This window comes from Oscillospiraceae bacterium, assembly GCA_035380125.1.
Lineage (GTDB): Bacteria > Bacillota > Clostridia > Oscillospirales > JAKOTC01 > DAOPZJ01.
The window spans coordinates 1-57,671 of the sequence record DAOSWV010000001.1; the positions used below are offsets into that span (position 1 = coordinate 1).

Genomic DNA, 57,671 nt, shown 5'->3' on the forward strand with positions numbered 1-57,671 from the left:
AGGGCTTTGCCCGTCTATGAAAAACCCCCGGTTTTACCGGGGGATATTTATTTTTATCTGAGAATGGGGGTTGGGCATACCGACCTTGTAGACGCATACAACGCAGGTTTGAACGGTGAGGACATTTCGAGGACTACCAGAGAAAACGCTGCTGCGGGAAACTACTCGGAATCGGTCGAGGCCATGTATAATGCGGGACAAGCTGACGCGAAAACGGGGTCGGTGGACACCGGTGTGTCGGATTTGGGGTCTGCTTCTGCGGAAAGTTTGCAGGGGATTAATCCGGCTGCTGAGATGGGCAACACAAACATATCTGAAACTGAAACCAGTAAAAATTTCGAACTAGCGAGTACTGTAAAAACAGAGCAATCGGGAACAACGACAACCGAAAAATCTGGCAGTGAAGTGAACACAGAGCTTGAACAAAAACTGGCATCGTTCGGATTTACAAATGAACAGCGAGCGGTCGCTGATAAGGTAGCAAAGACTGGGGATTTAAATCAGATTCCGGGCAACTTTGATAAGGCGACAGTTCAAAAGATTCTGCAAGGCGCTGAGGTTATTAAGGAGTTCAAGAGTAAAAATGGCGTTGACATCCGGAAAAGCGAGGGATATAATAATAGTCAAGATTCTTCAGGCAGTAATCCTATTTATAATGCAAATGGTGATCCCAATATAAGAGCCACAAGAAGATTTGCTTTTGATAAGATACGTAATGAAGGAATAGATGTTGATGGGGTGAAATTTAAACTTAATGAACATGCTTATAATAGTATGTTTAAATCTGGCAGAAAAGATATAATGCCTGCTGATATAATTGATGCATTAAAAACCGAACCAATTCCCGGAACGCCTGGTAGTATTCAATATATCAATCCCAAAACAGGTACAACAGTTTTCGTAAATCCATTGACTAATGAAATTGTAGGCATATGGCCTGCTGGTTTTAATAAATAAGGAGAGAAAAACATGATTAAAGTGATTGGATATTCAACCGATGAAGTGGATCTTTCAACAACATATGATCAATCTGCAAGGGTTCTTAATATTGAATCTAGTTCTATGAATGATGACTGCATTCCTTTTAGAGAATCAACGGGTTGTATGGTTTGGATTGACAAAAATAAAATACCGTGTGAAATTGAATGCATATTCCCAGTAGAAACAAAAGAAAATAATTTAAGAAGTAACATAGAAATTTTTAAAGGAGTACCAAAAATTGAAATAAGTCTTGAAGAAAAACCTATTGAGATTTCATTCGATCATTCACAGCTAATACTTATTTTTAATAAACACAAAGTGCCCAATAAAAAATATTATTCATCGAATTGTTCATTCTATGTTTTTGAAGATGAATTAGTTGCAATTCAATGTATAAATTATAAAAAAGTATAGTTTTAAATATATCATTTTAAAGTAGGGCTAATCGCCTTACTTTATTTTTATGTTAATATATTCTGCGGGTTCGCATAAAATGGGTGTTACCTCCATTGTTAACGCAATAGCAAGAGGCACAGGAGAATGCCTCTGCGGGGAATTACACAGATTCGGTGGAGGCCATGTATAATGCGGGGCTGGAGGACGCCAAAACAGGAGCAACTTCTGCGGAAGGTTCACGGGAGGTAAATCCAGCTGCCAAAACGGTTGAGACAGGTACAACAGAAATAAAGTCAGGTTTAAGCACCGAAAAATCGGGCGCAACCACAACTAAGCAATCAACCGGTGAGGTTAACGCTGAGCTGGAATCTAAACTGGAACCGTTTAAATTGAGTTCGGAAGAACGAGCAGCCGCAGAGGAATATGCCAGAACCGGAAAAGACAGCGCCATTTCCAACGATTTCGCCCGTGACTCTGTTAAGCGAATCATGGATGCCGCGAAGATCATTAAGGAATACAATGGCCAAAACGGGATTGACAGTCGGCAGGGCGAGAGGTATAATGGGAATGGTGAATCACAAAAGGAGGGGGAGTTTTTCTACATTGATGACTGGGATGGATACCCAAGTGAAAATAAACCTTTTGGACCTTTTAGAATAATATATGGAGATGAATATATAGAAGCAAGAAAGCAAGCTAATGCCGCAAATTTAGAATTACATAAGAATAACAGTCAATATGATGGTTTACAAATACATGAAGTACATCCAGTAAAATTCGGTGGAAGCCCAATTGATATTAATAATAAAATAATCCTCACTCCAAAAGAACATGCAAAATATACAACCTATTGGAACAGAATATTAAAAGCAAGGAAGGGAATGACAAATAATGAAAGATAATACTAAGGAGATCATCGAAAAAATAACTAAGAAAGCAGTTAAAAATTTAAAATTTATTGGAATAACAAGTATTCTTCCGGAAAGTTATAAAGAGTTTTTAAGCCTTTATCATGGCTTAAATGGAAGTATTGGGGAAAATTCATATTTACAATTGTGGCCTTTTGAGAATATAGAAGAATCAAATAACGATTATTCAGTCGACGAATTTTTATCAAATATTGTTTTAATAGGTTCTGATGGCGGTGATACAGCATATGGAATAAATAAAAACGGAAAATTTATTGAAGTTCCTTTTATCGGGATGGATGACGACGAAGTTAAAGAAATCGCTAATGATTTCGATGGTTTTATAGAATATCTGTTTAATAAATAAATTATTGTTATTATCTATTTCCATAGCAGGGTAAAATCCCTGCTTATTTTTTATATGAAGTTAGTATTTTAGATGTACAACGCCGGACAAGCTGAAAATCAAGATTCAAGAAGAATAATCTTCTCAAAAGAATTACAATATTTAAATACGATAGGAAAAGAATATGAAAAATTAGCTAAATCAGAATTAATTGAAATCTTGAAAAAAATCCTTATCAGGATTAACTATTAATTGTAAGAAATATAGGCAACCCCCAATTATACAGGAGTTGTCTGTTTTTTTGATGATCAAAGAAGGCATGAGCGAAAAAGAGGAATTTTGGTTTGACGCCACATACGGCGTGGGGAATAATGCGGTTCCGGTTATTGTTTCAACCCTCATGTCCTTTGCGGGGGTTCCAGCGGTTGTCACGAAAGCGGTCACGCTTACCACATTTGCAACAAGCATATTCGGAAACTCCTTAAATCAAGCAAAACTCAACGGATATTCCGACTCGGAAGCATACGTTTACGCGGTAATCAATACGGCTTCGGAAGTGGGAATGGAGCAGGTTCTCGGCGGTATCAGCAAATTGGCGGGGAAATATTCCGTATCCACCGTGTTGAGAAAGAGTTTGGGGGAGGTCTCTCAAACTCTTTTAAAATCGTCGGCCGGACGGGCGGTGCTGACGGCGATCGGTTCGTATGCGATCCAGTTCGGCTCGGAGTTTGTCGAAGAGGGTTTGCAGACGCTGCTCAGCCCGCTGATAGAATCTATTGCCACCGGAAAATACGACGCGTCCGACACCTTGCTTCAGGACGCGCTGCACGATGCGCTGGTCGGCGGATTCACCGGTATGATTTTAAGCACGGGAGATGTCGTGAAAGCATCCGCGGACGCTTTCATCTCCACGGAAAAACTCAAGGCAATCGGAGGGAAAATCACCTCTTCGGACAGCGACATGAGCAATCTGCTCGAAAAAGCGAAGCAGTCGTCCAACAGGGCAGTGGTGGAATACGCCCTACAGATCGAGAGCAAGCGCGCGGCGGGAACGAACGTCGATTTGGAACTCGGGACGCTGAGCGCCCAAATGTTTTGGAATGAAGCACAAAACATGTCGGGCAGCGTTGACTTCAGCGATCCCGCCATGAAGAAAGTTTTGGATCAGCTGACGGATTTCTATAAAGCCGATTCGTCGGGGGATAAGGCCGGGGCGAAGAAGGTATTAAAAGAAGCGGCGGTTGAGGTTTCGTGGGTGTCGGAGGAGATGAGCAAGACCAATCCGGACGTATTGTCGAATTCGGAAAAAGCGGCCGAGGAAATCAAAACGGAAGGGAAAAGAATTGGAAGCGGCACGGAAAACTCCGCGAGAACAAACACCGCGGAGAATACCGATTCGCAGAACAGGGCGAAAACCGAAACAAATCAAAACAACCAAAAGAACCCCACCGGCACCGTGACAGGGCAGGGCACCGCAGCGGGACAAACGGGGAATGCCGCGAAAGCCGACCCGACTGCGGGAGAGGCCGGAGCGCAGGCGCTGAGCGACATCGCCGAAACAAACCCGGGACTTGCCGAAGAGGGTATTGGGCATACCGACCTTGTAGACGCATACAACGCAGGGCGGAACGGTGAGGACATATCGAGGGACACAAGAGACAATGCTGCTGCCGGGAACTACACAGATTCGGTCGAGGCCATGTATAATGCGGGACAAGCCGACGCGAGCAAAGGGTCGGTTACCACTGGTGTGTCGAATGCGAGTTCTTCTGTTGAAGGTTCGCAGGGGGTTAATCCGGCTGCTGAAACAGTTGTTACAAGTGCGGCAGAAACAAAGTCAGGTTCAACCACCGAACAAACTGGCACGACTTCAACCGAACAATCAAACGCTGAGGTAAATGCGGAATTAGAAAATCAACTGGCACCATTCAAATTGAGTTCATCAGAACGTGCGGCAGCAGAAGAATATGCCAGAACCGGAAAAGACAGCGCCATTTCCAACGATTTCGACCGTGACTCTGTCAAGAGAATCATGGCTGCTGCGGCGATTGTTAAGGGGCATAATGGTAAAAACGGGATTGACAGTCGGCAAGGCGAGGGATATAATGGGAATGCAGAAGATACCATTGATGGCTTCAAAATAATTGATGGTAAAGTCGGAGGAAAAATTCCTGTTGAGGAGTTCAAGCAACTAAGAGAAAAATCAATAAAAAATCCCGGGGCAGATTCAAAATCTATGACTTTAGGGCGATATGATGATGGTGGACCGACGTCTTATATAAAAAGAGCAGGTAAAAATTCTTCATATTTCAGTTTGGGGAATGTGTGGAATGAAATAAAACGAATATATAATTTAACAGATAGTGATATTTTCCTTTATTTTAATGTTCCGGCATTAAACGATGCGATTGCTATTGGCAAAACAATAAGGTTTTCACATAATCCATTAGCATTAGAAAATAGAAAATCGTTTTTATTTCAAGAATGGAAGTATATTAAAAAACGAATGAATTTAAGCAATGAAAATTTGAAATATGATGGAGGATTTTGGTATGTTGGATGATGAAGCTAAAAAAAATATTGAGTTGATATCGGAGTATGCAAATCGTATATGGGGAAAGGATTGCAAAATTGGACAAATTGAAATAGTAAATGCACCGCATTCTGAATTTAAACTACCAATAAGTATCTATAATAAAATTAAGGCAACAATAACCTATGATAGATCAATTATCGGAATTTTTATTGAGACAAAAAATGGTGATATATGGATAGACGATCTAACAACACAAACGGTTTTTGATGGTTTTGAGAGTAGTAAGCCTGATAATTTGCTTCATAATTTCCAAGTATTAGATGAAGTGGCAAAAAATATGATTGTGAGATAAAACAGCGAGATAACATTTTATATTTATAAATTTAAGCAGGGTTTTTGCCCTGCTTTTATTTTTAAATAGGAGAATTTGGCATACCGATCTTGTAGACGCATACAACGCAGGGGTTAAAGGCGAGGACATTTCAAGAAATACAAGAGAAAACGCTGCCGCCGGGAATTACTCGGAATCGGTCGAGACCATGTATAATGCGGGACAAGCTGACGCGAAATCAAGTTCAACTTCTGCGGAATCTTCGCAGGGGGTTAATCCGGCTGCCAAAACGATTGAGACAGGTACAACAGAAACACAGTCAGGTTTAAGCACTGAAAAATCGGGCACAGCCACGGTTAAGCAATCAACCGGCGAAGTTAATGTTGAATTGGAAGCGAAACTGGCGCCGTTTGGATCGAATTCACAGATACCACGGAAGAGCCATAAATAATAAATGCAGGGCCTTTCGCCGGATAGGTGAAAGGCCCTGCATTTAAATATGAAAGGGGGTGCTTATTATTCGTTTACGGCTTTTTCCATATAGACCGTCGCGGTTTTGCTTTCATAATACATATAAGCGTTTACATAATCCCCGTTTTCGTTATATGCCCTGAAATCATATGAATACGAATCTTTGCCTTCATCCACGTCGACGGTATAACCGTTTTGCTTCAGAGTACTGACATACGCCTCAAAATCGGATTTTTCCACATAGAAAAGCTCAACGGTTATGTTCTCATCATTCTGGTTGTAAACATTCATGATTTTCCCCGCCAGTTCCGTCACTCCGTCGAGGAATCCATCCGGCCACGGAGATACGTCTGTCATATCAATAGGCACTTCATCTTCGGAAGAGCTGTCGACCGATTCGGTGACGCCCGTTTGATTCGATGTGGTTTCCTGGGAAGACACACCTGTCTGGCCGGCTGTGCTTACCTGAGAGGGAACACTCCCTTGACTGGGTGTATAGGAGATAATACCCTCCTGAGAAGAATTGGTATAGGTGAACAAAACACAAACGCCGGCAGCATTCGCTCCGGAATAAAAGAGCCCATCTGTATCACTGACGTCAATGACTGCCAGATAGCCCTGTTGCTTCAAATTCTCAATATATTGCGCTGCCGTCTCACTGCTCATGGCTGAAAAAGACACGGTACAGTTTTCAGTATCATTGTCCTTGATGATACTGGTGATGGTGGCATTGGGTTTACTTAATCCGCCCATGCTGCTGCCGGGCCATTCTAATTGTTCTCCGACAAGGATTTCGCCTTCGCTTGTCTTAATGCCCTCAGTTTGGGGTTTTCCGAAGCTGCATCCCGATAAAAGAAGGGCGATCGCAAGCATCAGAATCAAGGTGATAAGAGTGATTCTTTTCATGATATAGTTTCCTCCGATGTGTTTCATTAAACTTGTCGGGGGCTTGTGTTTTTTATTTCCCCTGACATCATTATTTTTATCATACCGTCAATGGAACGGAATTCAAGTCGATAAAACTATCGAAAAACCCCTATCATTAAAATTAATGATAGGGGTAAAAACGGCTTTGTGAGGCTATTTTTGACTATATTCCTGAAACATGACGAGTAATTCCGTTCGGCTGTTGATATTCAATTTTTTATAAATACTGTTGCAGTAGGTGTTGACGGTGGAAAAAGAAATACCCATGATCGCACTGATTTGTCTTAAGGTAAAACCATCTAAAAGCTTTTCGCAGGCCTCGATTTCGCGGGGAGATAAATTGTAATCCTTCAATTTGGCGCCCAAACGGGTCTCATGGGTGATATCGATTCTGTATGTATCATCCATCCATTCCCGAGAACTCAGGTGTTTGATAAAAAACGGTGTTGAAAATAAAAATGTAATCAGAATTATGACGGAAGTGAAAGCGGAGAAAGCGATGACGTCGTTAAAATAATCATGACTCAGTTTTTCGATCAAATTTGTCGTAAAGATAGCGGTTAAATAAAAAGCGGAAGAGAGGACGATTCCCGTTCTGTAAAAGACGATGCTGCGGAATTTTTTTGCCATAAAACCGGCCAGATAATAAATATTTACAAACCCCAGGGTGTAGGATAAACCGAAAAACAAGAAGGAAACGAAGGCGTAGAATGTATTTGAAATGCTTAATGCGCTTGACACGAAACCCAGCGCTGCAAAAGCAAAAGAGAGATTTAATATATGATACAGTTCTGTTTTTCGGATAATTTGAAAGATAACGATAATTATAATCCCCAAAATAACCCCCGTAAAATAGAAGGGTTCAAAAGGAATATTCTGCTTTTCATGGATGCTTTTGATTATCGCGGGAGCGATCACATCGTTCAGAGCAACCACGGCGAACACCAGCAGCATCAGCGTATACGCCTTCGAAGGCGGTTTCCGGTCCTCTTTCGGCGGGATGGGAACGGTGCTATTACGGTTGAAAAACGCGCAGCCGAATAAAATCAGCAATAAAATCAGAATGATGATATTAGAGCCGTCTGTTTCGATATCGGGATCGTTCAACAGGGGTTTCATCACCATAAACAGTTTAGGAATGAATACCGCCAGCAGCATGGAGTAAAATTTTTCGGCATTGTTCAATATCATGAAAAATGCATAACAGTATGAGGTGAAAAGATATCCGATTGCCACGGTGCTGACAATCATAATCATGTCGGAGATGATGCCCGCCGCTGTGAAACGCAGCGATACGAATCCCAAAATAGCGATCGAAACGCTGTACAAGGTCAGGCGTGAATAATTTTTTCCGTTGATGAATAGTGCGAACAACGCGCCGGAAAGTAGCCAAACAGTTGTGAAAATCAGGTTGCTGCCGACCTTATTGTTATAAAGATCGCTTTCAAAGCGAAATCCCCCGAAGGGCAGAAAGTAGGAATAAAGCCAAATAAACATAATGATCCAGCCGATCAAAAAGGGGATACGCTCTTTTGCAATGGCTTTCATCGTAAAATGATTTTTCGTCTCCATGCGTCTGCCTTTCATAAGATAATCTTTTATAATTATAACATATTTTCAGCACAATGTAACGAAAAATCGAGTAGCTTTATAAAAGTTAGGTCAAATTAAAAAGACCGCCCCGTCCGCTCTAAAAAAGCGGACGACCGGCAATCATTTTATCTGTTCGCAAGCGAAGAGTCGCAGTTTATTTTGGAACTTGACAACTTTGTTTGGATCAATATTCATTAGGCCGTTTCCGCGGCCACGACGCGGTCACGTCCCTCATTTTTAGCCCGGTAGAGGGCATTATCCGCCGCTTTCAAAATGGTCTCGGCGGTGTTGCCGTTTTCCGGAAAGACAGCGACCCCGAGTGAGACCGTGCATTTGTCAAGCGGCTTTCCGAGATGATAGACCGAAAGATTTTTAATGCCCTGGCGCACTTCTTCAGCGCGTTTTTTGGCGTCTTCCAAAGCGATTTCGGGCAGCACCATCACAAACTCTTCGCCGCCGTATCGGCAGACAATATCTCCGCCGCGAAGAGCCTGTTTCAATAATACACCCAGTTCCCGTAGTAAAGCATCTCCGCCGTCATGTCCGAAAGCATCGTTGAAGTTCTTGAAATGGTCTATATCGATCATGATCACGCCCACGGTTTTATTGTTACGCATGGCTCGGCGCAGTTCTCTTTCAAGAGACTCCTCCATGTAGCGCCTGTTAAACAAACCCGTAAGGGCATCGCGGATTGATTGCTGACGGAGTGTTTCTTTCAATTTTAAATTCGAAAGAGCAAGCGCAGTATGTTCCGCGATGGTGGTGACCATTTGGAATTTGTGATCATTACAGGTCTCATTCGGTGCTGATAATTCCTGTATAGGCTTACTGAAATCGTTTAAATGCAGTATTCCGATGGTTTCACCGTTTGCCAGCAGAGGAATGCATACATATCGGCCGGATTGCGGACCCGTAATGTGCGTGCAAAGCAGTCCGGGATGGTTGTCGTCAACAAGATGCTGACGTCCGCGCCGAATGGCCCAGCAATTCAAAGGCGCAAAAATCTCCTGGGTGTTTGAAGGTTCGCCCCACTTTTGTATGGCTTCGGCAAGATTACCGGAATCTTTTATCAGGTATAAAGCGCCGTGGCTGGACGGGCAAATTCGTTTGACATATTGAACGCTGATCGCACAGGCCTCTTCGGTATTTTGACAGATTTGAAGCTGTTCGCCCATCTCATTCAACAGATTCATCTCTTCGGTTCGTTCCTGAAGTTCGTAAACCCTTGATGCCAGTTGGCTGTTAGCCTGATGCAGTTCTTCCTCATCATGTCTGGATTTTGTGATGTCAATACCGGTTGCAATGATGTATTTGATATGCTCTTCACTGTCCGGCATTGCCGCAAATGTCCATGAAATTAAATGCTTTTCATTTGATTTTGAGATAAAATTGGTTTCGTAAGCGCCTGCATATCCTCCGGCGAGCAGTTTATTGAGTTGCTCACGGGTGATTTTTGGCTCAATAAAAGGGATATCCCACAGATAGGTCTCTTTTACTTCGGAAAAAGAGTAGCCGGAGAGCTTTTCACATGCATGATTAAATCTGGTGACTTTTCCGTTGCGGTCCAGTACAACAAACAGGGTTGCGGCAATGCTCAGAATGGCATTGGAAAAGTCGCGTTCCTTGGCCAGCTCATCTTCAATATGTTTAAGATTAGAGATATTGCGAATGGACGTCAGCAGCATATTTTTTTGATCGTTGAATTCGATAATATCGGTATTCAGCAGAACGGAAACAACGCTGCCGTCCGCGCATCGGAATCTCGTCTCAAAATCCCGTGCGCTGCCCAGTTTTTTTGTGATGTTCAGTAATTTATATCTGTCATTTTGAGAATAGTAAAAATCCTGCGCGCGGATATCGCTGAGTGTTTCATTGTCATACTTCAGGAGGTCCCTGGCCGAATTGTTGAACAGAACTAAATTTCCCGGAAGATCGGTGACAGTAATGCCGACCGGGACGTTGTTGAAAAGCGCTTGATAATCTCTTTCGGATTCATCTTGAACTTGTTTATACTGGGTAATATCGTATAAAGAAGTCAGCAGCATTTGTTCGCCCTGCCACTGGATGGCGTCAATATTGGCTAAGACCGCTCGTGAAGTTCCGTTCTTGTGTTTGATTTTAACTTCAAAATCCCGTATGGTCGTTGAAATCGCGAGCATATTTAAAAGACGCTTTCGGTCAGCCGAATCCGTGTATAATTCCGTGATATTTGTATTTTTATATGATTTAATATCGAATCCGAATATGTCATGAACCGATTTATTGAAAGCGATGATTTTTCCGTTGATATCGGTGATGATAAGGCCTATTGATGAGGCATTGAAAAAAAGGCCGAAATTCTCATAAATACGCAAATCATTTCCGGATGTCTTCTTTGCTATGCTGCCGTTCGGAATTTGTTCGCTTTCGGCGATGTATTTGTTATCGGGAGCCCCCGCATTGTTTTTGATTTCCATGACGATTCCTCCCATCCAAAATGGATTTTAAATTTTTCGGCGATGTATCTCTGTTTTCATTATATCATAGTAACGGTGATCATTCAAGCCGCAGATGGTTATATAAGAGATTGAACAATCAAGACAAAGGTGGTATAATTGATACAAACAGACGGAAAACTAGGGTGTTGGAACAGGAGGAATTCAGATGGACACATTGAAAATAGTAAAGATCACCGGGCGGGAGATTCTTGATTCCCGAGGAAATCCGACGGTTGAGGCCGAAGTGACTTTGCAGGACGGCAGTGTCGGTGTCGGCGCGGTGCCGAGCGGCGCTTCTACCGGCATCTTCGAAGCGCTTGAACTGCGCGACGGCGATAAAAAACGCTACGGCGGCAAGGGCACCTTGAAAGCCGTCGCAAATATCAACGGGATCATCAATAAAACGCTTTACGGAATGGACGCCGCGGATACCTATGCGCTCGATAAGGTGATGATGAAAGCCGACGGCACAAAAGACAAGAGCAAGCTGGGCGCGAATGCGATTTTGGCCGTCTCCATTGCTTCTGCTAAAGCAGCGGCAAAGGCGTTGGGCATTCCGTTGTTCCGGTTTTTGGGCGGGGTTTTTGCAAACACGCTGCCCGTGCCGATGATGAACATCCTCAACGGCGGCGCGCACGCAGCCAACAATATCGATGTGCAGGAATTTATGGTCATGCCGGTCGGGGCATGCTGTTTCAAAGAGGGCCTGCGGCAGTGCGCCGAGGTTTTTCACGCGCTCGCCAAAGAGCTGAAAGGCAAGGGGCTTTCGACTTCGGTCGGTGACGAGGGCGGTTTCGCACCCAATCTCGGCAGCGAAAAAGAAGCGATTGAATTGATTTTGGCTGCTGTTGAGAGTTGCAGGTATGCGCCGGGCAAGGATTTTGTGCTGGCCATCGACGCCGCCGCGAGCGAGTGGAAAGGCGACGGGTGCTATTTGCAACCCAAGAGCGGCAAAAAGTACACTTCGGATGAATTAATCAAATACTGGGAAGACCTCTGCGGCAAATATCCAATTTTGTCCCTCGAAGACCCGCTCGACGAGGAGGATTGGGACGGCTGGAAGAACATCACCGCGACGCTGGGTAAAAAAGTGCAGCTGGTCGGCGACGACTTGTTTGTCACCAACACCGAGCGGCTCGATAAGGGTATTCAGTCGGGCTGCGCCAATTCGATTTTGATCAAATTGAATCAGATCGGCAGCGTGTCCGAGACCATCGAAGCCATCAAAATGGCGCAGCGGGCGAATTATACCGCCGTGGTTTCCCACCGTTCGGGCGAGACCTCGGACGCCACCATCGCAGATTTGGCCGTCGCGTCCAACTGCGGTTTTATCAAGACCGGCGCACCGAGCAGAGGCGAGCGCACCGCGAAATACAACCGCCTGCTCAAAATCGAAGCGGAATTGGGCGACAGCGCGAACTATCTCGGCAGAGGTGCGTTTCACGTCAAATAGAGTTTAAATACCCCTGAAACGCCGAGGGCAGGGCAAGGTCTTTGGTTAATTGTTCCCTCGTCACCCAAGTAAAAATCTCAGGTGTGGTTTCGCAGGAAACCAGATAACTCGTCATTTCCCATTCGATATGGGTGAAAATATGCTTTTTGCGCGGTCCCTCGGAAATCGAGGCGGCCGCGATTTTCCATTGCGCCAAAATCCCTTTTGCCTGTTCCGCGGTCAGATGCCCGGGTGCGTTCGGGAATTCCCATAACCCGCCGAGTAAAACCCCTTGCGGTCGTTTTTGCAGGGCGATTTTGTCCCCGCATAACAGCAAAAAGACGGTCATCTGTTCTTTTTTGCGGGGCGTCTTTTTGCTTTTAATCGGAAGTTCCGCTTGTCTTCCGCTTCGGTTGGCTTCGCAAAGAGCGGCGAGCGGGCAGAGCATGCAGTTCGGCATGCCGTTGGGCAAACAAATGATCGCACCGAGTTCCATCAATGACTGCGTAAAATCCCCGCAATGGTTTTTGGGGTAAATCTGTCTCAATAATTCGGTGAATTCCGCCTTGACTTCCGGCAGTGCGATATCAGCTTCACTGCCCAACAACCGAGACAGCACGCGCAGCACATTCCCGTCCACCGCCGGAACGGGTTTTTCAAAGCAAATTGAAGAAATCGCCCCCGCCGTATAGGTTCCGATCCCGGGCAGCGACAAAATATCATTAAACTCGTCGGGGAATTGCCCGTTAAATTCGGTCATAATCTTCTGCGCGGCCTTTTGCAGATTGCGCACGCGGGAATAATACCCCAAGCCCTCCCAGAGTTTGAGCAATATCTGTTCATTCGCTTCAGCCAGCGCCTTGATATCCGGCAGAGCGGTTATAAAACGATTATAATAGGGAATCACGGTCTCGACGCGGGTCTGCTGCAGCATAATCTCCGACACCCACACGCGGTAGGGATCGGTGTTTTCGCGCCACGGCAGAATACGGGCATTTTGGCCGTACCAATCGAGCAGCGGTTTCACAATGCCGCCGAGGCTATTGAATTGATTGCTTTTATCCATCCGAATACCTCCGGGAATTGATAAATCCATTATATCAGGTTCTCGAACAACATGAAACTGGGAAATTAACTCCGTCTTTGCGAGCGAAGCGCGGCAATCCGGAGTACAAGCGCCCGAATACCCACTGCAACCCGTTAACCTCATTCCTGGATTGCTTCGTCGCCGCGCTTCGCTCGCAAAGACGGGGATGGATTGATGTTATTCCACGGTAGGGGCGCCACAGGCGCGGCCTGCTTCAATGCCAGCAAACCGGATAAAACCTTCGGGCGATTACGAATCGCCCCTACAATGACAAATTTAATCATAAAATCTTATTTTGGGGTTGCCATTTTGAGATAGGTTGTTATAATGCTTATTAGAATAAATCGTTGTGCGCAACGATTTTATAAAACCATTGGTTTTATATGAAAAACACTTTTTCAAAGCATTTTCAGTTCAATGCATTGTATACATGCCTGCTTGGGCGGGACTTCGGGGGACGAATCCCCACCCATACAAGTTCAGCAGTCATTATATAATGAAATGAAGCAACGCAATCATGCGTGGGAGGATTTTATGAAATACACCATCGATCTTTACAAAACAGCCGTCGAAAATTCCGACAGGGCTTTTGACAATCTGCTCCGCAACCAGATGATTCGGACGACCGATTGGCAGCGCGGCGGCTATCTGAGCAAGGATTTCGGTATCGTGCCTTATGGCGCGGGCGGTTCGGTCAGTACCGCGATCATGCTCTATTTCTGCCCCGAGAGCAAATTTTATCAAAGCGACGAGGCCTATAACGCCGCCGACCTGCTGTTCACGTTTTTATATGACAACCTGCGCCCGTCGGGCGTCATCGACTATCACGTCGCCAACTTTTATTCCGCACCCGATACGTCGTTCACTAATATCGGGCTGTGCAAAACCTATAATTTCATCAAGAACCGCGACGAGGGCGCACGCGGCGAAGAACTGAAAAAGCGGCTTTACGACGCGCTTTCCAAACTCGCGGACGGTATCTTCACCGGCGGCTTCCATACGCCCAATCACCGCTGGGTCGAGTCGGCGGCGCTGTCGCTTGCAATGAACATCACCGGCAAAAAGGAATACCTTAATCGCATTAACGCCTTTTTAAACGAGGGCATCGACTGCAACGAGTACGGCGAATACACCGAACGCTCCACCGGTGGCTATAACTATGTCAACAACATGGCGATGCTGATTCTGGCCGAAGAACTTAATAAACCCGAACTGCTCGAACCGGTGCGCCGCAACCTCAAGATGATGGCCGCCTATTACCATACCAATTACGAAATTTTTACCCAGAACTCCACGCGTCAGGATAAGGGAACCACGGTCTACGCCGACAAATACATCTATCAGTATCTCAAAGCCGGGCATCTGCTCAAAGACGATGAACTGCTCGGAATGGCCCGTGCGGTCATCGACGACTGCTTGAGTCACGGACGCAATTTCCAGGTCGGCCTGACCGAAATGATGACTGAACCGGAACTCGTCGAAATCCCCGACATCGCACCCGCGATGCCCGTCGAATACGATTATCATTTCAAGGATTCGGGTATTGTTCGCATGGCGCACAACGGCATGACCGTGTCGATCATGGAAAACAACGAGACGTTTTTCTTCCTGCAGTCCGGAGAGGTGGATATGTATATCCGGGGCGGCATCCACTTCTTCAACGAGCGGCATATCAAGGTGCAAAATATCCGCAAGACCGCCGATGGCTATATCATGGACTACCACGGCGAGGGTACTTATTACCTGCCGTATAAAGAATATCAGGGCACCAGCGACTTTAACAAAATGGACCGCTCCAAGCGTGATACCACCGGCCCGATCACGGTCGATGCGGCTTTGGAGGTCAAACGCACCGAAAAGGGTTTTGCCATCCGCATGAAGATGGACGGCTGCACCAAAGTTCCCGTGCGTTTCGAGATGGGCGTGAACCCCAATGCGGTCATCTTCGGCGACGGCTATACGATCCGCGCCAATGCCGGCGGGAAACTGGTCGCCTCCAAGGGTTATGTCAAGGTGGAGATGGGTACGAGCGGCGTGAAAATCGGCCCGGCATTCGCCGAGACCTTCATCACCGAAGGGCTGTTCGGTTCGGTGCCGGTCTCCGGTTCGAAATACAACCTCTTTTTTAACGCATTGACTCCGTTTGAACGCGAATTCACCATCGAGCCGATCGAACATATCGAGGATTAATAAATATTTTAAAACCAAAAAATCCGACTGCTGCCGCGGTCGGATTTTTTGTCTTGCGGGAGGGGTATGATGGGTAAGAGAAGTGGTTGGTAAGTATTATCCTGCAGGGGAATCGGCAATGCTGCAGTCTGCGGGGATCAGTTCGCGGCGGGCGCTCGGATCGACGCCCTCGTGATTCAGATGAAAGCCCACACAGTATTCCGTATTCGCCCGCATCGCGCTGACAGCGCTTTTCACCAGCAGCGGACAATCGAGGAGCGCCTTTTGATACAGCATTTCCAAAGCTGCGGTATGCGCTTCCTGCTTTTTGTCCGCGAGGTCCTGCGGATTTTTATGCGAACCTGTTTCAAAGGCGCGCACGATGTTTCTGCGGTCAATCAGGCGGGTGCAAAACCGCTGCGCCCGAATGGATTTTTTAATGGCTTTTTCGGGGATCCCCGGCCACAGAGAGGCCAGCGCCGCATAATCGAGATCGGAAATCGGGAAGCACTCGAAACGCTCTGCTTTCAGGCTGCGATTTTTTATGATGTAACAATCAAACGCGGATTCGATTTTAAAGTGGTCGCCGAGCCCCCGGCTGTTTCCGTACACATAAGGATGGCAGCTGCGGTCGAGCGCGTAATGGCAGATCAGGCCGAGCAGATACGCCAGCGCGGCGCCTTCGCGGTTTTCTTTAAACATGGGTGCGAACATTTGAATCGCGGGGCGCGAGTGGCAGTTGAGTCCGTGGCGGAAGACGCGGTTGGGCCGGTAGGTTTTATAATAATAGAAGATGTCCGGCCCCTGAAGGCCGATTTCGTATTCCCGGCGGTGGTTGTGGATCACAGCCATCAGTTCGGGATCGAGCCGTTTTATCATCTCTTGGCCGAATTGGTAATGCGCCATGCAAGCCGGCATAAAATACACCTTTCTTTGTTGTTTGGATTCGTTATGGGGGTCGGCCGTTTATCAAGGCCTGCTTATATTGTATCGGGTGTATGTAAAAATCGTCATCGCTCAAATGTAAAACCTTTATCAAACGAAAACAGGCCGGAAAACCGGCCTGCCGATGTTTAAAATGCGCTTTTATTTCTTTTTTACGGCGGAAATGAGGGCTTTCAGCGCGGCAAATACGAATGCCGCGACCGGCCAGATCAGCCAAGTGATACCCCATCTTCCGGAAAGGAAACTCCAAACCAGATAGACGGCGACCACGAGCGGCCAAAAGATGCCGCCGAGTTTTTCATGCTGTTCCTCCTGTTCGCGCTGCGGTTTGGCATAATCGCCCTCGGAGAGCAGACGGTTGTATCCGTTCATAATTACGCCGACCCGAACGAACATGAAGGCCGCCACCGAGACGATAGCTAACAGCACGGCGACAAGTCCGATCAGAATACTTTCTTCTGCGTTCAAAGCACCCGCGACGACCAGCGGCAGCGCGCATAAAATGCACAGCGCCACGCCGATGACGATGCTTACCGTATGGGTCTTGGAAAATGCGTCGCGCCGTTCCCGAACGATGCCTTCCGCGCCGTATTCCAGTTCGAAATTGTTGTTTTGCAGATAATGATAGCGGCTCATGGAGGTGCCGCTGATGATGAACAGTGCGACTGCCGCGGCGACGATCAAGAGCAATGCCGCAACGCCTATGGCAGCGCCGGCGCTTTCCGTGATGCCGATGGCTTCGGAATTGCCGGCAAGTTCGATCACGGCGATCGGAGAGAGAATGCTCAGCAGCACACCCCAAGCCGTCCGTTTGGCAAATTGCCGATTGTCTTTCAGATAGTCGTTCATCTCCTGAACCGTGATGCGCTTTCCGGCGGTATCGTCGGTGTCGGAATAGACGGCGGTGTCGAGGTCGTCTTTCAATAGATAATCGGTCGTCACCCCGAAGAGTTTCGCCATGTCCAGAATCCGGTTGATATCCGGAATGGCGGCGGCGCTCTCCCACTTGGAGATGGACTGTCTGGAGACGTTGAGTTTCTCGGCCAAATCTTCCTGCGACCAGCCGTTATTTTTGCGCAAGGTCAAAATTTTATCCGCTAAGATCATGTGAAATCCTCCTGTTATTATTTCATGTGCGGGCTTGGACCGAAGGCCTTCGGATCGTCCTGCGCCGCCTGATGCAGCGGTTTCCGGAGCCGCCGCATCGCAATAAAAGAATAGCAAATCGGCGGGTTACATGCTATCAATCCGGCTTATAAAATGCCGCAACCGACAGTTGCATTTTGCAAAAATCCCGAACTTTTTCAAAAAATCGGGTAATCTTTTTCAATTATAGCATGGTTTTTAAAAAAATAGAAGCGGTGCTGTGTAGGGGCGATACGGGTCACGGCCCGACGCGTTCGCCCGCGGCGGGTTGTAAACAACTCGTGTTCCTGTAGGGAAGGGTCTTGACCCTTCCGCGTGAACGCAATTCGGGCCGAATTGCGTTCACCAAAGGTTAATTACCTTTGCTTAATCCATTCAATATAACTTCGCGTTCCCGCAGGTATTACGCAAGCGCGTTTCTCCGGCGGAACGCGCTTGCTCGGAAGGGTCAAGACCCTTCCCTACAAAGATTCGCCGGAACTGGTGAACCCATTCCGCCGGTTTGATTTCACCCATTGCACGCCTTGATTTTTTCGTATGTGACCCTTATAATGATTGCGGATTAACACAGCTGTCGTTTTTTATTTGCGCTGAGCGTTTTTTAAAAAGAAAAGGAGTATGATCATGCGGACTGTAAACACCCTGAGAGATTGGGATTTTTTTGACGAGGACTTGCCCATATCCGCTGTCGGGTCGGACGAAACCGATTTTAAAGCGGTAACCGTGCCCCACGACTGGGCGATCTCCCGCCCGTTGGTGCATCGGGAAGCCGAGGTCCAGCTGTCTTTGAATACCCTCCACGACGACCCTAAATTTACGTTTGCGTCGGCGCAGGGTTTTTACGAGCGCTGGGGAGTGGCGTGGTATCGCCGGAAACTGGATTTTGTCCTGTCCGAAGAGCAGACCGCCTGGCTGACTTTTGACGGGGTGTTTCACGAATCCACTTTATACAACAACGGAACCGAGGTGGGTCGGCACAGCTATGGCTATACCCCCTTTGTAATTCCCGTGAAGCCGGGAAACGTCGCCCTGCGGGTGGACAACTCGCCCGCTCATCTGGCTGACCGATGGTATTCCGGCTGCGGCATCATCCGGCCGGTCACTTTGACGGTCACAGACAAACTGCACATCAAGCCCTTCGGGATTTCCGTCACCACGCCGGAAATTTCCGACGATTCGGCCACTGTCGCCGTGTCCGTTCAAGTGAAAAACGACTTTGCTGAAAATAAAAATGCCGCAATCAATATACAACTGATTGACCCCAACGGAAATACTTGCGCTTCAACGGAAATCACTCTGGCCATATCTGCCGGGGCTTGCATTTCCGGAGAAGCCAAGCTGACGATTCCGAACCCCCGTCGCTGGGATATCACCGATCCGGCGCTGTATACCTGCAAAATCACACTGAGCCGGGACGGGAAAGCCGTGAATTGTGTTGAGCAACGTTTCGGCATCCGCACCGCCGTACTGATCCCCGGCAAGGGCTTTTATTTAAACGGCAAAAATGTCAAACTGAAAGGCGTCAATCTCCATCATGATCTCGGCATGACCGGAGCGGCCTGGCACAAGGGGTTGGCGCGCCAGCGGTTGGAGGCACTAAAAGCCATTTCCTGCAATGCCATCCGCACCAGCCACAATCCTCCTGCCGCCGAGCTGCTGGACCTCTGCGATGAGATGGGCTTTTTGGTGATGGACGAGGCCTTTGACAAATGGGAGACCCTGCGGTACGGCCGGATTTTTGACGCCTGTTGGAAAAACGATTTGGATGCGACGATCGACCGCGACCGCAATCACCCCTCGGTGGTAATTTGGAGTGTGGGAAACGAGGTCAACCATCAAGGGCACGACGACATGATCGGGCGGCTGAAAATGCTGACCGATCGGGTCAGGGAAAAAGACCCCACCCGTCCGGTCACTTTCGCCATGGAGCCACACGCCTTCGACCCGGCACAAAACGCGCTTTCCCCCGCCGAAAAGGCCGAACTGGTGGAAAAAATGCTTCCCTATATCGACCTCATCTCCTGCAATTATCAAGAGCAGTGGTATGACGAATATCATAAACGGATGCCCGACGCGCTGATCGTGGGAACCGAGACCTTCCCCTTCTATCGGGGGCAGGCAAAACGGTTTGACGCTTATCTGCCCGTGAACCCGTGGCTGGACTGCAAAAAAGATCATGTGGTCGGTCAGTTCATGTGGGCGGGCATCGATTATCTGGGCGAGGCCGTGGGCTGCGGGGGCTGGCCTGTTCGGGGCTGGTCGGGCGGGGTGATCGACACCGCCGGGCAGCTGAAAGCAAAAGCCCAGCTGACCCGTTCCATGTGGTCGCAAGAACCCATGATTGCTATGGCGGTCTGCGACGATACCTTAAAAAACCCCATGGAACCCGGTCCCTGGAGCAGCCCCAAATGGGCCGAGGGATGGAACTTTGAGCATCTGGACGCCACTTGCGTGCGGATGAATGTGTTTACCAACTGCGAGGAGGCGGAGATTCGTCAAGGCGAGACTCCGCTGCTGCGCCGCCGAATAGACGAATTCCCGGGCGGTTTTATGGAATTTTTTATCCCCTGGGCAAAGGGTGAAATCACGGCAGTGGGTTTCAATGCCGGGCAGGAGGTGTGCCGACAGACCGTCAAAACCGCCGATGAGCCCACGCGGATTCAACTGGCCGCCAAGGCCTATGAAGACGGGGACGGTACCCCAATTATTCGGGTGGAGGCGTTGGCTGCGGATGAGCAGGGAACGCCCTGTTACCGGTGTGAGCAGAAAATTACTTTCCACGCAGGAGAGGGGCTTTCTTTGCTGGGCACGGACAACGGTGACCTCACCGACCATACGCCGTATGCGTCTGCCTGCCGGGCTTTATATCACGGCTGCTGTGTGGCCTGCTTTACAGAGGAAACAAACGGCCCGATCACCGTTTCGGTTGTCACAGACGAGGGTTTATGCGGGGAAATTACGGTTTAAAGGCCGAATAGAACCTGCGGAACGGGTGAACCCTTCCGCCGCTGTTGTACAGCCGCAGCTGTTTCAGCCGCAGTTCTTGTAGGGAAAGGTCTTGACCTTTCCGCGTGAACCCGGTTCGACCCGAATCGGGTTCACCAAAGGTTTGCTGTCTTTGCCTAATCCATTCAATACAACTTTGTGTTCCCGCAGATATTACGCGGGCGCGTTCCATCGGTGGAACGCGCCTGCTCGGAAGGGTCAAGACCCTTCCCTACAAAGATCAGGCGGAACGGGAAACCCGTTCCGCCGGTTTTGTTTATCGTTTTTATGAAAACAGGGTGCAGCCGCTTTTTTTAAAATCTTCAACTTTCCGGCGCAGTTCCGCCTCACTCACATTGAATTTTGCGGCAAGGCAGGCGTAGCAGAGAAATTCCTTTGCGCTGCGGTTCACCAGCCGCCTGTAGAGCGCAGTTTCATCGGCGGTCAGTTCCTTTTGGCAGGCAAAGCAGCGGGTCATTCCGCTTTTACCAGTTTTGCGCGGAATATTCTGCAGTCCCCGGCGGGAACATGGAACAGCGCGAAATCCTTTTTGACGCCGATGTGTTCGCCCGAGATCAGATCGGTGAAATCGAACGCCATGCCGCACAGCGGGTCAAGCCCGATTTCATAATAGGGCAGGATGGCGGTCTTTTCGTCGTCATGGACGTTGAACATGGCCACAGCGTAGTCGCCGTCGGAGAGATATTTAAAGCAGATGGTGTTGTCATAGATGCCGTGGTTGTCCTCCACGAATATCGGCGGGCGGGCGTCCTTGTCGCGGCAGATCTCAATAAGCGCCTTGTTGGTGATAAGCGCCTTGTTTTCCGGCGTCAGCTTACGAACATCGCAGCCCAGCATAAGCGGCGCGGAAAACATGCACCACATCGCAAAATGGTAGCGATACTGCGCATCGGTGCAGCCCTTGCCGAAACCGATGTTGCCGCTTCCGCGCAGCCCGGTCACCAGCATATCCACGTCGTTAAAGCAGCCGGGCGCCGAATAACAGAGCTTGTCTTTCTGCCCGTTAGAGATTTCTTGAATGGAAGCAAATGTGTCGGTGATATCTCCGGTAGAGCGGTACATATGCGCACCGACCGAACGCGCCCAGCTCCAGACGTCTTCTACGCCCCAGTTGCAGGCGGAAAACAGAATCGGGCGCCCTGTGGAGCGCAGCGCCATGGACATACGCGAATAGGAGAGCTTGTTGGGCATACTGGGGTGGTAGCAGTTATCGTATTTCAGCAAGTCGATGCCCACGCCCGCAAAATATTCCGCGTCCTGAAATTCATGACCGAAACTGCCCGGATAACCCGCGCAGGTCATGACGCCGCAGCAGGTATACATCCCGAATTTTAAACCCTTCGAATGGACGTAGTCGGCCACGAATTTCATTCCGTGGGGGAACTTTTCGGGGTCTGCGACCAGATTTCCGTCAGCGTCGCGTTCTCTGCAGCTCCAGCAGTCGTCGATGACCAAATATTCATAGCCCGCGTCAAGCAGTCCTTCCGCCACCATTGCGTCTGCGGTCTCCATAATCAGATGTTCGTTGATGTTTTTTGTGAAGGTGTTCCAGGAATTCCAGCCCATAGGCGCTTTTTGTGCAAGCATAATTGTTCCAACTTTCTTATATTTTTTACGATATGCATTTTCATTTTACTGCTAGACTGGCTTCTGTTTGACAAAAAGGGACTGACCGTCAGCGAAACCTTCAAAACGCCGAGATTATCCACGTCGATGAACGGATGCGGCAAGTAAAATTTTATAGATGGCCGACAGATATCGGTTTTTGATGTACATGCGATAACCCCCTTGAGGATTGTCCATTATTATATCATACAAAAGCAGAATAAAAAAGATTGGTCAACGAAAATTAAGTAGTAGAAACACTGAATTGGTAAGGATAAATCTGGTGTTTGATTGCGTTTTTGTTTTGTATGCGTTATAATATAGAAAATATTGTAACGGGCTATGAATATGGGGGGACATTGCATATGAAAAAGGCCATCGTAATCCTGTTGTCAGTCGCCCTGCTCGTGTCGCTTGCGGGGTGCCATGCCGTAACCCCGAGCGGCAGTTCGAGCGTCTCCGTCAGCCCGAGCAGCGAAGCCCAGTCCGCCATAACCGGCGAATCTGTAGCTTCTTCCAAAGAGGTCTTCAGTATCCCTTCGACAATAGGAACGCCTACTGATCACGTCACTTATCTGTATGATTCCGATTATTATCCCGTTTCACATATGAAAGAAGGCGCTCAAATTTTATCCGGTGATGTGGGTATGTGTGGTTTTGTCAACGAATATATCGGAAGAACACCGAGTGTGGAAAATCTGAAAAGGCATTATATAAAAGATATGTACGATGATAGCGGAAAAACTCTATTTGATGAATCAGAGTATTCGTTGTCAGATCTATTCATTTGTTCAAACGGGGACTGGGACTTTTTCCCGACAAAAGTTCGATATGAAAAATACACGTTGCAAAATCAACCCGACAAGCCCGAGTGGGACGAATATTTTATGAGCAGAATCAAGGAAGTATCGGATGTGACTCCGCTCATTTATACAAATGCTTACTTTTTCGATTGGAACGGAGACGGCATAGAGGATGCGTTGGTTTATGCCTGCAATACATTTGATTCAAACGAAGATTGCGAACCGAATCCGCCTTATTACGATAAAACCGCAACGTATAACTTATCGGTACTCTTTTTAAGCGGAAATATACCATTCGAAATTGATGGTTATGTCACAGACTATGTCACCAAGAAACCCTGTGATAATGATAATCGCGAAACTTATAATGAATCAATAGATCATTTTGATAGTCATGAGAAATCCGCAATTCAATATGATTCGGAAGGCAATTTGATGGTCTGTCCGATTTTTATTAGAGGTGAATACATGGTAGTTGAGGAGGACATTGTGATTCTGAGTGACATCGACGGCGACGGCAAAACGGAATTGATTATAATAGACGTCAACGAATATAGTGGTATTAATATCTATAAGTTGATTAACGGAAAACCGATCAAAGTATTCAAAATATTTGAAGGGGCTTAATAAAAGGGGGGACAATCTATATGAGAAAAACCATGGTAATCCTGCTGTCAGTCGCCCTGCTCGTGTCGCTTGCGGGGTGCCGCAGTGTAACCCCGAGTAGAAGTTCGAGTGTTATCAGCAGTCCGAGCAGCGTTTCTGCGATATCTTCCGAAGAAGATTCTGATATTTCGGAAATTAGTATTGTATCAGTTACTTCTTCCGAAGAAACTTCTGAAATGACCGCAACCAATGGAACACCGGAGGACCACATCACTTATATCGCAGGTTATGCTGTTTCTTATATGAAACAAGGGATTGAAATTCTTACAGTTGATAGAGGCATCAGTTGGGATGTTGCGGAAATCGCACCGAATGTACCTGATTGGGAAACATTAGAGAAACATTATGTGTCGGTGATGAACAGCAATGGTGAAAAAATTCCGTCCGAAGAACCGGGAAATTCAAATGCAGAAGTAGTTGTGAGTTCAAACGGGAACTGGGACTTTTTCCCGACAAAAGTGCGATATGAAGAATACACCATGCAAAATCAACCGAATAATCCCGAATGGGACGATTACTTTAGGAGCAGAATTCAAGAGAAATCCGATGACACACCAGTGATTTATCTGGATGCCTGGTTTTTTGATTGGAACGGAGACGGCATTGAAGATGCTTTTGTCAATGCCAGCAATATGATTTATACCACCGAAGATAAGCCCAAGCCCAATCCGCCTTATGCCGATAATACTTCGGTTTACATGTTATCCGCTCTGTTTTTGAGCGGAAATGACCCGCTTGAGACCTCCGGCTATGTTTGGGATTGCTTTACCAAGGAACCTTTGGAAGGCGAAGGCATATCCTATAATCTTTCAAAAGAAGGTCGGGGAGGAAGTACTATATCGGCAATCCAATACGATTCTGAGGGCAATTTAATGATATGCCCTGTTTATGAAGGCGGATATTGGTTTGACATCATTTATGAGGACACCATGGTTCTGAGCGATATTGACGGCGATGGAGTATCGGAATGGATTGTTTTTAATCTAAGTGAATACACCGGAATTATTGTTTATAAGTTGATTGACGGAAAACCGGTTGAGATATTCGGGCAAGCAATGGGAGCTTAAATTGAGAGGAAAAATCCATATGAAAAAGATAGTCGTAATCCTGTTGTCAATCACCATTCTCTTGTCAATTGCAGGGTGCCAAATTACTGATCCAAGCAGCAGTCAATTTGAAAGCAGTTCGAGCGTTATCAACAACCCGGTCAGCGTTTCTTCGACACCTTCAAAAGCGTCATCTGCCGTATCCCAAACCGGCAACGAGTCCGCTACTTCATCTGCAGACTCATTCGCCATGACCGCAACCAACGGAACGCCGGAGAATCATATCACTTATATTTATTACACTATACCTATTTCATATATGAAACAGGGTATGCAAATCCTTACGGGCGATGGGGGTTGGTATAATGATGTTAATGAAATCGTTAAAAATGCACCAAGTGCAGAAAATCTAAAAAAGCACTATATTATAGATATGTATAGCGATTTTGCAAATATACCGGCTATTGATGAGTATCCGGAATTAACAGATGGATTTATATGCTCAAATGGAGAATGGGACTTTTTCCCAACTAAAGTTCGATATGAAGAATATGCATTTGATCATCAACCTAACAAACCGGAATGGGATGAATATTTTAATAAATTGATTTCAAATCATTGTAATAATACCCCATTAATTTATATCAACGCTTGGTTATTTGATTGGAACGGAGACGGCATAGAAGATGCCTATGTCAATGCCTGTAACCTTTTTTATTTAAATGAAAATCGCAATCCCAATCCACCTTATTACGATGATACTGGGACATATACTCTGACAGTGTTCTTTTTAAGCGGTAATGAACCTATTTGCAATAGTGATGATATTGTTTTTAATTATGTATCCAAAGAGCCTCTCACTGATGATAATATCGCTTCTTATATTGCAGACGATGGTTCTGGTTCAGAGGATTATAGTACAGAGAATTATTGTTATGACGGATGGATCTCGATTCAATATGATTCACAAGGTGATTTGATCAAATGCCCGATCTTTATCTCCGGTGAATGGGGTAAATCTTATGAATATGAGATAATCATATGTGATATTGACGGTGATGGAAACTCCGAGTTGATTACAACCAATTATAATGAATACAGCCCGTATGTTGTATATAAACTTATTGATGGAAAACCTATTGAAGTGTTTCGTATTACAAGGCCGGCATGATATTAAAGAATTATTTGGTTTTTCTACCCCAATTTCCTCGCTCCTTCAATATGTAATCCGCGCAATCCCGCATAAATATAGCTCGAGAGCGGACGGTGCCAGGCGTTAAAGGTGTGCGCGGCGACGTAAATCTCGTTTTGATCCCGCGCGACGACCACGGGCGTATGGTAAAAATGGCCGCTCGAATCGCAAAGCTGAATCAAATCGCCGGGCAGCAGTAATTCTGTGGGAACCTCCTGCGCATACGGCCCGACCGAATCGTTATTGACCAAAAAATTATATAAAAATTCCACACCGCTCCACGAGGGGGTGCGGTCGTTTAAACTGTTGCAGTACCACCCAAAAACGGGTTTATAATTCATCACGCCGCAGCCCGCGTACATGCACTGCGAGGCGAAATTGGTACAGTCCCCGCCCATCCCGTCGAAATTCGGGAAGCGGGGATTGCGCCCAAACGCCCATTTTTCGGCGTACCGCACCACCGCTGCCCGGTTATATGTAATGGTTTTTAACATTCGCATTCCCCCAATAAAAGAGTTGAGATTCACCCTATCATATGAAAAAAGCGCTGTCTTTGCGCTATCAACCACGCCCCGTCTTTGCGAGGAAAGCGCGTAGCTCAGCTACGCGCATGACGAAGCAATCCAGAGTATAAGCGATCGGATTTTATATTTCTGGATTGCCGCGCTTCGCTCGCAAAGACGGGGATGGATTTGCCGCGGGGCGAAAACCCCTCGCAAAGACGGAGGATAAACGCAGTAGGGGCGATTCAAAATCGCCCGAAAGGCGGTGCATAAGATACGGGCGATTGCGAATCGCCCCTACACATTCGGATGCCGACCGTGACAAGGTTACGGTATGCAGGTCAGGAATTCGTAAAATATAATCAGTACCTATTTCGTACTGAGGAGGTAATTTTATGATTTATAAATATTTGATCGGCGCAGCGATCGGCGGACTTTTCGGCTATTTCGTGCTTTACAAGCTGATCGGCTGTTCCAACGGCAGCTGCCCGATCACCAAAAATCCGATTGTATCAACTATTGTCGGCATCCTGCTTGGGGTGCTGCTTACATTCGCAATTTTCCCGGCGGCAGAATCCACCGCTGATAATACCGGCAGCAGCGTTCAAAGCACCGTCGTCGCATACCAAAAGATATCGGCGCAGGACGCCAAAGCCAGAATGGACAGCGGGGACGATGTTATCATTCTCGACGTCCGAACCCAATCAGAGTTTGAGGCAGGACATATCCCGGATGCGATTTTAGTGCCTAATGAGACCATCATCAACACAAAGCCAGCTTTGCTTCCCGACCTCAACGCGGAGATTTTGGTATACTGCCGTTCCGGAAACCGCAGTGCACAGGCCGCGAATAAGCTGATCGCAATAGGTTATACCAACGTCTATGACTTCGGCGGCATCATCGACTGGCCGTATGGGACGGTCACGGGCGATTAATTCCCGCCGGTTATAGAATTCTGTTATATAACATAGGGCCTGCCGCTTAGAATGCGGCAGGCCCGGTCTTTGGCAAAGAAGAGCTTTCAATATAAAATCAATATCAACCCAGCATGAGGTGCAGAGGCGTGGGGTTGGCGATATTGTCGCTGACGGGGCATCTGCTTTCAACCGTCTTCAGCCATTTGTCCAATGTCTCCTGGTTTGCATCCGTGTCCGGCATCAGCGTCACTCGAATGTCATTGTATCCCGCCCGGCCGCTTGTTGATTGACCCGTAAATTTTGCGGGGTCCAAATCCCCCTGCAAATCAATTTCCAAACCGTTCAACCGAAACCCCATCTCGCCGGCGACCAGATGCCCGACCACATTCAGACAGCCCGAAAGCGCGGCCAGCAGGTATTCGACGGGATTTGCCCCGCCGTTTGTGCCTCCCAGGCTTTCCGGTTCGTCGATGGTCATGGTGAAGCCCCTGGTTGTGACGACGGTTTTGGTGTTGTTTTCGCTCTTTGCGGTTACGCCGAATTTGATGTTTGGCATAAAAATTCCTCCTTTTTTGATAGTATTAGCCGCCGCGCTCCGCTTATTCGGGTGAAAAAGCGGTAAAAAAGGGCAAAAAAGAGTAGTGTCCGTCAGCATGGTTTAAACCCGAAACAAATAGACAACTCTTATAAAACGTGCTATAATCTTAAAAAATTTAAAACTTTTCGAAAAAGTTTTAACTTAAAAGTGATGGAGATTCAATGATTACAGTATCTGATGTCAGCCTCGGTTTTGGCGGAACCGTTCTTTTCAAACATGTTGACCTGAAGTTCCTCACGGGGAACTGCTACGGTATCATCGGGGCAAACGGTGCCGGAAAATCAACTTTTATCCGCATTCTCTGCGGCGAACTCGAACCCACAACGGGCGAGGTCATTATTCCGAAAAATCTTCGGTTGTCCGTGTTGAAGCAGGATCATTTCGCTTTTGACGAATTTAACGTTCTGGACACGGTGACGATGGGCAACCCCCGCCTTCACGAAATTATCAAGCAAAAAGAAGCGCTGTACGCAAAGGAGACCTTCACGGAAGAGGACGGGGTTTTGGCGTCCGAACTGGAGGGTGAATTTGCCGAACTGAACGGCTGGGAGTCCGATTCCGAGGCGTCGAAGCTGATTCAGGGGCTCGGGCTTTCTGAGGAGTTGCTGTATTCACAGATGTCAACCCTTTCGGGAAACGAAAAGGTGAAAGTTTTGCTTGCCCAGGCCCTGTTCGGCAATCCCGACATCATCCTTTTGGACGAGCCGACGAATCATCTGGATATCGATGCGATCAGCTGGCTCGAGGAGTTCCTCGCCGAATACGCGGGCACCGTTTTGGTGGTTTCGCACGACCGCCACTTTTTAAACAACGTCTGTACGCATATTGTGGATATCGATTACGGCAAGATCAAGATGTATGTCGGAAACTACGAATTTTGGTATGAATCCAGCCAGTTGATCCAGCGTTTGCTCAAACAGCAGAATAAGAAAAACGAGGAAAGGGTCAAGGAGCTTCAGACCTTTATCGAGCGATTTTCCGCCAATAAATCGAAGTCCAAGCAGGCGACATCCAGAAAAAAACTGCTTGATAAACTCACCGTTGACGAGATGCCCTCCTCCAGCAGAAAATATCCGTACATCGGGTTCACCATGGACAGAGAAGCCGGGAAGGACATCCTTTCCGTCCGCGGCATTTCAAAAACCGTTGACGGCGTAAAGATTTTGAACAATGTTTCGTTTTCCGTCAACAACGGCGATAAAGTTGCGTTTATCGGGGAAAGCGAGCAGGCGGTCACGATGTTGTTTAAAATCATCATGGGTGAGACGGAGCCGGATGAAGGCAGCATCAAATGGGGCGTGACGATTTCAAAGTCCTATTTTCCCATTGACAATTCAAAGTTTTTCAACAACTGCACGCTTTCGATCTTGGATTGGATGCGGCAGTATACGACCGATGAAACCGAAACCTATCTGCGCGGTTTCTTAGGCAAAATGCTGTTTTCGGGAGACGATGTCTATAAACCCGTCAATGTCCTCTCGGGCGGCGAGAGGGTGCGCTGTATGTTTTCGCGGATGATGCTTTTCAGTGCAAACACGCTGATTTTGGACCATCCGACAAACCACCTGGACCTTGAATCGATCACCGCAGTCAATAACGCGCTGGTTGATTTCAAAGGCAATGTGTTTTTTGCCACGCACGACTACGAAATCATTCAAACCACCGCAAACAGGATCATCGAAATCCTGCCCGACGGCGTCATTGACCGGGAAGGCACTTATGAGCAATATCTGGAATATCGCAAAAACCTGCCGCTTCCCAAGGTGACCCTTTGATTTGTTGGCCGGAGTGAACGTGGCGGATGTTTGAAGTAGGGCGTGACGACTCGGCACGCCGCTTTATGTAGGGAGCGACGCCCTCGTCGCTCCGTGTCGTAACATTGTAGGGGTCGGCGTCAAAGCCGCCCTTTCTGGCGGTATGACGCCCCGCGCGGATTCGCAAAGGTGAATGTGTTCTGTGTTTCGTTATGAGTAGGGCGGGGTGACCACACCCCGCCGCACTTCGTTTTATCGTTAATATGTAGGGAGCGCCGACTCGGCGCTCCGTTATTTTGCGTTAAAATCGCATAAATCGGTGTCGATATTGCTCCTCGCCAATGTAGGGGCGAACTGCGTTCGCCCGAACCCACCCTGGCGCTTTGCGCCATCCCTCCACAGAGGGGAATTATCCTGTAGGGGTCGGCATCCCTGACGACCCAGCGGGCGAAAAGCCCGCAAAAAACACGCTTACTGATGTGGTGATATGGTGACTTTCATGTAGGGAGCGACGACTCGGCGCTCCGTGCGAACACGCCCGCCGTGTCGGATAAACCCGCGCACGGTACCGAATTTTTTCCTCTTTACTCTACCTTGTTCGTTAATTCGGCGCGTCAAGGATGCCGCGCCCTACAATTTATAACTCCCGTCGTGTCGGATTTACCTGTGCACGGTACCGAACTTTTTTTCTCTTTTCCTCTTCTTTAGCCGTTAATTCTTCCCAAGGTGACTCTTTGATTTTTTGATTGGCTGTCAAATGATGATAATTGGTTGAAAATGGATTTATTTTGTGGTAAAATGGCTGTGTAGATTTTAGTGGAAGGGAAATTTTCATGAAAAAAACAGTTTTTTTGCTATCTGCTATGTTAATATCTATTTCAATGGTTTCTTGCGGTTCTAATAACAACATTATTTCTCCATCACAATCGAGCAGCAATATTTCCGCAATCATAGAACAAAGTCAAACAACAGCGAGCGTTCCAGAGCAAAGTCAAGTACCGTCATTAGCTTCGTCAACTCAGCAAAGTCAAGCGGTAATGCATTCTACGATTGAGCCAATATATGATGAGGTAAGAAATTTTTCGGATGGTTTAGCAGCGGTTTGTATCAACGACAAGTGGGGATACATTTACAAAACAGGTAAAGTGGTTGTTCCGATAAAATATGGTTTTGTCGGGAGCTCATATTCCTTGTATGACGGAGACCAGGACGGCGACTTTAGCTGCGGTTTGGCAATGGTGAGAATGAATGGAAAATATGGATATATCGATAAAACCGGAAAAGAAGTTGTACCATTAAAATATGACAACGAATACAAATTTTGCGAGGGAATGGCTGCTGTTTGCTTGAATGATTAATGGGGTTTTATAGACACAACAGGCAAAGAGATTGTTCCGCTGAAATATGACAGTGTTTCCTATTTCCAAGATGGCATGGCTGCTGTATCAAACGGAGGAGAATATTATCATTTCTTTGATGAAGAAATGGGTGAAATGTCCGGATATGACGGCAGTAAGTGGGGATTTATCGACACCGCAGGCAAAGAAGTTGTACCCTGCCAATATAACATTTATTCTAACTTCACTGATGGTGTAGCAATCATAAATACCGGCACAAACGGAAATCAAGGTAACCATTATGGAGTCATAGACAAAACCGGAAAAATGATTGTTCCTGTCGGAAAATATACTTGGTTTGGCGATATATCAGATGGTATGATAGCTGCCTGTAGTGGCAGCGAATATCCAAGTAACAAATGGGGATTTATTGATGTGTCGGGAAAAGAAGTAATTCCATGCATTTATAGTTTTACGATAGAAGGAATTATTCCTTCCTTTTCCGAGGGTTTAGCATGGTGTGGATGCGGTCTTATGGATAAAGACGGTAAATTTTTGATAGACGCAACCCGCTATGATAAAATTTGGTTCTTTCATGAAGGTATGGTTTGGGTTCAATTAAACAATAAATATGGCTTTATCGACAACAAAGGCAACGAGGTTGTAATTCCCAAATATGGATATGTTCGTGATTTTAAAGAAGGATTTGCAGCGGTTTGCTTAAACAAATCGCAGCATAGCGAGTGGGGTTATATCGACAAAACAGGAAAAGAAATAACACCTTTTATATATTCAGGTGCTGAAAGCTTTAATGAGGGATATGCCGCGGTCAGCGTTGGCAATAATGATAATGTAAAATGGGGATTTATCAATCAAGCGGGAACTCTCGTTGTAGAATGCCAATATGAAGATGTTAACCGATATCAAGAGGGTATGGCAGCTGTTTGCTTGAATGATAAATGGGGATTTATTTCTTTCTCTAATTAAAATCATTACCACAAATTCTACAAAAAAAGCATAATCAGAGGATGCGCGTGGATGAATTTATGTTTACACATGAAGAGGTGCATATTTTTTGATCTTAAAAAACTGCACCTCCCTAAGCCCGCGCCGAAGCCGGGCTTTTTCTGCGTGCAAAATTAAAGGGTACGTTAAGTAGGGCGGGGTGACCACACCCCGCCGCACCTCGTTTTACCGTTAATATGTAGGGAGCGACGCCCTCGTCGCTCCGCTATTTTGCATGAAACCGCATAAACCGGTGTCGATATTACTCCTCGTCAATGTAGGGGCGAACTGCGTTCGCCCGAACCCACCCTGGCGTTTTGCGTCCTACCCCTAAGGCGTCAAAGCCGCCCACGAGCGCCTTTCGAGTGACAGGATGTCGAAAGGTTCAACTCCTCCCGTTCGGGCAAAAAACGAGTTTTTTGGTCGTGAGTGAAACACCCGCCACGGCGGTTGTTCGGAGTCTTAGACTCCTCCCGAAAAGGCACCATCGGGCGCCTTTCGAGTGACAGGATGTCGAAAGGTTCAACCCCTCTCGTTCGGGCAAAAAACGAGTTTTTTGGTCGTGAGTGAAACACCCGCCACGGCGGGCGTTCGGAGTCTTCGACTCCTCCCGAAAAGGCACCATCGGGCGCCTTTCGAGTGACAGGATGTCGAAAGGTTCGACCCCTCCCTGCGGGCATAAAATAAAGAGGGACTGTAAAAGTCCCTCTTTATTTTATGGTCGGAGTGACAGGAGTCGAACCTGCGGCCTCTTGAACCCCATTCAAGCGCGATACCAAACTTCGCCACACCCCGATATGAAACGCCGTCTTCACGGCTAAAATATTATATAACCATTTGACCGCGTTGTCAACCGTTTTCATGACCTTCGGCGAAAAAATCGCGCTGAACAGAGTTCCCTCCGCCAAATGAATTTGCGGAGGGGACTCTGTGGCATTTTATCTTGCAGCTGACCTTTTTGCACGGGTTTGAACCTACCCGTTTTTCACCCATTCGCTGTAAAGAGTGTCAATTCTCTCCTCAAGCTGACTCTTTTTCTCATATAACGCTTTCATATTCTGAAAATCCGCGTTTTGCAAATCCGATTCGATTTCCGCAATCACACTTTTTAATTCGGTTTCCGCCTCATGGATTAAATCCTCGGTGGGGATTTCCTTTTCGGGGTGGATCTTGATTTTATCTTTGTCTTTGCCTTTTGTCACCGTAGCCTTGGGTTTATTGACCGGGATTTCAACCGGACGGGTCAGTTCGAGATACTCGTCGAACTCGCAGCCGTATTCCGTGATGACGCCGTTCTCCATGCTCCAAATCCGATCGGCGAATTTGTTCAGAAAATACCGGTCATGGGAGACGAACAGCATTGTGCCCTCGAAATCGGTCAGGGCGTTTTCAATCCATTCCCGCGTCGCGATGTCCAGATGATTCGTGGGTTCGTCGAGCAGAAGAAAATTAACGTTATTCTGCATTAGCATGCAGAGTTTCAATCGGCTTTTTTCTCCGCCTGAGAGCGTTCCGACCTTTTTCATCACATCGGCGGCTTTAAAGTGGAATCCCGCAAGAATGCTTCTGGTTTTTTCTTCAGACAAACCCGCATCGAATCGCAGTGTGTCAAGTACAGTCGCACCTTCGTTTTCAAAGGCGATAATTTGCGGCATATATGCCGGTTTCACACTGGGGCCGAGTTTGATTTTGCCGCTGTCGCACGGTTCTTCGCCCATCAGTATTCTTAAAAGTGTGGTTTTCCCGCAGCCGTTCGCGCCGACCAGCGCAATGCGGTCGTTTCGGCGTATTTTCAAATCCAGATGATTCAAAAGGACTTTTTCCCCGTAGCTTTTGTATACGGAATCAAATGCAACAAGTTCTTTGGCCGCATAGCTTCCGCTGTCAAACTCCGCCGTCAACTTTTTGGCGGTGACCGGTTTATCAACCTTATCCATCTGCTCGATGCGTTTTTCCATCGCAAACGCCCGTTTATGCATTGCTTTGTTATCTGCGATTTTTGCCCATTCATGCATCCGTTTGGCGGCAGTCTCGAGCTGACGGATTTTTTTCTGCTGCTGTTCGTATTGCTCCGATTGGGTCAAAAACCTGCGTTCTTTTTCCTCGATGAAATAACTGTAGTTGCCCGCGTAAAAGTCCGCTTTTCCATCGGTGATCTCGATGATGCGTGTGACGACGCGGTCTAGAAACACCCGGTCGTGCGAGATCACGACTACGGTTCCCTTGAATTCATTCAAGAATTTTTCAAGCCATTCGAGCGATGCCAAATCGAGGTGATTGGTCGGTTCGTCGAGCAGCAGGATGTCGCAGTCGCGCAAGAGAATCCGCGCCAAGTTTACCCGTGATTTTTCTCCGCCGCTCAGTTGATTAAACAGACATTTCCGCATTTTCTCATCAATATTCATGCCGTTGCAGACCTTATCCAATTTCACTTCGGTCTCATAGCCGCCAAGACGTTCGTATTCTTCCAAAAGATGTCCGTAGCGAAGCAAAACCGAGGGGTCTTCGTCGCCCTCGATCTGTTTCATTTCATGATGGATGTCCGTTATTTCCTGAAACGACGAGCGTAAAATATCTTCTACCGCATCATTTTCCCCGAATTCGGGAATCTGCGCCATCATCTCGACCCGCTTACCCGACGCTTTGGATACGCTGCCGCTCTCATAGAGCTCTTCGCCCGTCAATACCTTGAAAAGTGTGGTTTTTCCGGAGCCGTTTCTGCCAAGCAACCCGACTTTTTCACCGGTATAAACTTCAAACGTGATGCCTTTAATCACATGGTTCGAGCCGTAATATTTATTCAGTTCATAAGTTGCTATATCAATCATATTAAAAACTCCTATATTTAGATCAGAACACATAAAAATACCCTGCGCGGCTTGTTTTGCCTGCACAGGGAACTCCGAATCAGTCAAAGGAGCGCGTTAAATGAACGGCTATTTGTGAAGCGGTGAGTGGCATTCAAAACAAACAGAATTCTTTAAAAGGGCAGAGTTATCCCTTGTGTCGGCGATTTTGAATGCTCTTTGAGTCCGGAAATCACTGCCGGGGAAAAACTTTTTGGAACGGAAAACGAAAATTTGCTGCATGCTGCTCACCACCTTTCAAGCGGATTTGCTGTATTATAACATGGAATTTCCGTTTTGACAATCCCTTCTATGATTGAGCTGCGATTGTGACTGAATCACGGTGAAAAACAGGAACATGCGGTAATATACAAACATAAATGATTCTTATTTTCGGGTTGAAATTTCTATAATAAACCATTATAATCAAGAGCAGAGGAGGTGCTTGAATGTATTGCACCAGAAAAATCAAAGATGATCTGATTTATATCGGCAGCGACGACCGGCGGCTCGCGATGTTCGAGGGCGTCTATTCGGTCGAGCGCGGCGTTTCATATAATTCTTATCTGCTTTTGGACGAAAAGATTGTGGTTTTCGACACCGTTGACAAAGCGGTAGGGAAAGTGTTCTTTGAAAATCTCGAACACGAGCTTGCGGGCAAAACCCCCGATTATGTGATTGTTCAGCACATGGAACCCGACCACTCGGCAACGCTTACCGATCTCGTCTGCCGCTATCCCGACATCACCATCGTCTGCAGCGCAAAGTCCGCCGTGCTGATGAACCAGTTTTTTGATCTCGGTGACGCCAAGATTCAGGTGGTGAGCGAGGGCGAAATTCTCGACACCGGCAGGCACAAGCTCTGCTTTATCATGGCGCCGATGGTGCATTGGCCCGAGGTCATGACGACCTACGACCACACCGACAGAATTTTATTTTCGGCGGATGCGTTCGGTACGTTCGGCGCGCTCAACGGCGCTTTGTTCGCCGACGAAGTCGATTTCGAGCGCGATTACCTCGGCGAAGCCAGACGGTATTACTGCAACATCGTCGGCAAATACGGCCCGTCCACACAATCGCTTCTGAATAAAATGGCCGAAGTTCCGGTCGAGATGCTTTGCCCGCTGCACGGCTTTGTCTGGCGCGAAAACCTCGAATTTTACATTGAAAAATACCGCCGTTGGAGCAGCTATACCCCGGAGGAAAACGGCGTAATGATCGCCTATGCGTCGATTTACGGCAATACCGAAAACGCGGCGCAGATCATCTCTTCGCGCCTGCGGGACCGCGGCGTCAAAACCGTGATGTTCGACGTTTCGGTGACGCCCGCGTCCGAAATTGTAGCGGAGGCATTCCGCTGGAGCCATTTGCTGTTCGCTTCATCCACCTACAATATGGGCGTGTTCGTGACGATGGACGAACTGCTGCGCGATCTGGCGGCGCATAATATCCAAAACCGCACCGTAGCACTTGTCGAAAACGGCTCATGGGCGCCGGTTTCGGGCAAACTGATGCGCGAAATCCTCGGCAGCTGCAAAAACCTGACCTTTATCGAAAACGCAATTACGATCAAATCCTCGCTCAAAGAAGCGCAGCTTTCCGAACTCGACGCACTGGTCGATGCGATTGCAGCCTCCGTGGCCCGATATCCGGACAAGGCGTAAAATCACGCTGATTCCGGTTTACCCATAAACATCAAATCCGATCAAACGAAAGGGGAAAACGAAAATGAAAAAGTATGTATGCAACGTCTGCGGTTGGGAGTACGACGAGGAAAAAGGCGATCCTGATAACGGCATCGCGCCCGGCACCAAATTCGAAGATCTGCCCGACGATTTCATGTGTCCGGTCTGCGGCGCGGGAAAAGATGAATTTTCTCCGGCATAAGCGCACACCCATCAGAACTCGTTAAAAACCCCCTGTCATTCAAATGGCAGGGGGTTTTGATGTCTTTTCGTGAACGGCAAATCAGGCCATCCAGTGTAATTGTTCCCAATACGCGGGTCCTGTATTGGATTGCGGTGTGCCGGGTGTGCTTCGGCCTTGTGTGATATATTGTGTCAACAATGCTTTCAATTCTTCTACGATTTCGGGGTGATCCGCGATCACATTGACCTTTTCCGCTATGTCCGAATCCAAATCATAAAGTTGGAACGAAGGCGATCCCTCCGGCTCTTCGCCGGGCCTCGGATAACTCCATCCGCCCGATCCGGGACACAGTTCCAACTTCCACTGACCTTTCCGAATAGAGAAAGACCCGTCGATGGAATGATGCACGGTGGCTTCCCGCAGCGGCTTTTGATAGGTTTCACCCAGCCAGACGGGCAGGTTGCTCACGCTGTCTTCTCCGGCATTTTCCGGCAGTTGATAACCGACGATGTCGGCCACGGTGGCCATCAGGTCAATCAGGCAGACCGGCTCGGCCGAAGTGCTGCCGGGCTGAATTTTACCAGGCCAGCTGACCAGCAGCGGGATTCTGTGTCCGCCTTCGTAAATATCCGCTTTATGTCCCCGGAAAATGTAGCTGGGGTTATGGCCGAGCTGCGCCAGTGCTTTTAAGTCGGCCACATGAGAACACCCGTTGTCACTGGTATAGATGACGATGGTGTTGTCCGTCAGATTCAGCTGTTTCAGTTTTTCCATCACTTGTCCGACGACGTCGTCGCACATCAACACAAAATCGCCGTAGCTGTTCGTTTTCGATTTTCCCACAAATTCACCGATCGGAAGAATCGGCGCATGGGGCGCCGGCAGCGGAAAGTACAGGAAAAACGGCTTGTCCGCCCATTTTTCGATGATATCCAACGCTTTCTCGGTGACTTTCGGCAGAACCTGCTCATGCTTAAAATCGGGCGCGGTCGGCCCCAATCGCCAAAATCTCATAATGTCGGGGCTTTCGGTTTCGTGATCGGGGAGCTGCGTTACCTTTTCGTTTTCGATATATACATAGGGCGGCATATCCAGCGAAGCGCTGATACCGAAGTAATAATCAAATCCGTGATCGCAGGGACCGCCTTTGATCGGAGCCGAAAAATCAATTCCTTTGCTGTCTCTGTATCCGGGTTCTTCAACAAATGATCCCGTGGTTCCCCAATTCAATCCCAAATGCCATTTCCCGATACAGGCCGTCTTATAACCCTTTTCTCGCAACATATCGGCGACGGTCAAGCGGTCCTGTTCGATCAGAGACGGTGAATACCCGCCAAGTACATGATGTTTTAATCTGGAGCGCCAGTTATATCTTCCGGTCAGAACCGAATATCGAGACGGCGTGCATACCGCAGAGGATGCATGGGCATCGGTAAAAGCCATGCCGGAATCGGCCAGACGGTCAAAATTCGGGGTGTGGATTTTCGAATTCTCGTTCAAACAGGATAAGTCCCCATATCCCATATCATCCGCCAGAATGTAAATAATATTGGGAGAGCCGGTTTCATTTTTCATGATAATACCTCTTGCACCTTTAATATTTAAATGATATGGTTGATATCATATGTGGTTATTATATCGGCAATTCGGTTTCAGGTCAAGCGCGGCTGTGACTGTAATTTCCATACCATTTAAGGCCTATCTGCACTTCATCGGTTGTATTTTTCGCAAATCCATAGTATAATTACAAAACGTTCCTCATCCCTTGGAAGGATTGTTTTGTGTTTATGGCAGTTAGAAAAAAGATTTTTCGATATTTGATTATGGCGGTCGTCTTTGCCCTGATTTTTCTGACGATCCTTTTAGTGTTGAAGAAGATTCTTCCGGGTTTTGTCGAAGTGCTCGAAGAGGGCAACGGAACGACAATTGAGGGGTATGTTCGCGGATTCGGATCGGTAAAAGGCGTTTTAATCGGAATTTTACTGCAATTTATGCAGATTGTCAGCATAGTATTTCCCGGAGGTCCGATTCAGATCTCTATGGGGATTATATTCGGCACTTGGCTCGGACTCGGGGTTTGCTTTGTCGGTTATGTAGCGGCCAATTGTGCGGTGTTTTGGGCGGCGAGAGCGTTGGGTGAAAAGATCAATGACTGGATGCCGATCGAGGAAGAAGAACGTTCGACCAAGTTGAATTTTATCCGGCGTATCAAGAACCCGACGCTGATGGTGCTGATCACCTGCATGATGCCGTTTATGCCTAACGGCGTTGTGCCGTATCTGGCGGCGCGAACCGACATCAAGTTCAAAAATTTCTTTTTGGCAGTCAGCATCGGATGTGCGCCCACATTGCTGCTGCTGTGCGCTGCGGGCAACAAGATATTGAAGGGCAATTATATCGAAGCAGGCATTTACGGCGCGGTGTTGGTGGCTTGTGTCGTGCTGCTGACCGTAAAGCAGAAAGAAATTTTGGCATTGGCCGAAAAAATTCGGATTAAATTGAAAAGAGACAGCGGGTCCGGGAAGTGAAAACTAAATCCTGAAATCAAGGGGAGTAACGGGATGAGAAAAATCACTTTCATCGCTATTTTTTTGTTGTTTTTATTATGCATCGGATGTTCGGTTTCCTCGGAGTCGACACAGCCGGTGTTTTTGGATACAACGATTAAATGGCCGAAATCCGGGCTGGCAAAAAAGCTGCCCGAACCGGAGTTCGGGCAGCTTGCCGGCGTGACCGATACGCCGGATGAATTTTGCGCCGCGTTTGCGGATATCTCACAGGAGGACCTCCGTGATTATATCGAACGGGTCAAAAAGGCGGGGTTCACAGTTGATGCCGAACTCTCAGATCAGGCGTATATGGGCATTGAGATGTTTTCCTACAGTGCCGAGAATAAAGACGGGTTGGTTTTCATGTTATCGGGTACTGCGGGAACCTGCACGATTACGCTGACCAAACCTTAAAACTTTACTGTAATCGAACCGCCGGCGGGTACGAAGATCTTTTTGAAATCGACTAGCTTTCGCTTTGTCGCGTCGGCGTATTTCAAAACCGCATATTTGGTGCCGAATTTGCCGTTGTTTTTCAAAACGACGGCATTTTCGTCTTTCCAATCCTCTTTGATTTCGCCGTAGGTCAGGCCGTGGCCGAACGGGTAGAGCGGGCTGCCCTTGAAAAAGCGGTAAGTGCGGTTTTCCATGTCGTAATCGTTGAACGGCGGCAGGTCGTCGGTACTGCGGTAAAAGGTCACCGGCAGGCGACCGCAGGGGCTGTATTTTCCGAATAAAATCTCCGCAAGCGCATCGCCGCCTTCAGCACCCGGATAGAAGCATTGAACGACCGCATTGCAGGTCTCGTCGGCTCGGCTCAGATTCAGGCAACTGCCGCTGATGTTGACAAAGACCATCGGTTTGCCGACTTTGATGATCTCCTCAAATAACCGTTTTTGCACGGCGGGCAGCTCGAGATCGGGTTTGTCGCCGCAGGATTCGTTTTCCGGGGTCTCTTCACCCTCGAGCCAGGGGTTGATGCCCATGCACAAAATCACGACATCGCTGTGACGTGCGGCGATGATCGCTTCACGCAGCGGGTGTTCGAAATAGCGGCTGTGTTCCTCGTCTTTGTAGGTATGGGTGCCGCGTGCATAGATCACGTTTTCGGCGATATTTTGAATCCCCTCGAGCGGGGTGGTGTAGTGATCAGGGGTGCCGTTGTAGTTGGCGAGCAAGACGGTCAGGTCGTCGGCATTCGGGCCGATGACGGCATAGGTCTTATCGGGTGAGAGCGGCAGGATGCCGTCGTTTTTGCAAAGGACGATACTCTCTCGGGACATCTGCCGGGCCAGCGCCTTGTGCTTTTTGCAGGCGACGATGCTGTAGGGGATATCGTCATAAACGCACTTGTCGAACATGCCGAGTTTTAACCGGGCTTCAAACAGCCGCTCGACCGAGACAGTGACGGTTTCCTCGTCCAACAACCCCATCGCCACCGAGGTCTTGAGCCACTTATAGGCGTCGCCGCAGTTGAGGTCGCAGCCGTTTTTCACGGCCAGTGCCGCGCTTTCGGCTTCGTTCGCGGTGACTTTGTGGGTTTTGTTGATGTCGCAGATCGCGCCGCAGTCCGAGACGACATAGCCGTCAAACCCGAACTCGCCGCGTAAAATATCGCCCAACAGCCGCTTGCTGGCACAGCAGGGCTCGCCGAGCACGCGGTTATAAGCGCCCATGACGGCGGCGGGATGCGCGTGGTCGATGCAGTATTTGAACGCGAACAGATAGGTCTCGTATAAGTCCTTTTCCGATACAACGGCATCAAAGTGGTGTCGTTCGGATTCCGGGCCGCTGTGGACGGCGTAGTGCTTCAGCGTGGCGTCGACCTTGCGGTAGACGGGGTCGTAACCCTGCATGCCGCGCACGAACGCCGCACCCATTTTGGCGGTCAGCATCGGGTCTTCGCCGTAGGTCTCGTGGCCGCGTCCCCACCGCGGGTCACGGAAGATATTGATGTTGGGTGACCAGCAGGTCAGGCCCTGATAAACCTCGGTGTCGCCGAAGGTGCGGTATTGATTGTATTTTGCGCGAACTTCGTCGGAGATTACACCGCCGACGGTTTCCATCAGCTCGTCGTCAAAGCTCGCCGCCATGGCGATGGACTGGGGAAAGACAGTGGCGGTTCCGGTACGGGCTGCGCCGTGCAGCGCCTCGTTCCACCAGTTGTAAGCCGGAATACCGAGCCGCTCAATGGCGGGTGATTCATACTGCATCTGCGCCATTTTTTCGGCTAAGGTCATTTGGGCGACCAGTTCTTTTGCGCGTTGTTTAAAGTCCATATCAAGACCCTCCTCCGTAATATTCATCTTCCGCCCATTTCGCGGGGTTTTCTTCGATGTATTTTAAATGGATTTGATAATCTTCTTCATCCCGGATAATGTGGTCGTAAAACGATTTTTGCCATAATGAGAAACCGATTTGTTTTGAAATGCGCCGTTTAAATTGTTGAATAGTGACCGAGATATTCACTGTAGGGGCGATTCTTAATCGCCCGTTCTCTGAATCATTATTTACCGATAAAAGAATATGGATGTGATTCGGCATGATGACATATTTATCAACAAGGGTATCAGAATAATCCGGGATTTTTTTAATGGCCAATTCCACAATAGCTCCATATTTTGATAAATCGATTTGAGATGGGACATCATACGGGCGATTAAGAATCGCCCCTACATCAATCTTTCCTAATAATTCTTTTCTGTGATTCACACAAATTGTGATGAAATATGCTCCGTTGCTCCCATAATCAAAATTCGTTAACCGTATGGGTTGTCTTTGCGGAAAATCATTCATGAAGAATTCACTCCGTCCGTTTCCGTTGACAAATTTGCGGGCGATTGCGAATTGCCCTTACCGGGTTGCATTTTCGGGCGATTAAGAATCGCCCCTACATAATTAGGCGTATACAACCAATGAAAGTATAAATCTTGATTTGATAATTTTCAATATAAAAATAAATATCGTTTCCGTTCGTAGTTCGTAGGGGCGATTCTTAATCGCCCGTTGTGATATTATTTGCTTTCGGATAAAAACAGAGAATTTTTCCCGCGCCGTTTGATAAACACCATCAACAAAATAACGGCGATCAACGGATAGAGCGTCGAAAACGCCAACGCCGAGCGCAGTCCGAGCTGCTCCGATGTCAATCCAGCGCCGAGGTTTGCCAAAAACGGAATTTTAGCGGCGTTGTCGACGAGCAAACCCGATAGCCACGGGCAAAAAGACGCCCCGCCGTCACCGCCTAACGCCAGCATCGCAAACAGCCACGCACCGCCGTTCGGGTATCGTTCGGAGCCGAGCACCAGCGTGCCCGGCCAGAGCATACCGATTGCAAAACCCGTCAGGGCACATCCGGCTAAATTCAACCACGAGACCTCCGAAAGCGCGGTCAGGGGATAGCAGATCACCGCCGCCATCGCACCGTAGAGCATAAATTTGGCCAGATCAAACTTTTTCGAAAAGAGCGCATAACTCAACCGCGCCAGCCCCATCAGCAGTGCAAACATCAGCACGCCTGCATAATCACCCAGCAATTTCGGCAGTCCGGCGGCTTTCTCCATAAAGGTGGAGCTCCACTGCAGCATGGTGCATTCGGCGCCTGCGCCGAAGAACATGATAAAAAAGCAGATTAAAAAGTCGGAACCGACTGCGATCTCACGGGATGATTGCTTGGGCTGGGACTGAATATCGGGCAGCGGAACGAGCAGATACAGCAAAAACGCAGCGATCGGCAGCAGCGCCCATGCGGCCACGATCCACTGCCAGTTGCCATCGCCGAATAAAAACAGCGCCAGCGAGGTCAGCATGATCACCGAGGCCTGCCCAAACGAATAAACTGTATGTAAAAAGGCCAGATTTCCGCCTTTTGAACGACCGGGAAGCTGGTTAATCAAGGGGCTTGCCAGAATATCGTTCAATCCGCCGCCTACCGAAAAGATCACCGTCGCGGCGATAAAACCGAGATAGGGTTTATCGGTCAGCAACGGCACCGCAGCAAACAACAAAAACCCCGCCGCTGTCAAACCCGTTGACAGGGCGAGGAATGGCCGGAAGCCGAATTTGTCGGCCGCCTTAGAAAATAGCAGGTCGGTGATCAGCCGGACGATATAAATCACGCTGATCAGAGACGCCAACTGCAGATAGGTGAGCCCGAAAGCATTGCGCAGCAGCACGAAAAGCAGCGGCCAGATGTTGGCCATCGCCGCCTGCGCGACAGTGCCCAAATAGCAGGTGGTTCGCGTCAGCCCGTAATACGGCTCGTTCGCTGCCGTAATTTTCATAAGTACCTGCCCGATTGTTATTTGAAGAGTTTTGTAAACGCCTCGGCGTAGAGTTTGCCCATGAACGCCGAACCGTTTTCGTTGGGGTGCACGCCGTCCGCTGACCAGTGGAGCATGTCTTTTTCAACACAGGCCGCCGCAAAAAGGCCATCGACCGGAATGAAGACGTCGGCGAATTCGCGGGCCAGCTTGCGGGTGATTTGAATTTTGGGATCGAGGTCAATGCGGAAAAATTCCTTATCGGGAACCGGCAGCAAAAACTGTTCCAAAATCATGATTTTGGCGTTGGTTTTTGTTTTGATGTCGGTGAGAATCGAGCGGTAGTTGGCTTCGAATTGGGCATCCAGCAGCCAGTCGCGATTGGGCGCGTGGTGCCAGGTGTCGTTGACGCCGATGTGAATCGAGACCAAATCGGGCTGCAAGTCGATACAGTCGGTCTTCCAGCGGGCGACGAGGTCTTTGGTCTGGTCGCCACCGATGCCGAGATTGATGAATTCAAATTCCATGCCGGAATGCTGTTCTTTAATATATTGCGCGGCATATTTCGGATAACTGGGTCCGAGGTTGTGGTAGTCGCTGCGGTCTCTGCCCGCGTCGGTGATGCTGTCGCCCTGAAATAAGATTCTCATACAAACGATCCTCTTTTATGTTTATTTTTATTTGATAACGTTTTTAACCGTGTTTGTAGGGGCGCGCATTGCGCGTCCATCGCGCGGATTAACACGCCGTTCCGTAGGATACGGAGAGAAAAGTAGCCTTTCGCGAACACGGTCGGCCGTGTTCGCGCGGTGCGTCAAGGATGCCGCACCCTACAAAGACGATAGGAGTTTATTGAATCAACGATTTTCCGGTCATCTCTTTGGGCTGTTCAATGCCCATGATCTTTAACATCGTCGGTGCGATGTCGCCGAGAACGCCGCCGTTTTCGCGCAGTTTGCACGGATACCCTACGACGATGAACGGGACGGGATTGGTCGTATGCGCGGTAAAGGGCGAGCCGTCGGGGTAGAGCATCTGCTCGCTGTTGCCGTGGTCGGCTGTGACCAGTGCCACGCCGCCCGCTTTGACAACTGCGTTCACGACTTTGCCGACGCATTCATCGACGGTCTTCACGGCTTTGACCGCCGCCTCAAACACGCCGGTGTGTCCGACCATGTCGCAGTTGGCGAAATTGAGGATGATCGCGTCGTATTTGCCGCTCTCGATGCGTTCAACCACATCGTCGGTGACGGTATAGGCGCTCATTTCGGGCTGCAAATCGTAAGTCGCCACATTCGGGCTGTCGATCAGCTTGCGGTCTTCGCCGTCGAACACGGTCTCGGTGCCGGCGTTAAAGAAGAACGTGACATGCGCGTATTTGGTGTATTCGGCAATGCGCAGCTGCTTCATGCCGTGGTTCGCCACGATCTCGCCGAAAGTGTTGTCCATCGACTGGGGTTTAAAAGCGACTTCGACGTTGGGCATGGTCGCGTCGTATTGGGTAAAGCAAACATAAAACGGCTTGATGAAGTCCTTGCGCTGCCAGCCGTCGAACGCCGGATCGACGAACGCGCGGGTGATCTCACGGGCGCGGTCGGGGCGGAAGTTAAAGAAGATAAAGCTGTCTTCGGCTTTGACCGGGCAGCCGCCGTTGACGACCGTCGGCACGATGAATTCGTCGGTGACCTCTTTGGCGTAGCTGTCTTTCATCGACTGAACGGCGTCCTTCACCTGAAGCCCGTCGGCATAGACCATCGCGTTATAGGCCTTTTCGACGCGGTCCCACTTCTTTTCGCGATCCATCGCGTAATAACGTCCGATAATCGTGGCGATTTTTCCGACGCCGATTTCGCGCATTTTGGCTTCCAGTTCGGCGATAAAATCCGCGCCCGAGGTCGGGGAGACGTCGCGCCCGTCCATAAAGCAGTGCACGGCGACCTTGTTGAGGCCGTTTTGCTTGGCGAGTTCGAGCAGGCCGTAGAGGTGGGTGTTATGGCTGTGGACGCCGCCGTCCGAGACAAGTCCCGCCAGATGCAGCGTCGAGCCGTTCTTTTTGCAGTTATTCACCGCGTCGAGCAGCACGGGATTTTTAAAAAAGTCGCCGTCGTCGATTTCCTTGGAAATCCGGGTCAACTCCTGATAGACAATCCGGCCCGCGCCGATATTGGTGTGGCCGACTTCGCTGTTGCCCATCTGCCCGTCTGGCAGTCCGACCGAGAGGCCGGATGCGCCGATATAGGTATAGGGATTGCTCGCCATCAGCTTGTCGAGATTCGGCGTGTTGCCCAGAATCGCGTTGCCGTAAGCGCTGTCGGATTTGCCGAAGCCGTCCATGATGATTAAGGTAATAGGTCTTTTCATTGTGATTGTTTTCCTTTCGATACCCGCTTCAAGCTCTGTAGGGAAAGGTCTTGACCTTTCCGAGCGGGCCGTTGGCCCGCAAAAAGCGTTCGTGTCGATGCGGTTTCATGATAATACTGCGTTAAAGACGCACGGCGTGATTGTGTGGGTGTTTCCTCAGAGCATCCCGCCCTGCATTAATCGGAGAATTTTCGCTAACGAACAAAGTTCGTTAGCTCGGAAAGGTCAAGACCTTTCCCTACAGGAACGGCGAGATGATAACACACCCGCGTTATTTTATATAGGCATTACAGCAAAACAGGGCAAACAAACCGTTTGCCCCGAATTTGTTGATTTACTTGGTGGCTTCGACGATGACCGCGAAGTCCGCCGGTTTCAATGCCGCGCCGCCGATCAGACCGCCGTCGACATCAGGCTGGGAAAGCAGTCCCGCCGCGTTTTTGGCGTTCATCGAGCCGCCGTACTGAACCGTCATCGCGTCGCCGTACTGTTTGCCGTACAGCGCCGAAACCGTTTCGCGGATCACGCCGCAGACCTCGTTGGCCTGTTCGTCGGTGGCGGTTTTGCCGGTGCCGATGGCCCAGACGGGTTCATAGGCGATGATGATTTTCGCAAGTTCATCCGCCGAGACGCCGCAGAGTGCGATTTTAGTCTGCATTGCGACAAACTCGTTGGTAACGCCCTGTTCGCGCTGTTCGAGCACTTCGCCCACACAGACGATCACGTTGAGTCCCGCGTCCAAAGCCGCTCTTGTACGCTTATTGACGGTCACGTCGGTCTCGCCGAAATAGGTTCTGCGCTCCGAGTGGCCGATGATGACGTATTCGACGCCCATCTCTTTGAGCATGTCCGCCGAGATTTCGCCGGTGAAAGCGCCGCTTTTTTCAAAGTGGCAGTTTTGTGCGCCGACTTTGATTGATGTACCCTTGACCGCATCCAACGCGGGAGCGAGGTCGACAAACGGCACGCACAGCACCACGCCGCACGCCGCGTCCTTTACGAGCGGGACGATTTCCTTTGCCAATGCCGCCGCTTCCGACGGGGTTTTATTCATTTTCCAGTTGCCGGCGATAACCGGTTTGCGCAATTTTTTATTCATAATTCATTATTCCTTTGTTTTTATTCGGTGTAGGGGCGAACTGTGTTCGCCCGGTGGCATGATGCCGCATTCAAACGCGTCCTGAAGTTTGCATTTCATAAACCTCATAGCGCGCGCTTCCATCCTCGGTGATGGATGATAATAAATATCCGATTCTTCCTTTTTCGGGCGAATACGATTCGCCCCTACATTTTGAAATTTTACTTGTCCATCAAGCACGCGATGCCCGGCAGTTCCAGACCCTCGATGAATTCGAGCGAAGCGCCGCCGCCGGTGGAGATGTGGGTCATCTTGTCGGCATAGCCCATTTTTTCAACCGCTGCTGCGGAATCGCCGCCGCCGATGATCGTGACAGCGCCGGATTCGGCGACCGCCTTGGCAACCGCGCGGGTACCCGGGGCAAAGTTGGCCCATTCGGAAACACCCATCGGGCCGTTCCAAATAATCGTGCCGGAGCCGATCAGCGATTTGGAGAACAACTCCTGCGTCTTTTCGCCAATGTCAAGACCCATCCATCCGTCGGGAATCGAGTCGGAGTAGATGCGCATAAATACGGTATCTTCTTTATATTCTCTGCCGATGACGTTGTCGACCGGCAGCAGCAGGGATACGCCTTTTTCACGGGCTTTTTCCACGATTTCTTTGGCCAGGTCAAGCTTGTCGTTTTCACAGATGGAGGTACCGACTTCACAGCCAAAGGCTTTGAAGAAGGTATAAGCCATGCCGCCGCCGATGACCAGTGTGTCAACCTTTTCGAGCAGGGCGTTGATGACGCCGATCTTGTCACTGACTTTTGCGCCGCCCAAGATCGCCACGAACGGGCGTTTCGGGTCTTCGAGCGCGCCGCCCATGATCGAGATTTCTTTCTGGATCAGATAACCGCAGACAGCCGGCAGAAAAGCCGCAACACCCGCTGTGGAGCTGTGGGCGCGGTGAGCGGTTCCGAACGCGTCATTGACAAAGATGTCGGCCATCGAAGCCAGTTCTTTTGAAAACGCCGGGTCGTTTTTCTCTTCTTCTGCATGGTAACGGACGTTTTCGAGCAGCATTACGTCGCCGTCTTTGAGTGCGGCGGCTTTTGCCTTTGCGTCGGGACCGATGACGTCTTTGGCGAATGCGACCGGCTTGCCGAGCAGTTCGGTCAGGCGCGCAGCGACCGGCGCCAATGTATATTTGGGATTGAATTCGCCCTTGGGTCTGCCCAGATGCGAGCAGAGAATGACCTTTGCCCCTTTGGAGATCAGGTATTTGATGGTGGGCAGCGCTTCGACGATGCGTTTGTCGTCGGTGATGACGCCGTCCTTGAGCGGGACGTTAAAGTCGCAGCGGGCAAGCACGCGCTTTCCGGATACGTCGATATCTTCGACGGTTTTCTTGTTCAGATTCTGCATAAAAACAATCCTTTCACATCGTATTCTAAAAGGTGATGGCGCTCAAAGAGCGGCTTTCGCCCTTTTGCGATCGGTTTCCGGCCGGATAAATCACAATGCTCCGACCATTCAATATTATACACATTTTGGCGCATAAATCAACAGCGGATTTCCTCTCAGACCAATTTTCGGAGGGTTTCACATAATGATTGCAAAACCTTATTGAAGTTTTATTAAAATTGTGCTAAACTCGAATTATAAATTTGCGCGGAGAACGGATTTCTGAACAACAGATAAAAACCTGAAAAACATCTGTTTCTCCGGGAAAGGGCGTATTGATATGGGTTTAATTAAAGCGGCGTTAGCGGCGGGCGGAAGCGTATTGGCCGATCAGTGGCGCGAATATTTTTACTGTGATTCTTTGACGGTCGATGTGCTTGTCGCCAAGGGCGTCAAGCGTACCGGCAAAAAAACTTCCAACACCAAGGGTACCGATGATATCATTAGCAACGGTTCGATCATCGCGGTCAACGAGGGCCAGTGCATGATGATCGTGCAGCAGGGCGCCATCGTCGAATTCTGCGCAGAAGCGGGCGAGTTTGTGTGGGATAATTCCACCGAGCCGACCATCTTCTACGGCGGTTTCGGCAAGGGTATCGGCGACTCGTTCAAACGGTTTGGGCGCAGATTCACCTTCGGCGGCGACGCGGCCAACGATCAACGCGTCTATTTCTTTAACGCAAAAGAGATTGTCGGCAATAAATACGGCACACCGGCGCCGGTTCCGTTCCGCGTAGTCGATAAAAACATCGGCCTTGACGTCGACATCGCCATCCGCTGCAACGGCGAATTCTCCTATAAAATCACCGACCCGATCGTTTTCTATAAAAACGTCTGTGGCAATGTCGCATCCACTTATGCGAGAAGCACCATCGACAGCCAGCTGCGCACCGAATTGATGACGGCGCTGCAGCCCGCTTTCGCGAAAATCTCCGATATGGGCATCCGCTACAGTTCCTTGCCGCATCATACCGTCGAACTCGCCGACGCACTCAACGACGTGCTGACCGAAAAATGGAGCGCTGCCAGAGGCATCTCGGTCGCTTCCTTCGGCATCAACACCGTTAAGGCCTCCGACGAAGACGAAAAGATGATCAAAGAGCTGCAGAAAGCGGCCGTCTTCCGCGACCCGACCATGGCGGCAGCGCAGATCGTCGGTGCACAGGCACAGGCGATGCAGGATGCGGCCAAGAACGAGGGTTCCGGCGGCGCGTTTATGGCGTTCGCGGGCATGAATATGGCTCAGAATGCAGGTGGCGTCAATGCACAGAGCTTATACGGCATGGGTCAGCAAGCCCAAAAACCGGCTGCCGACACCTGGGATTGCGGCTGCGGCGCAAAAGGCAACACGGGTAATTTCTGTGCCGAGTGCGGCAAACCGCGCATGGACAGCTGGACTTGTTCATGCGGCGCGACCGGCAATAAAGGTAAGTTCTGCGCCAACTGCGGAAAACCCAAGCCCGCCGGCGTACCGCTGTATAAATGCGATAAATGCGGATGGGAGCCCGAGGATCCGACCAAACCGCCCAAGTTCTGCCCTGAGTGCGGCGATCCCTTCGGCGATGAGGATATCAAAAAATGAGCGATATTGACGACGTCAATCTCCAAAAAACCCTCGAAGAGACCGACGAAAAGTGCCCGCAGTGCGCCGCGACCATCAGTTATGATCCGGCTGCGGGTCTGCTGAAGTGTCCCTACTGCGGTTTTACCAAACAGGTCGTCATCGACGGAAAAGCCGATGATAAAGCCGAGGAGCTGGTTTTTGCCGACGCGCGCAATGCCGAGACGAATTTTCAGTGGGGTGCGGCCAAAAAAACCGTCATCTGCGAAAACTGCGGCGGTGAGTCGGTGTATGATGCACTGATGGTGTCGGACGTCTGTCCTTACTGTGGCTCCAATCAGGTCACCGAGGCCAAAGCGGGTAATTCGATCCCGCCAAACGGCGTGATTCCGTTCTGCATCGCCAAGGAAGACGCCACACAGCGGTTTCAATCCTGGCTGAAAAAGCGTTGGTATGCCCCGTCCAAGGCGAAAAAAACCGCCAAAGAGGGTAAACTGACCGGTCTGTTTTTGCCGTACTGGACCTTTGACGCCAAGACCTATACCGATTATACCGCGCAGGCTGGATATACCCGCACGGTTACAACCGGAAAAACCACGCACACGGTCACGACTTGGAAACGCGTTTCCGGCTTTTACTTCAAGCAGGTCGACGATTTTCTTGTCAGCGCTTCGACGCATCATGACGCGGCACTGATGAAAAAAATCGAGCCGTTCGACACCAATAACGCCAAGAGATATGATCCGGAATTTCTGGCCGGATTTATCTCCGAGCGGTATTCGGTAGGTCTGCGGCAGGGTTGGGAAAACGCCAAGGTCGGAATTGATAATGTGTTGAAAAACGAAATCACGGCTAAAATCAAGCGCGAAAAACACGCGGACAAAGTGGCTTCACTGAAAACGACCACGACTTACGACGGCATTACATACAAACACCTGATGCTGCCGATGTGGGTTTCCAATTTCGCCTACAAGGGTAAGGTCTACAACTTCTATGTCAACGGCCAAACCGGCAAAGTCGGCGGCAGATACCCGATTTCGGCTTTCCGCGTAATGTTGACCATCGTCATCGTTCTCGCAATTGTCCTGCTGATCTACTGGCTGTATCAAAACGGCGGCGGCGGCAGCGGCGTGTATTACAATTGATTGAATCATCTTGAAATGTAGGGCGAACTGTGTTCGCTCGAAACAAGGATTATTACAAAGACAAAAAACGGGCGCGGTTCATCCGCGCCCGTTTTGTCATCCTGAGCGGAGCCCGACTACAATTTTGATTCCTATTTATGAATCGAAAATCCGGGCGTAGTCGAAGGATCTCGCTATCATACGACTTTCGGCAACCTTGCCCGAAGGTTTTCGTCAGTCCGAGATTCCTCGGCTTGCGTTCGGAATGACATTGCGGCGGAAGAATATTCCTTTCGCCGTTTTTTCGTTGTCATCCTGAGCGGAGCGCGACTACAATTTTGATTCCTATTTATGAATCGAAAATCCGAGCGTAGTCGAAGGATCTCGCTATCATACGACTTTCGGCAACCTTGCCCGAAGGTTTTCGTCAGTCCGAGATTCCTCGGCTTGCGTTCGGAATGACATTGCGGCGGAAGGATATTCCTTTCGTCGGTTTTTGCTTTTTTGAATACACGCGCGGATTCGGAAAACACTATGTTGACGCAATATCGTCAAAGTTTCCTTTAGGAGTGTAATTTATTTCATGAATCCTTTTGAATTGAAACCCAAAGCCGTCGAAGACGGCATTATGGACTGGGCGACCCTGTATCCCACGCCCTATTGCAAGATGACCGTTGATCCGTATACCAAACTCCGTGTGATTTTGATGAACGGCATCGAGGTGGAGGCGGTGATGTTCAAGCACCAGTTTCACCGTCACAGCCAGAATGAAGATATCCGTAGGGAAGTGGCGCTTAGCCGCCGTGTCGAACAGCAGCAGCAAAAGATCATCAACTGGCTGAAGCCGATCGACGAGACCCAACTCGAGACGACCATCGGCTATGAACACGTCGCGGTCGACCTGACCGCGTGGCTGGCGCAAAACGAACCCGACACCTATGTCAAGCAGGCGCTTGACTACGCGCTGCTTGAAGATTTCGATCACCTCTACCGCTATTCGAATCTGCTAGATCTGGACACCCAGATTCCGGCGCAGAACCTTGTCAAGAGTTATGTCGACATCACACCGGGGCGCCCGACCATTGCTGAACACCGCCACCCGTTCGACTCGGTCAAATACAGCGTTGATTTTAAAAAGGCCGACGTGCGCACGATGCTGAACACCCTGATTATCACGGCGGGCGAGCAGCAGACGATGAACTTTTATATGAACATCGGCAACACCTATCTCAACGATATGGGGCGCAAGCTCTATCAGGAGATCGCGATGATCGAGGAACAGCACGTCACGCATTACGGCTCGCTGCTCGACCCCAAATGCACTTGGTTGGAGAGCATGCTGCTGCACGAATACGTCGAATGCTACCTGTATTATTCATTCTCGCAGGATGAGACCGATACTTCGATCAAGGCACTTTGGAACATGTTCTTCGAACAGGAGGTCGCCCATCTGCACCGAGCTGTCGAACTGCTGCAAAAATACGAGGGCAAAGAATGGCAGCAGGTCATCCCGACCGGAGAATTCCCGACGCTGCTCCACTTCCACGACACCAAGGATTATGTCCGTCAGATTCTGGGCAGCCAGATCATGCTGACTCCGAAAAAAGAGGAGTACGTCAATATCAACACACTGCCGGTCAATTACGATTATTTCTGGTATCAGGATCGCGTGAATCACGATACCTGCAATGTGGCCAGCCACAAGGTCGTCGCCGACCACCAACAGCAGTATCAGGTCGACTACCGCGCTGAGAGCAAACCCAATCCGGTACCGGAACTCACCGACCGCCAGACCGACAACACCGACATCGCCCGCAAACAGACCGCGGGAGTGAGCGGTTCATAAACGAAACAAGGAGAAAACCATGGGAATCGCAACAAATGTCATTGATAAATATCAAACTTGCATCGACGCCTGCACCAAATGCGCGCAGGCCTGTACCGAGTGCAAGGTCGCCTGCTTAAAAGAACCCGATGTCAAAAACCGAATCAAATGCATCGGCATCCTTTCGGAATGCGCCTGCCTGTGCAAAGAGGCGTCGTCGTTTATGGCGATGGACGCCAAATACGCAAAAGAGGTATGCAAACTCTGCGCCAGTGTCTGCACCGATTGCGCCAATGAGTGCGGCATGTTCAAAGAGGACCACTGCGTCAAATGCGCCGGCGAATGTAGAACCTGCGCGGATGAGTGTACCGCCATGTCACAGTGATAAAACTATTTCGTCATTGCGAGCGAAGCGCGGCAATCCAGATATGAGGTTTACGGGGATGCAGTGGTTATCTGGATGCTTAATTTCTGGATTGCTTCGTCATGCGCGGGGCACTGCCCCACGCTTTCCTCGCAAAGACGAAAAATACGGCGGGGCAACACCCCGCCGTTTTTATATTCTCGAATTGTCATCCTGAGCGTAGCACGTAAGTGCGAAGTGACAAATAAAACAGCGGGGCAACACCCCGCCGTTTTTATATTCTCGAATTGTCACCCTGAGTGTAGCACGTAAGTGCGAAGTCGAAGGATCTCGTTACCACGAGGTTTACGGTAATCCTCATCCGAAAGACTTTATCAATCCGAGATTCTTCACTGCGTTCAGAATGACAGTTATTTCTCGACCCGAACAATGTTGGGATCGGTAAAAATGTCGTATTCGTCGTAACTCGTGGTCGAGAATTCCGAGATCACCGCGCCCGTGTTCGAGGCGAACCAGTGCTTGGTGTTGGGATAGATCGTGTATTGCTGACCCGGGAGCAGCCGAACTTCATGCCGGACGGCCAGATACGCCTTGTATTTTTCGGGCGGCGCAAATTTCGGAGAAGGCGTCGGATCGCCCTCCACGTATAAAAACACCTCACCGTAGCGGCAGCGGAAGGTCTCTTCCTTGCCGTCGTATTTGATGTCGGCCATCGGCGCGTGGCGGTGTTCGGGGCAGATTTGACCCGGTAAAAGCACCATTTCTTTGGCGCAGCACTTTTTGGTGTTGACGTAGGTGATGATCTCAAGCCCGATCGTGCGGATGTCGTTCAGGCCGAAGTCAGCGACTTCAAGCCTCTCTTTTTCCGCGTCCGTCAGCGTAATGTGCGCCGCCGCGTAAAAATTCAGCGCTTCTTTTCGGATCTGTTCGCGTATATTTTTATCCATTGCGTTTTCTCTCCTCGATGAATTTTTCGGTTTCGGCAGCGGTTTTGATGCCGGCGGTTGCGCCGACCGCGGTCACGCTGCATGCACCCACGCCGTTGGCGAATTCAATGCGTTTGCGAAGTTCCCAATCGTTTGCCAGCCCGTATAAATAGCCCGCGCAGAACGCGTCGCCCGCGCCGGTCGTGTCGGCGGGGTTGTCGATCAAAAACGGCGGCATGATAAAGGGTGTTTCGCCGATAAAGTCGACGTAAGCGCCTTTCGAGCCCATCTTGAGAATAATATTCCCACTTCCGAGGTTTCTAAGCGCCGCAACCACTTTTTCGGGTTCGCGCTCGCCGACGATCATTGCGGCCTCGTCGATGCTGGGCATGAATAAATCGAGGTGGGGCAGGGTGGGCTGCACCAGATGATCCCAGTATCCGCGCGGGTCCCATGCGGTGTCCATTACGGTGAATTTTCCGGCCGCTTTAGCCGCTTTCATATAGTCGGCGCAGGGCTGTCCGTCGAGTGAAAAGTTCAGGCCGCAGCCCGCGACGAAGACAATGTCGCATTTCGCGGTCAGTTCGGGGGAGATTTCCTCGGCCTTAAAATCGGCAGCGGAGCCGGGGCTGTATAAAAAGCTGCGTTCGCCCGACGAGGCGATAATGACGATGGAAGTGGTGGTCGCCACCGATCCGGTGACCACGCCGGAAATGTCCGCGCCGGGTGCGGCGAGTTCTTTTTTGACCATGTCGCCGAACGCATCCGCGCCGACCTTGCAGGCGGCATACGGCTTTGCGCCGAGTTTTGCCAGCGAGATGGCGCAGTTGGTGGCACACCCACCGGTGTGGACTTCGACGCCGCCTTTGGCGACAACAAGCGTACCGAGCGGCGGAAGTTCGTCGACCGGCTTTAAAATGACGTCGGCAGTGACGCTGCCGATGCAGAGGATTTTTTTCATGCGGTTACCGTCTTTCCTTAATCAGAAGTCAGAGATCAGAAGTCAGAAGTCGGAGAACAAAGGGCAGAGTAGGGGCGGATATGATCCGCCCGTCAGGATCACGAAGATAAAGAAAAAATTATAAGATGAAAGGTGAATAAGCGTCGCAACGGTTTTCATTTTACCCCATGGGGTGATTTTCGTCAATATGTTTGCCGGCACATTGCAGATCAAAATTCGCCGTCAAATATAGTAGTACCCGTCAATTCTTGTCGTCGCGCTTCCGCCGAACAATAATGCGCCATCGTTTCTTGACAAATAAATGGTATTGAAAATCCTATCCGACCCGCCTTGTTCCAGGGTTATCATATTTCCGGACCACATATTGTTTTTCAGCATATAGTAGCCATAAGCGGAATTAGCCGAACCGGTGGCAGGGTCTTCTAAATAGCCGAATTTAGGCGCAAACACTCTTGTATGCGCGATACTTGTCTTGTCCTTTGTGTCTCTGCAAAAGATCAAAATGACGTCAATGCCGTTATTCAATGTAAAATCCTTTAGCCGCTGTTCATTGGGAAAAAGATTGATTTCATCTTCCAATTTTGCAACAGGCACAATTAATGTTTTGTTGCCCGCATCAATGAATTCGACCGGGTAATCCGTCGAAATTGCCGAAATATCCAACTCTAAATAATCGCAAATATCCGCTAACCCGAGATTCATATCAAGATACTCGGGTTTTGTCGCTGATATAAACACGGCATTCTCCTCGGCGATCTTGTTGTAAACAGTCAATGCCCCTTTTTTTCGCGTATTGATTTTAATTTCTTTTTTGAACAACAAGTCGGGCGTGTCTTTGATGATGCTGTACATACATGCGATGGTGCCGTGTCCGCAAAAAGCGACTTCGCATTCCGATGAAAAGAACGCCAAATCAAACTCGGACTCATCTTTTTGGCTGCAAAATACAACTTCGGAAACAAATCCTTTGTGTTGCTTTGCGATTTGAAGCATTTGCTCATCGGATAAAGATTGATGAGGATTCAGATAGATACAAGCTGCGGGATTGCCATTTGAAACAGCGGAGGTAAACGCGTCAATTTTTCGATATTTATAACGCTCCATAATGATCTCCATCCCCTATAAGATGGCAATATAGTAACACAAAAATTGACAATCTTCAAGCAAAGATTGTCAATTCTGCGGTTGGTGTGTTTTCCGCGGGCTGTTCGCCCGCTTGGGCCGTCTGGGAAGCCGACCCCTACAACGGAACAGGATATATCTTCCGTCCATCGTTCTCGTAGGGCGCGGCATCCTTGACGCGCCGTCGTTTTTCGCAGAGGCGCGCATTGCGCGTCCTTTCCGTCTTTGCGAGGAAAGCGCGGAGCTTTACTCCGCGCATGACGAAGCAATCCAGAAATGAAGCGTCCGGATAACCATTTCAACCTCGTGAACCTCCGGTCTGAATTGTCCCCATCGTATGGATTTTCGCGCTTCGCTCGCAAAGACGAGAACCGGATTGCCGAGGGGCTAAAGCCCCTCGCAATGACGTGTTCAGGGCTTAAATTCCCCAAAGCTCAAACAATTTACTTTTTGAAATTTTGGCCGCTTCGACCGGTCGGATTTCAAAGTTGACCCAGACGTTTTCGTTCACAAACTGTTTAAACAGCGGGAAATCGACCGTGCCGCTGCCGACAAATTCGTGTGAGCCGTTTTGATTGATATCGTGGATATGCATCTCACGTAAAAACAGCTCATGTTTTTCAAAAAACAGATAATCATCTTGAATCAGCGTGCCGTTTTTATACATCTTCGCGGTGTCCAGCGTCAAAAACAGCTTTCCGGTGTCGTTGATCAGTTTTCGGACGGCGCTGCGCGAGACCGCGTTCAGGCCGGTGTTTTCCACACAGACCAAAACGTCTCCGGCGGCCTCAATCAGCATTTTCAGATTTTCATATAACACCGCCTCGTAATAGACGGTATGGGACTCGTCGGAGCGCTCGCCGGCCTTGCGAAAACGCGGATAATCGCCGGTGTGAAAGGTCATATGCCGCGCATTCAGCATGTCCGCTTTTTCGAGAAGCCGCTTGAACTGGTCCAAAATCCCCTGGCGGATCAGCGGGTAGTCGCAGAACAAACTGACGTTGTCGCCGGGGGAATGAAACGTGATGTCGATTTCCTTTTCCTCGGCGTGTTCGCGGATGCGCGTGAGGTCGTCCGGCGTGAGCCGGTCGAGAAAAAATTCGGGAACGCCCAAATCGAACTGCACAAAATCGAATCCGTTCGCCTTCGCCGCGTCGATGCCGTCAATGTAATCCTTTGCATATACCGCATGATA

At 49.0% G+C, this 57,671-nt stretch carries 47 protein-coding genes and 1 tRNA gene (1 of these 48 running past the window's edge); 24 read left to right on the top strand and 24 right to left on the bottom strand.

What is annotated here, in order from left to right:
• The 6 genes from PK629_00005 to PK629_00030 form a co-directional block, all read left to right on the top strand.
• On the top strand, positions 1–957 hold a 957-nt coding region (locus PK629_00005; protein ID HOP09856.1), incomplete at its 5' end, for a hypothetical protein.
• A 12-nt stretch (positions 958–969) separates the two neighbouring features.
• Positions 970–1,395 (top strand): hypothetical protein, encoded by a 426-nt coding sequence (locus PK629_00010; GenBank protein ID HOP09857.1) that lies wholly within the window; start codon positions 970–972, stop codon positions 1,393–1,395.
• 164 nt (positions 1,396–1,559) lie between these two features.
• Complete coding sequence (locus tag PK629_00015) at positions 1,560–2,279, top strand: hypothetical protein (protein ID HOP09858.1); 720 nt, start codon at positions 1,560–1,562, stop codon at positions 2,277–2,279.
• Positions 2,269–2,652: an SMI1/KNR4 family protein gene (locus PK629_00020; protein HOP09859.1), complete on the top strand. Its 384-nt coding sequence runs from the start codon at positions 2,269–2,271 to the stop codon at positions 2,650–2,652. Before PK629_00015 ends, PK629_00020 begins: the two co-directional genes overlap by 11 nt.
• Before the next feature lie 280 nt (positions 2,653–2,932).
• Positions 2,933–5,194, top strand: coding sequence for a hypothetical protein (locus tag PK629_00025; GenBank protein ID HOP09860.1), 2,262 nt, complete (start codon positions 2,933–2,935; stop codon positions 5,192–5,194).
• Positions 5,184–5,519 (top strand): hypothetical protein, encoded by a 336-nt coding sequence (locus tag PK629_00030; GenBank protein HOP09861.1) that lies wholly within the window; start codon positions 5,184–5,186, stop codon positions 5,517–5,519. The genes PK629_00025 and PK629_00030 overlap by 11 nt, the downstream gene beginning before the upstream one ends.
• 495 nt (positions 5,520–6,014) lie before the next feature.
• Here PK629_00030 and PK629_00035 read toward each other — a convergent pair whose 3' ends face one another.
• The 3 genes from PK629_00035 to PK629_00045 all read right to left on the bottom strand — a co-directional run bounded on the left by PK629_00035 (position 6,015) and on the right by PK629_00045 (position 10,945).
• Entirely contained in the window at positions 6,015–6,875 is an 861-nt protein-coding gene (locus tag PK629_00035; protein ID HOP09862.1) for a hypothetical protein, read from the bottom strand.
• A 174-nt stretch (positions 6,876–7,049) separates the two neighbouring features.
• On the bottom strand, positions 7,050–8,468 hold the full coding sequence (locus PK629_00040; protein ID HOP09863.1) for a helix-turn-helix transcriptional regulator: 1,419 nt from the start codon (positions 8,466–8,468) through the stop codon (positions 7,050–7,052).
• Positions 8,469–8,683: 215 nt separating this feature from the next.
• A complete protein-coding gene (locus PK629_00045) occupies positions 8,684–10,945 on the bottom strand; it encodes a diguanylate cyclase (protein HOP09864.1) in 2,262 nt (753 codons plus the stop codon).
• A gap of 187 nt (positions 10,946–11,132) precedes the next feature.
• Between PK629_00045 and eno the strand changes: the two genes are divergently transcribed.
• Positions 11,133–12,419, top strand: a complete 1,287-nt coding sequence (gene eno, locus PK629_00050; protein HOP09865.1) for a phosphopyruvate hydratase — start codon at positions 11,133–11,135, stop codon at positions 12,417–12,419.
• On the opposite strand, the gene mutY is transcribed toward eno, so the two are convergent.
• A complete protein-coding gene (gene mutY, locus PK629_00055; GenBank protein HOP09866.1) occupies positions 12,412–13,464 on the bottom strand; it encodes an A/G-specific adenine glycosylase in 1,053 nt (350 codons plus the stop codon). The genes eno and mutY overlap by 8 nt on opposite strands.
• A 555-nt stretch (positions 13,465–14,019) precedes the next feature.
• On the opposite strand from mutY, the gene PK629_00060 reads away from it, so the two are divergent.
• Positions 14,020–15,675, top strand: a complete 1,656-nt coding sequence (locus PK629_00060) for a hypothetical protein (protein ID HOP09867.1) — start codon at positions 14,020–14,022, stop codon at positions 15,673–15,675.
• A gap of 96 nt (positions 15,676–15,771) precedes the next feature.
• On the opposite strand, the gene PK629_00065 is transcribed toward PK629_00060, so the two are convergent.
• A complete protein-coding gene (locus PK629_00065; GenBank protein HOP09868.1) occupies positions 15,772–16,572 on the bottom strand; it encodes a zinc dependent phospholipase C family protein in 801 nt (266 codons plus the stop codon).
• A 168-nt stretch (positions 16,573–16,740) separates the two neighbouring features.
• Positions 16,741–17,706, bottom strand: coding sequence for a helix-turn-helix transcriptional regulator (locus tag PK629_00070; protein HOP09869.1), 966 nt, complete (start codon positions 17,704–17,706; stop codon positions 16,741–16,743).
• A 663-nt stretch (positions 17,707–18,369) separates the two neighbouring features.
• On the opposite strand from PK629_00070, the gene PK629_00075 reads away from it, so the two are divergent.
• Positions 18,370–20,712: a glycoside hydrolase family 2 TIM barrel-domain containing protein gene (locus PK629_00075; protein ID HOP09870.1), complete on the top strand. Its 2,343-nt coding sequence runs from the start codon at positions 18,370–18,372 to the stop codon at positions 20,710–20,712.
• A gap of 304 nt (positions 20,713–21,016) precedes the next feature.
• Here the strand turns inward: PK629_00075 and PK629_00080 are convergent, their stop codons facing one another.
• Both PK629_00080 and PK629_00085 read right to left on the bottom strand, forming a co-directional pair.
• On the bottom strand, positions 21,017–21,208 hold the full coding sequence (locus tag PK629_00080) for a hypothetical protein (protein ID HOP09871.1): 192 nt from the start codon (positions 21,206–21,208) through the stop codon (positions 21,017–21,019).
• Positions 21,205–22,338, bottom strand: a complete 1,134-nt coding sequence (locus PK629_00085; protein ID HOP09872.1) for a glycoside hydrolase family 27 protein — start codon at positions 22,336–22,338, stop codon at positions 21,205–21,207. The genes PK629_00080 and PK629_00085 overlap by 4 nt, the downstream gene beginning before the upstream one ends.
• 383 nt (positions 22,339–22,721) lie before the next feature.
• Here PK629_00085 and PK629_00090 point away from each other — a divergent pair, with 383 nt between their 5' ends.
• From PK629_00090 to PK629_00100, 3 genes are read left to right on the top strand one after another with little or no spacing between them, the layout of a single operon-like run.
• Positions 22,722–23,786 (top strand): hypothetical protein, encoded by a 1,065-nt coding sequence (locus PK629_00090; protein HOP09873.1) that lies wholly within the window; start codon positions 22,722–22,724, stop codon positions 23,784–23,786.
• A gap of 20 nt (positions 23,787–23,806) precedes the next feature.
• Positions 23,807–24,892 (top strand): hypothetical protein, encoded by a 1,086-nt coding sequence (locus tag PK629_00095; GenBank protein HOP09874.1) that lies wholly within the window; start codon positions 23,807–23,809, stop codon positions 24,890–24,892.
• Between the two features lie 19 nt (positions 24,893–24,911).
• Positions 24,912–26,042, top strand: coding sequence for a hypothetical protein (locus tag PK629_00100; GenBank protein HOP09875.1), 1,131 nt, complete (start codon positions 24,912–24,914; stop codon positions 26,040–26,042).
• Positions 26,043–26,065: 23 nt separating this feature from the next.
• On the opposite strand, the gene PK629_00105 is transcribed toward PK629_00100, so the two are convergent.
• On the bottom strand, positions 26,066–26,557 hold the full coding sequence (locus PK629_00105) for an amidase domain-containing protein (GenBank protein HOP09876.1): 492 nt from the start codon (positions 26,555–26,557) through the stop codon (positions 26,066–26,068).
• 536 nt (positions 26,558–27,093) lie between these two features.
• Between PK629_00105 and PK629_00110 the strand changes: the two genes are divergently transcribed.
• Entirely contained in the window at positions 27,094–27,501 is a 408-nt protein-coding gene (locus PK629_00110) for a rhodanese-like domain-containing protein (protein ID HOP09877.1), read from the top strand.
• 103 nt (positions 27,502–27,604) lie between these two features.
• Here the strand turns inward: PK629_00110 and PK629_00115 are convergent, their stop codons facing one another.
• Entirely contained in the window at positions 27,605–28,039 is a 435-nt protein-coding gene (locus PK629_00115; protein ID HOP09878.1) for an OsmC family protein, read from the bottom strand.
• A 203-nt stretch (positions 28,040–28,242) separates the two neighbouring features.
• Here PK629_00115 and PK629_00120 point away from each other — a divergent pair, with 203 nt between their 5' ends.
• From PK629_00120 to PK629_00130, 3 genes are all read left to right on the top strand, one after another.
• Positions 28,243–29,856 carry an ABC-F family ATP-binding cassette domain-containing protein gene (locus PK629_00120; GenBank protein ID HOP09879.1) on the top strand — a complete coding sequence of 538 codons (1,614 nt, stop codon included), beginning with the start codon at positions 28,243–28,245 and terminating at the stop codon, positions 29,854–29,856.
• An 812-nt stretch (positions 29,857–30,668) separates the two neighbouring features.
• Positions 30,669–31,193, top strand: coding sequence for a WG repeat-containing protein (locus tag PK629_00125; GenBank protein ID HOP09880.1), 525 nt, complete (start codon positions 30,669–30,671; stop codon positions 31,191–31,193).
• A 9-nt stretch (positions 31,194–31,202) separates the two neighbouring features.
• The gene (locus PK629_00130; GenBank protein ID HOP09881.1) at positions 31,203–32,159 is read left to right on the top strand and encodes a WG repeat-containing protein; all 957 of its coding nucleotides are present in this window, start codon (positions 31,203–31,205) and stop codon (positions 32,157–32,159) included.
• A gap of 736 nt (positions 32,160–32,895) precedes the next feature.
• On the opposite strand, the gene PK629_00135 is transcribed toward PK629_00130, so the two are convergent.
• Positions 32,896–32,972 (bottom strand) — tRNA-Pro (locus PK629_00135).
• Between the two features lie 179 nt (positions 32,973–33,151).
• Positions 33,152–35,005 carry an ABC-F type ribosomal protection protein gene (abc-f, locus tag PK629_00140; GenBank protein HOP09882.1) on the bottom strand — a complete coding sequence of 618 codons (1,854 nt, stop codon included), beginning with the start codon at positions 35,003–35,005 and terminating at the stop codon, positions 33,152–33,154.
• Between the two features lie 467 nt (positions 35,006–35,472).
• Here abc-f and PK629_00145 point away from each other — a divergent pair, with 467 nt between their 5' ends.
• Positions 35,473–36,687 (top strand): FprA family A-type flavoprotein, encoded by a 1,215-nt coding sequence (locus PK629_00145; protein HOP09883.1) that lies wholly within the window; start codon positions 35,473–35,475, stop codon positions 36,685–36,687.
• Between the two features lie 64 nt (positions 36,688–36,751).
• Positions 36,752–36,910: a rubredoxin gene (locus PK629_00150; protein ID HOP09884.1), complete on the top strand. Its 159-nt coding sequence runs from the start codon at positions 36,752–36,754 to the stop codon at positions 36,908–36,910.
• A gap of 81 nt (positions 36,911–36,991) precedes the next feature.
• Here PK629_00150 and PK629_00155 read toward each other — a convergent pair whose 3' ends face one another.
• Positions 36,992–38,467, bottom strand: coding sequence for an arylsulfatase (locus tag PK629_00155; GenBank protein ID HOP09885.1), 1,476 nt, complete (start codon positions 38,465–38,467; stop codon positions 36,992–36,994).
• 212 nt (positions 38,468–38,679) lie between these two features.
• On the opposite strand from PK629_00155, the gene PK629_00160 reads away from it, so the two are divergent.
• Together PK629_00160 and PK629_00165 are read left to right on the top strand one after the other, a co-directional pair.
• The gene (locus PK629_00160) at positions 38,680–39,420 is read left to right on the top strand and encodes a VTT domain-containing protein (GenBank protein HOP09886.1); all 741 of its coding nucleotides are present in this window, start codon (positions 38,680–38,682) and stop codon (positions 39,418–39,420) included.
• Positions 39,421–39,453: 33 nt separating this feature from the next.
• Entirely contained in the window at positions 39,454–39,855 is a 402-nt protein-coding gene (locus PK629_00165; GenBank protein HOP09887.1) for a hypothetical protein, read from the top strand.
• On the opposite strand, the gene PK629_00170 is transcribed toward PK629_00165, so the two are convergent.
• From PK629_00170 to pgk, 7 genes are all read right to left on the bottom strand, one after another.
• The gene (locus PK629_00170; GenBank protein HOP09888.1) at positions 39,852–41,720 is read right to left on the bottom strand and encodes a glycoside hydrolase family 3 C-terminal domain-containing protein; all 1,869 of its coding nucleotides are present in this window, start codon (positions 41,718–41,720) and stop codon (positions 39,852–39,854) included. The genes PK629_00165 and PK629_00170 overlap by 4 nt on opposite strands.
• A gap of 1 nt (position 41,721) precedes the next feature.
• Positions 41,722–42,237, bottom strand: a complete 516-nt coding sequence (locus tag PK629_00175) for a transposase (GenBank protein HOP09889.1) — start codon at positions 42,235–42,237, stop codon at positions 41,722–41,724.
• A 218-nt stretch (positions 42,238–42,455) separates the two neighbouring features.
• Positions 42,456–43,724, bottom strand: a complete 1,269-nt coding sequence (locus tag PK629_00180; GenBank protein HOP09890.1) for an MFS transporter — start codon at positions 43,722–43,724, stop codon at positions 42,456–42,458.
• Positions 43,725–43,741: 17 nt separating this feature from the next.
• A complete protein-coding gene (locus tag PK629_00185) occupies positions 43,742–44,353 on the bottom strand; it encodes an SGNH/GDSL hydrolase family protein (GenBank protein HOP09891.1) in 612 nt (203 codons plus the stop codon).
• A 199-nt stretch (positions 44,354–44,552) separates the two neighbouring features.
• Positions 44,553–46,064 carry a 2,3-bisphosphoglycerate-independent phosphoglycerate mutase gene (gpmI, locus tag PK629_00190; GenBank protein HOP09892.1) on the bottom strand — a complete coding sequence of 504 codons (1,512 nt, stop codon included), beginning with the start codon at positions 46,062–46,064 and terminating at the stop codon, positions 44,553–44,555.
• Positions 46,065–46,398: 334 nt separating this feature from the next.
• Positions 46,399–47,163: a triose-phosphate isomerase gene (gene tpiA, locus PK629_00195; GenBank protein HOP09893.1), complete on the bottom strand. Its 765-nt coding sequence runs from the start codon at positions 47,161–47,163 to the stop codon at positions 46,399–46,401.
• A 200-nt stretch (positions 47,164–47,363) separates the two neighbouring features.
• Positions 47,364–48,554, bottom strand: a complete 1,191-nt coding sequence (gene pgk / locus PK629_00200; GenBank protein ID HOP09894.1) for a phosphoglycerate kinase — start codon at positions 48,552–48,554, stop codon at positions 47,364–47,366.
• Between the two features lie 319 nt (positions 48,555–48,873).
• On the opposite strand from pgk, the gene PK629_00205 reads away from it, so the two are divergent.
• The 4 genes from PK629_00205 (at position 48,874) to PK629_00220 (ending at position 53,488) form a co-directional block, all read left to right on the top strand.
• On the top strand, positions 48,874–50,175 hold the full coding sequence (locus PK629_00205) for an SPFH domain-containing protein (protein ID HOP09895.1): 1,302 nt from the start codon (positions 48,874–48,876) through the stop codon (positions 50,173–50,175).
• The gene (locus PK629_00210; protein ID HOP09896.1) at positions 50,172–51,299 is read left to right on the top strand and encodes a hypothetical protein; all 1,128 of its coding nucleotides are present in this window, start codon (positions 50,172–50,174) and stop codon (positions 51,297–51,299) included. Before PK629_00205 ends, PK629_00210 begins: the two co-directional genes overlap by 4 nt.
• Before the next feature lie 562 nt (positions 51,300–51,861).
• Positions 51,862–53,124: a hypothetical protein gene (locus PK629_00215; GenBank protein ID HOP09897.1), complete on the top strand. Its 1,263-nt coding sequence runs from the start codon at positions 51,862–51,864 to the stop codon at positions 53,122–53,124.
• A 19-nt stretch (positions 53,125–53,143) separates the two neighbouring features.
• Positions 53,144–53,488, top strand: coding sequence for a four-helix bundle copper-binding protein (locus tag PK629_00220; protein HOP09898.1), 345 nt, complete (start codon positions 53,144–53,146; stop codon positions 53,486–53,488).
• Between the two features lie 389 nt (positions 53,489–53,877).
• On the opposite strand, the gene PK629_00225 is transcribed toward PK629_00220, so the two are convergent.
• The 4 genes from PK629_00225 to PK629_00240 all read right to left on the bottom strand — a co-directional run.
• Complete coding sequence (locus PK629_00225) at positions 53,878–54,414, bottom strand: D-lyxose/D-mannose family sugar isomerase (GenBank protein HOP09899.1); 537 nt, start codon at positions 54,412–54,414, stop codon at positions 53,878–53,880.
• A complete protein-coding gene (locus tag PK629_00230; GenBank protein ID HOP09900.1) occupies positions 54,407–55,354 on the bottom strand; it encodes a carbohydrate kinase family protein in 948 nt (315 codons plus the stop codon). Before PK629_00230 ends, PK629_00225 begins: the two co-directional genes overlap by 8 nt.
• Positions 55,355–55,576: 222 nt before the next feature.
• Positions 55,577–56,458, bottom strand: coding sequence for a PhzF family phenazine biosynthesis isomerase (locus PK629_00235; protein HOP09901.1), 882 nt, complete (start codon positions 56,456–56,458; stop codon positions 55,577–55,579).
• Positions 56,459–56,894: 436 nt separating this feature from the next.
• Positions 56,895–57,671 carry the 3' portion of a TIM barrel protein gene (locus tag PK629_00240; GenBank protein ID HOP09902.1) on the bottom strand. 12 nt of this gene lie beyond the right edge of the window, so only the last 777 of its 789 coding nucleotides appear in the window; the start codon falls outside the window, past its right edge; it ends in the stop codon at positions 56,895–56,897.

Bases quoted from the DNA above. Each gene is read 5' to 3' on its own strand.
- PK629_00010 (HOP09857.1), top strand. From the start codon at position 970: ATGATTAAAGTGATTGGATATTCAACCGATGAAGTGGATCTTTCAACA.
- PK629_00015 (HOP09858.1), top strand. From the start codon at position 1,560: ATGTATAATGCGGGGCTGGAGGACGCCAAAACAGGAGCAACTTCTGCG.
- PK629_00020 (HOP09859.1), top strand. From the start codon at position 2,269: ATGAAAGATAATACTAAGGAGATCATCGAAAAAATAACTAAGAAAGCA.
- PK629_00030 (HOP09861.1), top strand. From the start codon at position 5,184: ATGTTGGATGATGAAGCTAAAAAAAATATTGAGTTGATATCGGAGTAT.
- PK629_00035 (HOP09862.1), bottom strand. From the start codon at position 6,875: ATGAAAAGAATCACTCTTATCACCTTGATTCTGATGCTTGCGATCGCC.
- PK629_00040 (HOP09863.1), bottom strand. From the start codon at position 8,468: ATGGAGACGAAAAATCATTTTACGATGAAAGCCATTGCAAAAGAGCGT.
- PK629_00045 (HOP09864.1), bottom strand. From the start codon at position 10,945: ATGGAAATCAAAAACAATGCGGGGGCTCCCGATAACAAATACATCGCC.
- eno (HOP09865.1), top strand. From the start codon at position 11,133: ATGGACACATTGAAAATAGTAAAGATCACCGGGCGGGAGATTCTTGAT.
- mutY (HOP09866.1), bottom strand. From the start codon at position 13,464: ATGGATAAAAGCAATCAATTCAATAGCCTCGGCGGCATTGTGAAACCG.
- PK629_00060 (HOP09867.1), top strand. From the start codon at position 14,020: ATGAAATACACCATCGATCTTTACAAAACAGCCGTCGAAAATTCCGAC.
- PK629_00065 (HOP09868.1), bottom strand. From the start codon at position 16,572: ATGCCGGCTTGCATGGCGCATTACCAATTCGGCCAAGAGATGATAAAA.
- PK629_00070 (HOP09869.1), bottom strand. From the start codon at position 17,706: ATGATCTTAGCGGATAAAATTTTGACCTTGCGCAAAAATAACGGCTGG.
- PK629_00075 (HOP09870.1), top strand. From the start codon at position 18,370: ATGCGGACTGTAAACACCCTGAGAGATTGGGATTTTTTTGACGAGGAC.
- PK629_00080 (HOP09871.1), bottom strand. From the start codon at position 21,208: ATGACCCGCTGCTTTGCCTGCCAAAAGGAACTGACCGCCGATGAAACT.
- PK629_00085 (HOP09872.1), bottom strand. From the start codon at position 22,338: ATGCTTGCACAAAAAGCGCCTATGGGCTGGAATTCCTGGAACACCTTC.
- PK629_00090 (HOP09873.1), top strand. From the start codon at position 22,722: ATGAAAAAGGCCATCGTAATCCTGTTGTCAGTCGCCCTGCTCGTGTCG.
- PK629_00095 (HOP09874.1), top strand. From the start codon at position 23,807: ATGAGAAAAACCATGGTAATCCTGCTGTCAGTCGCCCTGCTCGTGTCG.
- PK629_00100 (HOP09875.1), top strand. From the start codon at position 24,912: ATGAAAAAGATAGTCGTAATCCTGTTGTCAATCACCATTCTCTTGTCA.
- PK629_00105 (HOP09876.1), bottom strand. From the start codon at position 26,557: ATGTTAAAAACCATTACATATAACCGGGCAGCGGTGGTGCGGTACGCC.
- PK629_00115 (HOP09878.1), bottom strand. From the start codon at position 28,039: ATGCCAAACATCAAATTCGGCGTAACCGCAAAGAGCGAAAACAACACC.
- PK629_00120 (HOP09879.1), top strand. From the start codon at position 28,243: ATGATTACAGTATCTGATGTCAGCCTCGGTTTTGGCGGAACCGTTCTT.
- PK629_00125 (HOP09880.1), top strand. From the start codon at position 30,669: ATGAAAAAAACAGTTTTTTTGCTATCTGCTATGTTAATATCTATTTCA.
- abc-f (HOP09882.1), bottom strand. From the start codon at position 35,005: ATGATTGATATAGCAACTTATGAACTGAATAAATATTACGGCTCGAAC.
- PK629_00145 (HOP09883.1), top strand. From the start codon at position 35,473: ATGTATTGCACCAGAAAAATCAAAGATGATCTGATTTATATCGGCAGC.
- PK629_00150 (HOP09884.1), top strand. From the start codon at position 36,752: ATGAAAAAGTATGTATGCAACGTCTGCGGTTGGGAGTACGACGAGGAA.
- PK629_00155 (HOP09885.1), bottom strand. From the start codon at position 38,467: ATGAAAAATGAAACCGGCTCTCCCAATATTATTTACATTCTGGCGGAT.
- PK629_00160 (HOP09886.1), top strand. From the start codon at position 38,680: ATGGCAGTTAGAAAAAAGATTTTTCGATATTTGATTATGGCGGTCGTC.
- PK629_00165 (HOP09887.1), top strand. From the start codon at position 39,454: ATGAGAAAAATCACTTTCATCGCTATTTTTTTGTTGTTTTTATTATGC.
- PK629_00170 (HOP09888.1), bottom strand. From the start codon at position 41,720: ATGGACTTTAAACAACGCGCAAAAGAACTGGTCGCCCAAATGACCTTA.
- PK629_00175 (HOP09889.1), bottom strand. From the start codon at position 42,237: ATGAATGATTTTCCGCAAAGACAACCCATACGGTTAACGAATTTTGAT.
- PK629_00180 (HOP09890.1), bottom strand. From the start codon at position 43,724: ATGAAAATTACGGCAGCGAACGAGCCGTATTACGGGCTGACGCGAACC.
- PK629_00185 (HOP09891.1), bottom strand. From the start codon at position 44,353: ATGAGAATCTTATTTCAGGGCGACAGCATCACCGACGCGGGCAGAGAC.
- gpmI (HOP09892.1), bottom strand. From the start codon at position 46,064: ATGAAAAGACCTATTACCTTAATCATCATGGACGGCTTCGGCAAATCC.
- tpiA (HOP09893.1), bottom strand. From the start codon at position 47,163: ATGAATAAAAAATTGCGCAAACCGGTTATCGCCGGCAACTGGAAAATG.
- pgk (HOP09894.1), bottom strand. From the start codon at position 48,554: ATGCAGAATCTGAACAAGAAAACCGTCGAAGATATCGACGTATCCGGA.
- PK629_00205 (HOP09895.1), top strand. From the start codon at position 48,874: ATGGGTTTAATTAAAGCGGCGTTAGCGGCGGGCGGAAGCGTATTGGCC.
- PK629_00210 (HOP09896.1), top strand. From the start codon at position 50,172: ATGAGCGATATTGACGACGTCAATCTCCAAAAAACCCTCGAAGAGACC.
- PK629_00215 (HOP09897.1), top strand. From the start codon at position 51,862: ATGAATCCTTTTGAATTGAAACCCAAAGCCGTCGAAGACGGCATTATG.
- PK629_00220 (HOP09898.1), top strand. From the start codon at position 53,144: ATGGGAATCGCAACAAATGTCATTGATAAATATCAAACTTGCATCGAC.
- PK629_00225 (HOP09899.1), bottom strand. From the start codon at position 54,414: ATGGATAAAAATATACGCGAACAGATCCGAAAAGAAGCGCTGAATTTT.
- PK629_00230 (HOP09900.1), bottom strand. From the start codon at position 55,354: ATGAAAAAAATCCTCTGCATCGGCAGCGTCACTGCCGACGTCATTTTA.
- PK629_00235 (HOP09901.1), bottom strand. From the start codon at position 56,458: ATGGAGCGTTATAAATATCGAAAAATTGACGCGTTTACCTCCGCTGTT.